Source organism: Pseudomonas sp. IT-P44 (genome assembly GCF_949768225.1).
GTDB lineage: Bacteria > Pseudomonadota > Gammaproteobacteria > Pseudomonadales > Pseudomonadaceae > Aquipseudomonas > Aquipseudomonas migulae.
The window spans coordinates 1-57168 of record NZ_CATKQM010000035.1 but is presented as its reverse complement, the minus strand read 5'-3'; the positions used below and the strand labels follow the sequence as shown (position 1 = coordinate 57168).

Annotated in this window: 53 protein-coding genes (1 of these 53 only partly in view); 25 read left to right on the top strand and 28 right to left on the bottom strand. The window is 59.3% G+C overall.

Going from position 1 to position 57168, the window contains the following annotated elements:
* Window positions 1-64: the 5' portion of a LysR substrate-binding domain-containing protein gene (locus ACM6IO_RS18395; protein ID WP_414911999.1), read on the bottom strand. 836 nt of this gene lie to the left of the window's left edge; 64 of the gene's 900 nt are visible here — the first part of the coding sequence; its start codon is at window positions 62-64; its stop codon lies off the left edge, out of view.
* 92 nt (window positions 65-156) lie between these two features.
* Here ACM6IO_RS18395 and ACM6IO_RS18390 point away from each other — a divergent pair, with 92 nt between their 5' ends.
* The 4 genes from ACM6IO_RS18390 to ACM6IO_RS18375 all read left to right on the top strand — a co-directional run bounded on the left by ACM6IO_RS18390 (window position 157) and on the right by ACM6IO_RS18375 (window position 3804).
* Window positions 157-726 carry an NAD(P)H-dependent oxidoreductase gene (locus ACM6IO_RS18390; protein WP_192227805.1) on the top strand — a complete coding sequence of 190 codons (570 nt, stop codon included), beginning with the start codon at window positions 157-159 and terminating at the stop codon, window positions 724-726.
* Between the two features lie 35 nt (window positions 727-761).
* On the top strand, window positions 762-1145 hold the full coding sequence (locus ACM6IO_RS18385; RefSeq protein WP_225609878.1) for a hypothetical protein: 384 nt from the start codon (window positions 762-764) through the stop codon (window positions 1143-1145).
* An 83-nt stretch (window positions 1146-1228) separates the two neighbouring features.
* Window positions 1229-3151: an alkaline phosphatase D family protein gene (locus tag ACM6IO_RS18380; protein WP_414911998.1), complete on the top strand. Its 1923-nt coding sequence runs from the start codon at window positions 1229-1231 to the stop codon at window positions 3149-3151.
* 137 nt (window positions 3152-3288) lie between these two features.
* Complete coding sequence (locus ACM6IO_RS18375) at window positions 3289-3804, top strand: adenylate kinase (protein ID WP_414911997.1); 516 nt, start codon at window positions 3289-3291, stop codon at window positions 3802-3804.
* A gap of 87 nt (window positions 3805-3891) precedes the next feature.
* On the opposite strand, the gene ACM6IO_RS18370 is transcribed toward ACM6IO_RS18375, so the two are convergent.
* Window positions 3892-5067, bottom strand: coding sequence for an aspartate aminotransferase family protein (locus ACM6IO_RS18370; protein ID WP_414911996.1), 1176 nt, complete (start codon window positions 5065-5067; stop codon window positions 3892-3894).
* Window positions 5068-5169: 102 nt separating this feature from the next.
* Here ACM6IO_RS18370 and ACM6IO_RS18365 point away from each other — a divergent pair, with 102 nt between their 5' ends.
* Window positions 5170-6075: a LysR family transcriptional regulator gene (locus ACM6IO_RS18365; protein WP_008025440.1), complete on the top strand. Its 906-nt coding sequence runs from the start codon at window positions 5170-5172 to the stop codon at window positions 6073-6075.
* A gap of 65 nt (window positions 6076-6140) precedes the next feature.
* Complete coding sequence (locus ACM6IO_RS18360) at window positions 6141-7154, top strand: sensor domain-containing diguanylate cyclase (RefSeq protein WP_008036628.1); 1014 nt, start codon at window positions 6141-6143, stop codon at window positions 7152-7154.
* A 16-nt stretch (window positions 7155-7170) separates the two neighbouring features.
* Here ACM6IO_RS18360 and msrA read toward each other — a convergent pair whose 3' ends face one another.
* From msrA to msrB, 3 genes are read right to left on the bottom strand one after another with little or no spacing between them, the layout of a single operon-like run.
* Complete coding sequence (gene msrA, locus ACM6IO_RS18355; RefSeq protein ID WP_414911995.1) at window positions 7171-7878, bottom strand: peptide-methionine (S)-S-oxide reductase MsrA; 708 nt, start codon at window positions 7876-7878, stop codon at window positions 7171-7173.
* A gap of 31 nt (window positions 7879-7909) precedes the next feature.
* On the bottom strand, window positions 7910-9685 hold the full coding sequence (locus tag ACM6IO_RS18350) for a cytochrome c biogenesis protein DipZ (RefSeq protein ID WP_414911994.1): 1776 nt from the start codon (window positions 9683-9685) through the stop codon (window positions 7910-7912).
* A 33-nt stretch (window positions 9686-9718) separates the two neighbouring features.
* Window positions 9719-10237, bottom strand: a complete 519-nt coding sequence (gene msrB, locus ACM6IO_RS18345) for a peptide-methionine (R)-S-oxide reductase MsrB (RefSeq protein ID WP_223554787.1) — start codon at window positions 10235-10237, stop codon at window positions 9719-9721.
* Window positions 10238-10387: 150 nt separating this feature from the next.
* Between msrB and ACM6IO_RS18340 the strand changes: the two genes are divergently transcribed.
* From ACM6IO_RS18340 to ACM6IO_RS18330, 3 genes are read left to right on the top strand one after another with little or no spacing between them, the layout of a single operon-like run.
* Complete coding sequence (locus ACM6IO_RS18340; protein ID WP_008025429.1) at window positions 10388-11104, top strand: response regulator transcription factor; 717 nt, start codon at window positions 10388-10390, stop codon at window positions 11102-11104.
* The gene (locus ACM6IO_RS18335; protein WP_414911993.1) at window positions 11101-12618 is read left to right on the top strand and encodes an ATP-binding protein; all 1518 of its coding nucleotides are present in this window, start codon (window positions 11101-11103) and stop codon (window positions 12616-12618) included. Before ACM6IO_RS18340 ends, ACM6IO_RS18335 begins: the two co-directional genes overlap by 4 nt.
* A 52-nt stretch (window positions 12619-12670) precedes the next feature.
* Complete coding sequence (locus ACM6IO_RS18330; RefSeq protein ID WP_223436064.1) at window positions 12671-13171, top strand: hypothetical protein; 501 nt, start codon at window positions 12671-12673, stop codon at window positions 13169-13171.
* 28 nt (window positions 13172-13199) lie between these two features.
* Here the strand turns inward: ACM6IO_RS18330 and ACM6IO_RS18325 are convergent, their stop codons facing one another.
* On the bottom strand, window positions 13200-13394 hold the full coding sequence (locus ACM6IO_RS18325; RefSeq protein WP_414911992.1) for a hypothetical protein: 195 nt from the start codon (window positions 13392-13394) through the stop codon (window positions 13200-13202).
* Between ACM6IO_RS18325 and ACM6IO_RS18320 the strand changes: the two genes are divergently transcribed.
* Together ACM6IO_RS18320 and ACM6IO_RS18315 are read left to right on the top strand one after the other, a co-directional pair.
* Complete coding sequence (locus ACM6IO_RS18320) at window positions 13394-14098, top strand: hypothetical protein (protein ID WP_008025424.1); 705 nt, start codon at window positions 13394-13396, stop codon at window positions 14096-14098. The two genes, ACM6IO_RS18325 and ACM6IO_RS18320, sit on opposite strands and share 1 nt — an antisense overlap.
* A 221-nt stretch (window positions 14099-14319) precedes the next feature.
* On the top strand, window positions 14320-15750 hold the full coding sequence (locus ACM6IO_RS18315) for a PLP-dependent aminotransferase family protein (RefSeq protein ID WP_226298639.1): 1431 nt from the start codon (window positions 14320-14322) through the stop codon (window positions 15748-15750).
* 125 nt (window positions 15751-15875) lie between these two features.
* On the opposite strand, the gene ACM6IO_RS18310 is transcribed toward ACM6IO_RS18315, so the two are convergent.
* From ACM6IO_RS18310 to ACM6IO_RS18265, 10 genes are all read right to left on the bottom strand, one after another.
* A complete protein-coding gene (locus ACM6IO_RS18310; protein WP_414911991.1) occupies window positions 15876-16676 on the bottom strand; it encodes an N-acyl homoserine lactonase family protein in 801 nt (266 codons plus the stop codon).
* Between the two features lie 13 nt (window positions 16677-16689).
* Entirely contained in the window at window positions 16690-17649 is a 960-nt protein-coding gene (locus ACM6IO_RS18305; protein WP_414911990.1) for a diiron oxygenase, read from the bottom strand.
* Between the two features lie 67 nt (window positions 17650-17716).
* Window positions 17717-18475, bottom strand: a complete 759-nt coding sequence (locus ACM6IO_RS18300) for a TauD/TfdA family dioxygenase (RefSeq protein ID WP_008025417.1) — start codon at window positions 18473-18475, stop codon at window positions 17717-17719.
* A gap of 21 nt (window positions 18476-18496) precedes the next feature.
* The gene (locus tag ACM6IO_RS18295; protein ID WP_414911989.1) at window positions 18497-19369 is read right to left on the bottom strand and encodes a branched-chain amino acid aminotransferase; all 873 of its coding nucleotides are present in this window, start codon (window positions 19367-19369) and stop codon (window positions 18497-18499) included.
* A gap of 24 nt (window positions 19370-19393) precedes the next feature.
* Window positions 19394-20734 carry a KamA family radical SAM protein gene (locus tag ACM6IO_RS18290; RefSeq protein ID WP_008045171.1) on the bottom strand — a complete coding sequence of 447 codons (1341 nt, stop codon included), beginning with the start codon at window positions 20732-20734 and terminating at the stop codon, window positions 19394-19396.
* Between the two features lie 31 nt (window positions 20735-20765).
* Window positions 20766-21410: a glutathione transferase gene (yfcF, locus tag ACM6IO_RS18285; protein WP_008025411.1), complete on the bottom strand. Its 645-nt coding sequence runs from the start codon at window positions 21408-21410 to the stop codon at window positions 20766-20768.
* A gap of 206 nt (window positions 21411-21616) precedes the next feature.
* Entirely contained in the window at window positions 21617-22084 is a 468-nt protein-coding gene (locus tag ACM6IO_RS18280) for a cupin domain-containing protein (RefSeq protein WP_226298635.1), read from the bottom strand.
* 82 nt (window positions 22085-22166) lie between these two features.
* Complete coding sequence (locus ACM6IO_RS18275; RefSeq protein ID WP_008025407.1) at window positions 22167-22664, bottom strand: RidA family protein; 498 nt, start codon at window positions 22662-22664, stop codon at window positions 22167-22169.
* 49 nt (window positions 22665-22713) lie between these two features.
* Window positions 22714-23994 carry a biotin carboxylase gene (locus ACM6IO_RS18270; RefSeq protein ID WP_414911988.1) on the bottom strand — a complete coding sequence of 427 codons (1281 nt, stop codon included), beginning with the start codon at window positions 23992-23994 and terminating at the stop codon, window positions 22714-22716.
* A gap of 42 nt (window positions 23995-24036) precedes the next feature.
* Window positions 24037-25137, bottom strand: a complete 1101-nt coding sequence (locus tag ACM6IO_RS18265; RefSeq protein ID WP_008043746.1) for a hypothetical protein — start codon at window positions 25135-25137, stop codon at window positions 24037-24039.
* Window positions 25138-25285: 148 nt separating this feature from the next.
* Between ACM6IO_RS18265 and ACM6IO_RS18260 the strand changes: the two genes are divergently transcribed.
* The gene (locus ACM6IO_RS18260; RefSeq protein ID WP_008025402.1) at window positions 25286-26704 is read left to right on the top strand and encodes a PLP-dependent aminotransferase family protein; all 1419 of its coding nucleotides are present in this window, start codon (window positions 25286-25288) and stop codon (window positions 26702-26704) included.
* Between the two features lie 266 nt (window positions 26705-26970).
* On the opposite strand, the gene cyoE is transcribed toward ACM6IO_RS18260, so the two are convergent.
* The 12 genes from cyoE to ACM6IO_RS18200 form a co-directional block, all read right to left on the bottom strand.
* A complete protein-coding gene (cyoE, locus tag ACM6IO_RS18255; protein ID WP_008025400.1) occupies window positions 26971-27858 on the bottom strand; it encodes a heme o synthase in 888 nt (295 codons plus the stop codon).
* Window positions 27859-27869: 11 nt separating this feature from the next.
* Window positions 27870-28205, bottom strand: coding sequence for a cytochrome o ubiquinol oxidase subunit IV (cyoD, locus tag ACM6IO_RS18250; protein ID WP_008025399.1), 336 nt, complete (start codon window positions 28203-28205; stop codon window positions 27870-27872).
* Window positions 28206-28832: a cytochrome o ubiquinol oxidase subunit III gene (locus tag ACM6IO_RS18245; protein ID WP_008044529.1), complete on the bottom strand. Its 627-nt coding sequence runs from the start codon at window positions 28830-28832 to the stop codon at window positions 28206-28208.
* A 3-nt stretch (window positions 28833-28835) separates the two neighbouring features.
* Window positions 28836-30866, bottom strand: a complete 2031-nt coding sequence (gene cyoB / locus ACM6IO_RS18240; RefSeq protein WP_008025397.1) for a cytochrome o ubiquinol oxidase subunit I — start codon at window positions 30864-30866, stop codon at window positions 28836-28838.
* Between the two features lie 3 nt (window positions 30867-30869).
* On the bottom strand, window positions 30870-31814 hold the full coding sequence (gene cyoA, locus ACM6IO_RS18235) for a ubiquinol oxidase subunit II (RefSeq protein WP_008025394.1): 945 nt from the start codon (window positions 31812-31814) through the stop codon (window positions 30870-30872).
* A gap of 828 nt (window positions 31815-32642) precedes the next feature.
* Window positions 32643-33152, bottom strand: a complete 510-nt coding sequence (locus tag ACM6IO_RS18230) for a disulfide bond formation protein B (RefSeq protein WP_032828589.1) — start codon at window positions 33150-33152, stop codon at window positions 32643-32645.
* A 261-nt stretch (window positions 33153-33413) separates the two neighbouring features.
* Complete coding sequence (locus tag ACM6IO_RS18225) at window positions 33414-34190, bottom strand: ABC transporter substrate-binding protein (RefSeq protein ID WP_008044528.1); 777 nt, start codon at window positions 34188-34190, stop codon at window positions 33414-33416.
* Window positions 34191-34514: 324 nt separating this feature from the next.
* A complete protein-coding gene (gene moaE / locus ACM6IO_RS18220) occupies window positions 34515-34967 on the bottom strand; it encodes a molybdopterin synthase catalytic subunit MoaE (RefSeq protein ID WP_414911987.1) in 453 nt (150 codons plus the stop codon).
* A 3-nt stretch (window positions 34968-34970) separates the two neighbouring features.
* Entirely contained in the window at window positions 34971-35213 is a 243-nt protein-coding gene (gene moaD / locus ACM6IO_RS18215; RefSeq protein WP_008025385.1) for a molybdopterin converting factor subunit 1, read from the bottom strand.
* Window positions 35210-35683: a cyclic pyranopterin monophosphate synthase MoaC gene (gene moaC, locus ACM6IO_RS18210; protein WP_414911986.1), complete on the bottom strand. Its 474-nt coding sequence runs from the start codon at window positions 35681-35683 to the stop codon at window positions 35210-35212. Before moaC ends, moaD begins: the two co-directional genes overlap by 4 nt.
* Window positions 35684-35922: 239 nt before the next feature.
* Window positions 35923-37317, bottom strand: a complete 1395-nt coding sequence (locus ACM6IO_RS18205) for a PhoH family protein (protein WP_008025381.1) — start codon at window positions 37315-37317, stop codon at window positions 35923-35925.
* A 336-nt stretch (window positions 37318-37653) separates the two neighbouring features.
* Entirely contained in the window at window positions 37654-38778 is a 1125-nt protein-coding gene (locus ACM6IO_RS18200) for a polysaccharide deacetylase family protein (protein ID WP_414911985.1), read from the bottom strand.
* A 253-nt stretch (window positions 38779-39031) separates the two neighbouring features.
* Between ACM6IO_RS18200 and yaaA the strand changes: the two genes are divergently transcribed.
* The 13 genes from yaaA to ACM6IO_RS18135 form a co-directional block, all read left to right on the top strand.
* A complete protein-coding gene (gene yaaA, locus ACM6IO_RS18195; RefSeq protein ID WP_008025377.1) occupies window positions 39032-39811 on the top strand; it encodes a peroxide stress protein YaaA in 780 nt (259 codons plus the stop codon).
* A gap of 823 nt (window positions 39812-40634) precedes the next feature.
* A complete protein-coding gene (locus ACM6IO_RS18190) occupies window positions 40635-41951 on the top strand; it encodes a nucleotide sugar dehydrogenase (protein WP_414911984.1) in 1317 nt (438 codons plus the stop codon).
* A gap of 152 nt (window positions 41952-42103) precedes the next feature.
* Window positions 42104-43585 (top strand): mannuronan synthase, encoded by a 1482-nt coding sequence (alg8, locus tag ACM6IO_RS18185; RefSeq protein ID WP_412548042.1) that lies wholly within the window; start codon window positions 42104-42106, stop codon window positions 43583-43585.
* Window positions 43586-43621: 36 nt separating this feature from the next.
* Window positions 43622-44791: an alginate biosynthesis protein Alg44 gene (locus tag ACM6IO_RS18180; protein ID WP_226298629.1), complete on the top strand. Its 1170-nt coding sequence runs from the start codon at window positions 43622-43624 to the stop codon at window positions 44789-44791.
* A 15-nt stretch (window positions 44792-44806) separates the two neighbouring features.
* Window positions 44807-46312, top strand: coding sequence for an alginate biosynthesis TPR repeat lipoprotein AlgK (algK, locus tag ACM6IO_RS18175; protein WP_414911983.1), 1506 nt, complete (start codon window positions 44807-44809; stop codon window positions 46310-46312).
* Window positions 46309-47793, top strand: a complete 1485-nt coding sequence (locus ACM6IO_RS18170; protein ID WP_414911982.1) for an alginate export family protein — start codon at window positions 46309-46311, stop codon at window positions 47791-47793. Before algK ends, ACM6IO_RS18170 begins: the two co-directional genes overlap by 4 nt.
* Window positions 47794-47819: 26 nt before the next feature.
* The gene (algG, locus tag ACM6IO_RS18165) at window positions 47820-49391 is read left to right on the top strand and encodes a mannuronan 5-epimerase AlgG (protein ID WP_414911981.1); all 1572 of its coding nucleotides are present in this window, start codon (window positions 47820-47822) and stop codon (window positions 49389-49391) included.
* Between the two features lie 10 nt (window positions 49392-49401).
* On the top strand, window positions 49402-50850 hold the full coding sequence (locus ACM6IO_RS18160) for an alginate O-acetyltransferase (RefSeq protein WP_192227782.1): 1449 nt from the start codon (window positions 49402-49404) through the stop codon (window positions 50848-50850).
* Between the two features lie 7 nt (window positions 50851-50857).
* The gene (locus ACM6IO_RS18155) at window positions 50858-51979 is read left to right on the top strand and encodes a mannuronate-specific alginate lyase (protein WP_008044501.1); all 1122 of its coding nucleotides are present in this window, start codon (window positions 50858-50860) and stop codon (window positions 51977-51979) included.
* 204 nt (window positions 51980-52183) lie between these two features.
* Window positions 52184-53749: an MBOAT family O-acyltransferase gene (locus ACM6IO_RS18150; RefSeq protein ID WP_192227780.1), complete on the top strand. Its 1566-nt coding sequence runs from the start codon at window positions 52184-52186 to the stop codon at window positions 53747-53749.
* 11 nt (window positions 53750-53760) lie between these two features.
* Window positions 53761-54936 carry an alginate O-acetyltransferase gene (locus ACM6IO_RS18145; protein ID WP_192227779.1) on the top strand — a complete coding sequence of 392 codons (1176 nt, stop codon included), beginning with the start codon at window positions 53761-53763 and terminating at the stop codon, window positions 54934-54936.
* 14 nt (window positions 54937-54950) lie between these two features.
* Window positions 54951-55607: an alginate O-acetyltransferase AlgF gene (locus ACM6IO_RS18140; protein ID WP_414911980.1), complete on the top strand. Its 657-nt coding sequence runs from the start codon at window positions 54951-54953 to the stop codon at window positions 55605-55607.
* A gap of 190 nt (window positions 55608-55797) precedes the next feature.
* The coding region (locus ACM6IO_RS18135; RefSeq protein ID WP_414911979.1) for a mannose-1-phosphate guanylyltransferase/mannose-6-phosphate isomerase at window positions 55798-57168 on the top strand (1371 nt) is incomplete at its 3' end.

Below are 57168 nucleotides of genomic sequence, written 5' to 3'. Positions count from 1 at the left end.
GGGCTTCGTCGAGCAACGCATCGAGCACGGTCAACAGATTGAGGTCCACCGAACGTAGATTCATTGAATCAATACCTAATTAGACAAACCATCCATTGGAGCAATTTATAGCACGCTGGCACGCTGTGGCTCCCTTCACTTGAACCGGGTAATCCCATGAACGACACCACGCTGATTATGAGTTTTCACCCGGATCTGGGACGTTCACACGCCAACCGCGCCTTGCTCGATGCCGTGAAGGATCTGCCGGGCGTCTCCATCGTCGATCTGTATGGGCTTTACCCGACCGATGAAGTCGACACCGCCGTGGAGGTGCAGCGCTTGTTGTCGGCAAAACGGCTGGTGCTGCAATTTCCGGTGCAGTGGTACTCGACCCCGGCGCTGCTGAAAAACTGGCAGGACCGTGTGCTGACGCAGATGTACTACATCGCTTATGAAGCGCAGGGTTCCAGGCTTGAGGGGCTGCCGATCATGATTGTGGCGACGGCGGGCAATACGCCCGAGGCCTACAGTGAAACCGGCGCTAACCTGTTTCCCCTTGAGCAATTGCTGCAACCGTTGCGGGCGACTGCGCATCGCTGCCAATGGGCGTGGAGCGAGCCGTTTCTGGTGTATCGGGCCAACAAGCTGCCGGGGTCGGAGTTGAATGTCATCGCCACTGAATACCGGGCCAGGATTGAGCAGTTTCAACACAACCCACGACGCTCTTCAGCTCAAAGCCATTGATTTGATATCGTGCACGCCATCGTCTCTCCCGCCCCATGAACAAGGAAGAATCAATGGTACCCCTCGGCATTTTGGTGTTCCTCGCTGCATCAGCGGGGATATGGCATTGGATCGTGAGGAATCGTGGCAGCGTCAATCTGTGGCTGGCCAACCTGGCAGGTGCCCTGGCCAGTATCCTTGTGGGTGTGGTCGTGCTGATCTTTATGGCCCCCGAACAGGCTGGAACACGGGGCCCGACGTATTTTCTTTATTCGTTGATGGCGTTCATCGGAGTATTCATCGGGACGTGGCTCTTCGTCATCGCCCGATTCAAGGAAGGCGAACATCCGGTCGGCCGTCATTTTATCGCCGGGGCCTGCAGTGTGGTGGCGGCATTTTTCACGCTGTTGCTGTGGGTAACGACCTTCCCCCCCAAGTAAACGTTACCCCTGGCAATTGATGAAGTTCAGGCAGAGGTCTGCGTTATCATCGCCGGCCTGTGCGCCAAGAGTCTTGAACCCGGATGTCCGAATCACTGCCACTGCCTGACCACTGCACCCCACTGCCACCGGTTCTGGTCGGGCCGCTGTTGCGGCGCCTGGAGCCTTCACGGCTGGTGCTGTGGCTCGTGGGCACGCGGGCGTTATCGCTGACGTTGCGCCTGCAAGATGTTGGCGACATCCGCCTCGACGCCGGGCAATGCACAATCATTCCCGTCGGTACCCATGCCTTCATTCACTTGATCGATGTGCCGCTCGACAACGCCCTGCCCTGCGACACGCTGATCGAATACGACCTGCTGATTGATGACGCGATGACGGGCATCGCCGAATGGGCGCCGCATCTGTTGTATGGCGAAGCACGCTGCCCGAATTTCGTTTTGCGCTCGCGGATCGACCAACTGCTGCATGGCTCTTGCCGCAAACCTCATCATCCCGCCGCCGACGGCTTGCTCTGTGTCGATCATTTGCTGGCCTCGGAACACGAGGCCACTGAGCGCCCGGCGTTGCTGATGATGAGTGGCGACCAGGTGTATGCCGATGATGTCGCCGGGCCGATGTTGCGGGCCATTCATGCCTTGATCGCACGATTGGGATTGTTCGGCGAACACCTCGAAGGCGCCGTAGTCAGCGACAGCGCCAAGCTCTATGAGCATGCGGCCAGCTACTACCACCGTGCGGATTTGTTACCGGCGCTGCAAAGCAATGAAACCCTGCGCGAGCGATTTTTCGGCGGGGCGCGCAAGCCGATTTTCACCAGCAGCAGTGCCGACAATCATCTGGTGACCTTCGCCGAAGTCATGGCCATGTACCTGCTGGTGTGGTCGCCGACACCCTGGACGCTGATCACGCCCAAACCGCCGAAGTTGATTCCCGAACGGCGCGAGCGTTATGCGCTGGAGCAGACGCGCATCGATACCTTCAAGGCTGGCCTGGGCGGTGTCGCACGGGCCTTCGCGCATCTGCCGTGCCTGATGATCTTCGACGACCACGATATTACCGATGACTGGAATCTTTCCGCGCAATGGGAGGAAACGGCCTACGGCCACCCGTTCTCCAAGCGCATCATCGGCAACGCGCTGATCGCTTACATGTTGTGCCAGGGCTGGGGCAACAACCCGGATGCGTTCGGCGCGGTGCTGGCGAAGACCGATGGTTTCAGCGCGACCGGGGAAGACGGCTATCTCGACAGCCCGGTGCAGGACGCCTTGATCGATGAGCTGCTGAAGTTTCAGCACTGGCATTACGTGCTGCCCACCAGCCCGGCGATGGTGGTGCTCGACACCCGCACCCGGCGCTGGCGCAGCGAGATGACACTCAAGCAACCCTCGGGTCTATTGGACTGGGAAGCCCTCTGCGAACTGCAACAGGAACTGCTGGATCACCCGTCGGCGATCATCGTTTCGCCCGCGCCGGTGTTCGGTGTGAAGCTGATCGAAACGGTGCAACGGGTGTTCAGCTGGTTCGGTTATCCGCTGCTGGTGGACGCCGAAAACTGGATGGCCCATCGCGGCGCGGCGCAGGTGATCCTGAACATTTTCCGACACTCGCGTACACCGGGTAACTACGTGGTGCTGTCAGGCGATGTGCATTATTCCTTCGTCTACGAAGTGCTGATCCGACACCGCAAGGCGGGCCCCAGGATCTGGCAGATCACCAGCAGCGGCATCAAGAACGAATTTCCGCCGACGCTGCTGGAATGGTTCGACCGCCTCAACCGCTGGCTCTATTCGCCACGTTCACCACTGAACTGGCTGACCAAGCGCCGACGGATGCGCATCGTGCCGCATGTTCCGGAGCATGCCGAGGCGGGTGAGCGGTTGTGGAATTCGGCGGGGATCGGGCAGGTGTTCTTTAATGAAAAAGGACAGCCGCAGGCGATTTACCAGCACAACTCGGATGGCTCGCCGAAGACGCGGATGGTGGCGCCTGAGGGCGAGGATTGAAGGTACACCCTGTATGACTGGTCATCCCCAAATCCTGTGGGAGCGGGCTTGCTCGCGAAAGCGGTTTGTCAGCCGCCATCAATGTTGACAGACACACCGCTTTCGCGAGCAAGCCCGCTCCCACAGTGGTTCTGAATATGAATCTCACCCGAACGCTGATCATCGGCAACTCCGGTTCCGGCAAAAGCTGGCTGGCCGAGCGATTGGCCGAGCAACTGCAAATACCCCGGATCGACCTGGACACCTTTCACTGGCTGTCCGACGAACACAGCATCGCCCGCCCCCGCGCCGAAGCCCTGGGCATGGCGCGGATCGCAGCAGATGAAGAGCACTGGGTGATCGAAGGTGTCTACGGCTGGATCGCCAGCGAACTTATCCACAGGGCCACGGCGTTGATCTGGCTGTGCATTGACGATGAGGAATGCGTCGCCAATGTTCGTCTGCGTGAAGCGAATCGGGATGAGCAGGACGAGAGGCTGATCGCCTTGCTCGACTGGGCCGGCAGTTATCGTGCTCGCGAAGGTTCCAGTGGGTTTGCCGCGCATCGGCAGTTGTTCGAAGGGTTCGCCGGTTCAAAACTGCGACTCATGAACCGCGCGGACATCACCGACTTCGCTGATTCCCGGCCGTATAAGAGCGAACCGCACCTGTAGGAGCCAGGCTTGCCGGCGAAAGCGTCCTCAAGAGCGCCTTCGCCGGCAAGCCTGGCTCCTACAAAAAGCGGTCAGCATTAAAGTAGCTCAGACCGTTTTCACCGCCCGACCAACCCCTCTGACAATCATCTCCACCTCGCGCTCATCAATCGTCAGCGGTGGCAGCAGGCGGATGGTCTTGCCCCGTGTCACGTTGATCAGCAAGGCGTGATCCCGCGCGGCGATCAGGGTCAGGTCGCGGATCGGTTGCTTGAGTTCGATGCCGATCATCAAACCCTGGCCGCGAATCTCCAGCACGTTCGGGTCATCGGCCAACTCGGTGCGCAATCTGGCGAGCAAGCGGTCGCCCTGTATTTTGGCGTTTTCCAGCAGGCCCTGTTCTTCGATGATGTCCAGCACGGTGCAACCCACGCGGCAGGCCAGTGGATTACCGCCGAACGTGCTGCCGTGGCTGCCGGGGGTGAAGAGGTCGGCGGCTTTGCCCCGGGCCAGGCAGGCGCCGATGGGGACGCCGTTACCGAGGCCTTTGGCCAGCGTCATGACGTCCGGAACGATGCCTTCGTGCTGGAACGCAAACCACTGGCCAGTGCGACCGATGCCGGTCTGGATTTCATCGAGCATCATCAGCCAGCCACGCCGATTGCACAGGTCGCGCACGGCCTTGAGGTAACCGGGCGGGGCCAGTTGCACACCGCTTTCACCCTGGATCGGCTCCATCAGGATTGCCACGATTCTTGCGCCGTGGGCCTGCTGGACCTTGTCCAGCGCCTTGAGGTCGCCGAACGGCACTTTGACGAAATCACCCGGCAGTTCATTGAAACCCAGGCGCACGGCCGGGCCATCGCTGGCGGACAGGGTGCCGAGCGTCCGGCCATGGAACGCGTTTTCCATGACGACCACCAAGGGTTGTTCGATGCCTTTGTACCAGCCATGCAGCCGCGCCAGTTTCAGCGCGGTCTCGTTGGCTTCGGCACCGGAGTTATTGAAGAACGCCCGCTCCATGTCCGCCAAGCGCGTCAGTTTCTGCGCCAGCCGCTGTTGCCAGTCGATGCTGTAGAGGTTGGAGGTGTGCAGCAGCAGGCCGGCCTGTTCGCTGATCGCCGAGACGATTTTAGGATGAGAGTGCCCAACGTTGGTCACCGCCACGCCCGCCACCGCGTCCAGGTATTCACGACCGGCCTGATCCCACAGGCGTGTGCCCAGGCCTTTACTGAAACTCAGTGCCAGCGGTTGGTAAGTACTCATCAGGCAGGCGGCGGTCATGACATCAAACTCCATCAATGGTCGGTGTTTTTGCAGTATGGTTAGCCACCTGAGCTGGATAAACGCTGCAATACTTCAATCATTTTAAAGTCGGGCTTGATAATGGATTTGTTCCAGGCAATGACCGTGTACGTAAGGGTGGTGGAATCCGGCAGCATGACCGCCGCCGCTTTTCAGTGCGAAATGTCCACCACCATGGTGGGCAATCACCTGCGGGCACTGGAGCAGCGTCTGGGTGTGCGTTTGCTCAACCGTACGACCCGGCGCCAGCGGTTGACGGAATTTGGCACCGCGTACTATCAACGCTGCCTGGAAGTGCTGGGACTGGTGGCCGAATCCGAACGCCTCGCCGAGCAGGCCCTCGACGAGCCGAGCGGCACCCTGCGCATTACCGCACCGTTAACCTTCGGCACGGAAAAACTGGCACCGGCGCTCAGCGAATTCGCCCTGCTGTGCCCACGCGTCAAACTGGATGTGGTCCTCACCAACCGCCGCCCGGACCTGCTTGAAAACGGCATCGACGTAGCGTTTCGCCTGGGCAACATGGAACAGACCAACCTGATTGCCCGTCCACTGGTGGACTACACCCTGACCATGTGCGCATCGCCGATCTACCTGGCGCGTCGCGGCAACCCGGAAAAACCTGATGACCTGCGACACCACGACTGCCTGTCCTTCGCCTACCCGGCCGGTGATGACTGGCAATCGGTGGAAAAGGAATGGCGTCTGAGCGGGGCCGAAGGCGAGGTAGCGGTGGCGGTCAGTGGACCGATGCTGATCAACAGCTCCGCCGGTTTGCATCAGGCGGCACGCACCGGCATGGGCATCGTGCTGTTACCCGACGCCTTGGTAGAACAAGACCTCAAGGACGGAACACTGGTGGCCTTGATGCCGAATTACCCGCCGCCGAGCCGGCCAATGAGCCTGATGTACGCTCAGGATCGCTACCGCTTGCCAAAATTACGCCGTTTCGTCGACTTCGCCATGGCGATGTGGGGCAAGCACTAGGCGGTTGAATGCACCATCGACTAATCTCCTCGACTGGCGGGTCGCTTTGGTCAGGGAGAGCAGTGATGGATGGGGCCTCGGATATTGAAGCGTTGAAGTTCAATCTGTCGGATTTGAACGAAGACATGCTGCACACCATCCTGGAACTGGTCAGTGATGGCATCTGGGACTGGAACGCCAATACCGGGTTCGTTTACCGCAACCGCGGCTGGTACGAAATGCTCGGCTATGCGCCTCATTCCCTCAACAACACGGTATTCACCTGGGAATCGGTGATGCATCCCGAGGATTACCCACGGGTCATGGCCCTGTTTGACGCCTACCTGAGCCAACAGGCCCCCGGCTATCAGGCCGAGTATCGCTGCCGCATGCAGGATGGTAGCTATACCTGGGTCGAAGACCGCGGCTACGTGCTCGCCCGCAACGCCGACGGTTCGGTGGCGCGCATGGTCGGTGCGCACCGCAGCATCGAAGACAAGAAGCGCTTGTTCGAAGAGCTTGAACGAAAGAACAAATCCCTCGAAGCCATCGTCGAAGAACGCACCCGCGAGTTATCCCGGGTCAACCAGCAACTGCAGATTCAGCTCGAAGAAAACCGCAAACTGGCGGAAACCGACGCACTGACCACAATCGCCAATCGCCATCGCCTGAGCAAGGACCTGCCTCAGGCATGTGATCGCGCCCAGCGCTTCCGACAGCCGCTGTCGCTGATTGCCATGGACATCGACGACTTCAAGAACATCAACGATCACTACGGTCATGCCTTGGGGGATGCCGCGTTGGTGCAGGTAGTCCAGAGCGTGAAACATTGCGTACGCGACGGCGATTTGCTGGCGCGCTGGGGCGGTGACGAGTTCATCATCATTCTTCCCGATACCCCGTTGGCCGACGCCAGAAACCTCGCGGAGACAATCCGCCATAGCGTCGCCAGTTTGCTGCCAGTGGGAGACTTTCAAGTCACCATGAGTTTTGGCGTCGTACAACGCTTTGAAGAAGAACAACAGACCGGGCTGCTGGCCAGGGCTGATCAAGCGTTGTATCGGTCGAAAGTGGCGGGCAAGAATGTGATTTCGGGGTGAGCGTTTTTTTCGCCCCTCACATCCCCGCCTTCACCAACACCGGTTTCTCTTGATACCGCTCCGGAAACAACTTCTTCAACTGCGCCACTTTCGGTAGATCGTTGATAACGATGTACGGATAGGTGGGGTGTTCAGTCAGAAAGTCCTGATGTTCCTCTTCTGCCGGGTAGAAACCGTTATAGGTTTCCAGTTTGGTGACGATCGGTTTGTTGAACGATTTCGCAGCGTCGAGCTGGGCAATGTAGGCCTGGGCAACACGTTGCTGCTCGCTGTTTTCCGGAAAAATCGCCGAGCGATACTGCGTGCCGTGGTCAGGTCCCTGACGATTGAGTTCGGTCGGGTTGTGAGCCACCGAGAAGTAGATCTGCAACAAGGTGCCGTAGCTGACCTGAGTGGGGTCGAAGGTCACCTCGACCGATTCCGCGTGACCGGTATTGCCGTCGCTGACCCGCTCGTATTGAGCGGTTTCGGCCGCCCCGCCCGCGTAACCGGAGACGGCTTTCTTCACGCCTTTGACATGCTGAAACACACCTTGGACGCCCCAGAAGCAACCGCCGGCGAACACGGCGGTTTCGCTGTGGGCCTGGGTGATTTCGTCGAGTGTGGGTGCGGGGATGATGACCGCGTCTTCGGCGGATCCGAAAGAGAACGCAGAGCATTGGCCGATGACGCCAGCGGCGGCCAGTCCCAACAGGGTGCGACGCAAGGTGAACAGGGTTTTCATGAGGCTGACTCCTGAATCAGTGAAGTGGCGATCAACCGAACGTAAAGGCATACGCCGAGACACCCGGATCGAGAAATTCGATGCTGAACGTCCGATCCGTTACTGCGCCGGACTGGCGCACCAGCTGATACAAACGTTGTTCGGTGACGCTACCGCTGCCATCGGGTGCCACGTCCGTACCGTGGGCATCGCCGGGGGCTTTTCCGTCAATCAGCACTTTGAAACGCACCGGTCTGCCATCTGCGCCGGGGCCCAGTACCAGATGCAAATCACGTGCGTGGAAGCGGTAGACAATGCGACTGGCGGGCGCGCTTGAAGTGGCCCGCTCCGAACCGACCGTCCACTGACCACCCAGGCTCCAGTCATTCAGGGCCAGTTGCGACGGTGGGTTGTAGGTCGTCAACTTGTCGGGAACCAGGCTGGTTTCGGGGACGAAATGCTCCGAGCGCTGGTAGCCGAGATAGGTTTCCGGCGACTGCACTTCGTTCATGTCCGGCGCGAGTTGAACACCCTCGGCATTGGCATTGATCAACCCGTCATCCACCTTGGCGGCACCCGCTTCACGCAGCAATTGCTGGATCACCCGCTCCGACTCGGCGTACTCGCCTTCGCCAAAGTGGTGATAACGAATGCGCCCCTGGGCGTCGGCAAAATAGTGGGCCGGCCAATACTCATTGTTGAAAGCTCGCCAGATCTTGAATTCATTGTCGATGGCCACCGGGTAGTTGATACCCAGGTCCTTCATGGCTTTGGTGACGTTGCCTACGTTGCGCTCGAAGGCGAACTCGGGTGCATGGACGCCGATCACCACCAACCCCTGATCGCGGTATTTTTCAGCCCAGGCTTTTACATAGGGCAAGCTGCGCAGGCAGTTGATGCAGGAGTAAGTCCAGAAATCCACCAGCACTACCTTGCCCTTCAACGCCTGGGCATCGAGTGGTGGCGAGTTGAGCCATTGCACGGCGCCATCCAGCGATGGAAGCTTGCCTTCGATGGGCAGTGTGCCCGGCGCTTTGTCAGCCACGCTCATCGCACCATCAGCAGCCGGGGTTCTCGCCATCATCGCCCCGCTGCCGTTCGGTGTCTTACCGGCCAAACGGCCCACCAGCGCCTGCTCGATACCACCAGTAGATGCCGTGGAAAACCGCGCCAGAATCCCGGTATCAAGCCCCAACGCAATCGCCGCCACACCGGCCAGCATGGCCGCGCCCAAACCTCGACGGACCCACTCGCCAGCACCGATGGAACGCTTCATTGCGGCGAAAACCTTACCGCCCAGCAGCAGCGCAACCGCGAGGGAAGTGGCGGCACCAGCGGCGTAGGCCAGCAGCAACAGGGTGGTGGCGATGCTTGCCCCTTGCAGCGCGGCGCCGGTTAACAACAGGCCCAGAATTGGCCCGGCACACGGCGCCCAGAGCAGCCCCGTGGCAACACCGATCAAAAACGAAGCACCGGGACGCGGCCGGGCATCGGCGCCCGCCGCCTCCGACAACCGACTGCCAGCCGCCACCAACGGGCGCGTCAGACGTTCGGCCAACTGCGGCAGCAACAACGTCAGCCCGAACAGGGCGACAAACACCAGCGCGAGCCAGCGTCCATACTGATTGAGTTGCACCACCCAACCGCCGCCCACTGCCGCCAATGAAGCGACCAGCGCGAAGGTCAGCGCCATGCCCGCCAACAGCGGCAGGCTGCTCTTCATGAACGGCTGCCCGGTGCGAGCGAAGACAAACGGCAACACCGGCAGAATGCACGGGCTGACGATCGTCAGCACACCACCGAGATAAGCGAGGATCAGAAGCCACATAGCGTCGACCTGCAGGAAATGAGAAAAAAGGAATCAAGCCGCCTGTGGCTTGAAGGTCATCGCCAGACCGTTCATGCAGTAGCGCAGACCGGTAGGTTTGGGCCCATCGTCGAAGACATGGCCCAGATGACCGCCGCAACGCCGGCAGTGAACCTCTTCGCGCAACACGCCAAAGGACCGGTCCTGACGGGTCGCCACCGCCTTGTCCAGCGGTGCCCAGAAACTCGGCCAGCCGGTGTGGCTGTCGAACTTGGTGGCAGAGGAAAACAGCGGCAGATCGCAACCGGCACAGGCAAAGGTTCCATCACGATGCTCATTGTTCAGCGCACTGCTGTAAGCCCGCTCAGTGCCCTCTTCCCGCAGGATTTCGTACTGCTCGTCACTGAGCAGGGCACGCCATTCGCTGTCAGTGTGCGTCACCTCGAAAACCTCCGCCGCGCTGGCCTCGCTGACCAGCGCAGAGCTGGCAGCAAATTTTGGCAATACACCGATCGCCAGGGCTGCAACCCCCAGCCCGCCGCTCGCTACAAGAAATTGTCGCCGTGAAAACATGGCCGTCTCCAAAATCCAAAGTGCCTTTCATGGAACACAGCCTAGGCTTGGGTTGATCGCCAAATCCTCACGGGAAGTTAAACAATTCGTGATAACTCTGGCCCCGGAAAACCCGCACAATGCGCTCATTGCGCCGAAGGATTGAGCTTGATGGAACCGACCAAACGCGTCCTCGTGGTCGAGGACGACCTGCATATCGCCGACCTTATCTGCCTGCATCTTCGTGATGAGCAGTTCGAGGTGGTGCACTGCGCCGATGGCGATGAAGGCATGCGAATGCTGCAGCAAGGGAGCTGGGATGCACTGATCCTCGACTTGATGCTGCCGGGCGTCGATGGCCTGGAAATCTGCCGGCGCGCCCGCGCCATGGCCCGCTACACACCGATCATCATCACCAGCGCGCGCTCAAGTGAAGTGCACCGGATTCTGGGGCTGGAACTCGGTGCCGACGATTACCTGGCCAAACCCTTTTCCATGCTCGAGCTGGTCGCCCGGGTCAAAGCGCTGTTGCGGCGGGTCGACGCCATGGCCCGCAACCTGAAAATGGACGCCGGCAGCCTGATCACGGACGGGCTCGCCATCGACCCGATCACCCGCGACGTGTCCCTTGACGGTCGCCGCCTCGATCTCACGCCACGGGAGTTCGACCTGTTGTATTTCTTCGCCCGCCAGCCTGGCAAGGTGTTCTCGCGCATGGACCTGCTCAATGCCGTGTGGGGTTACAGCCATGAAGGCTACGAGCACACGGTCAATACCCACATCAACCGCCTGCGCGCGAAAATCGAGGCCGACCCGGCACAACCGGTGCGCATCCTCACGGTGTGGGGCCGTGGCTACAAATTCGCGGCCAGGGAGGAACAGCCATGAGGCTGACCCTCACCCAGCGGCTGTCGCTGGTGTTCGCCGTGCTGTTGCTGGTGTGCTGCGGCACCTCGGCATGGATGCAGGTGCGTTCCAACCAGATGCATGAACAGGAAGTGGTGCAAGGGCTGTCGCGGGATCTGGCCCAACACATTGCCCGTGACACCGTGCTGATGGACACCCAGGGCCTGATGCCCAATGCCGTGCGTGACCTGTTCAGCAAACTGATGCTGGTCAATCCCAGTGTCGAGGTTTATCTGCTCGACACCGAGGGCAAGATTGTCGGCAGCGCCGCGCCCGAGGGCCGGATTCATCGCGAGCGGATCGACCTCGCGCCGATCCAGCGCCTGCTCAAAGGCGATGCCCTGCCGATTCTCGGCGACGACCCGCGCAGCGCCGATGCGCGCAAGGTGTTCAGCGCCGCGCCGCTGAAAGTTGACGGCAAGCCGGCCGGTTATCTCTATGTGGTGCTGCTCGGTGAGGACCACGATCGCCTGGCTGAACGCGGCGCCACCAGTGCGGCACTCAATACCGCCCTGTTATCGATCGGGTTGGTCGCACTGCTGTGCCTGATTGCCGGTCTCACCGCGTTTGCACTGATTACCCGACCTTTGCGTCGACTGACCGAAACCGTCAGCCAGTTCGACATCGATGGCGTCCCGGCCACGCCTCCTGAATCAGCGCCGGTGGAAAAAACCGCCAGCCACGATGAAATTGCCATTCTCGACGCGACCTTCCGACAAATGCAGGCGCGCCTCAGTGAACAATGGCGCTCGTTGACCCGCCAGGATCAGGAACGCCGCGAGCTGGTGGCGAACATTTCCCACGACTTGCGCACGCCGCTGGCCTCCCTGCACGGTTATCTGGAAACCCTGTCGCTCAAGGACGCCACGTTGTCCCCCGCAGACCGCCGTCGCTATCTCGGCATCGCCCTGGATCAAAGCCGCAAGGTCGGCGGTCTGGCGCAATCGCTGCTGGAACTGGTGCGCCTGGAACACGGTTTTGTGCAACCGGTGCTGGAGCGCTTCTCCCTGACCGACCTGGTGCAGGACATCTTCCAGAAATTCGAACTGACCGCCGAGGCGCGTCAGGTCGAACTGAAAGCCAACTTTGCCCCCAACGTTGCAGCCGCCTGCGCCGATCTGGGGCTGATTGAACGCGTGCTCACCAATCTGTTCGACAACGCTCTGCGCCACACCGCCCAAGGTGGGGAAGTCGAACTGAGCCTGCGCCCTCAAGGGTCTTTTGTCGAAGTCACCGTCAGCGACACCGGGCCCGGCATCGCGCCAGAGCTGCGCGAAGGGTTGTTCCTGCGCCCTTTCAACATTGGCGGGGCACGGCGCGATGGCGGACTAGGGCTGCGAATCGTGCATCGGATCCTGCAACTGCACGGTCGCGATATCCAGCTGATCGATGTGCCCGGCCGCGGTGCAACGTTCCGCTTCACATTGCCGGTTGATCAGCAAACCGCAGAGCAATGGGCGGTGCGGTCGATGAATCTGAATTCACCGGGGAAATAGTCGCCGCAACCGCTATGATCCCGACTTCACTTTTCGGCAAGGACGCTGCTCGATGCTCAACACCCTGGAAAATACCCCGCTGTGGGTTTATGCAGTATTTCTGCTGCTCTGTTACTACGGCATCAAAGCCCTGTCCCCGACCCGTGAAAGCAAATTTTCGCTGCTGATCACACCGCCGATTTTGTTGGGCTGGTCGCTGTATTCGTTGAATCTGACACCCGACTTCTCACTCTCAATCAGTTGCTGGCTGGCTGCGGTGATCGTGGGCAGCGTCGTCGCACTGGTGATTTTTTCGCGCAAGGGTGTCGAGCTGGATCAAGCGCAAACCGGATTGATCGTGCCGGGCACAGCAAAAACCCTGGTGCTTTACCTGCTGTTTTTCGCTGTTAACTATTACTTTGGCTACCAGGCCGAGGTTGATCCGCAGCACTCGGCCACGCTGCCCATGGTGTTGCTCAAGGCCTGTGCATCGGGCTTTTCGAGCGGTTTGTTCTGCGGACGCTCATTCCGGTTTTATCAAACGTTCCGCTCCCTGAAGCCCGTCATCCTGTAGGAGCCGGCTTGCTGGCGATGGCGGAGGGTCAGTCAATATTGGTATCGACTGACATGCCGCCATCGCCAGCAAGCTGGCTCCTACAAGGTGGTGGTAGCCAGTTCTTTTGCCCGCTCGCCTGTTCACCCGTGACAACGCCGCGCAGGTCCAATAGATTAGGCGGCCTGAAAAAGCCCTGTGCTTTTTCGCCCCAATTCAAGTTAAAGAAGTAGTGAAATTTCAATGTCCGATTCCAATACCGCTGAATCCGTAGTCACCTTGTCGTCCAAAGCGGAATACGAAAACTCCATCAATCTTTCACAGCACGTGCCCCAGGCCAAGACCATCGCCGAGATGGTGCTGGACGCTTTCCAGTCCACCCGGGAAAGCGACCAGATCCGCGAGCTGCGCGCCGCGATTCGCCAGGCCCACGACCGCTTCGACGACGATAAAGCCTATGAATTGATGGGCGAACTCAAGCAACTCAAGGACGCAGAGGCGGCCGATATCGCGGCCCTTGAAGACCTGAGCAGCAAATTCTCGATCAGCCGGATCCTTTCCAGCTTCAAGGACGATCCTGCGTTTCAGGAAATCGTCTACGGTCTGGCCCTGAAAGTACTGAACCAGACGCATCAGGCCATCAGCAACCCAACCAGTGGCAAGAGCAAAACGGCCCGCGCCAAGAAAGATGTCGAAGTGTTCACCATCAGCAAGGACGGGATCAGCGTCACGCTGCCGCTGCGCACTCCGCGTTCGCGACTCAACGTTGACCGTGAGGCCCTGGAGTTCCTCGGCTTTACCTTTGTCGGCGAAGGCGATGAAGCAGAGCTGGAAAGCGAATCGTTCCTGGACAGTAGCGGAACCGAACACGCCGTTAACCGCAAAAACATCATCACCGCGCTTCAGCAGCAAACCGCGTTCGATGGCTACAGCATCGCCGCGCAGTAACACTTCCCGCTCAGCAGCGCCTCAAGCGCCACTGACCTAAAAGCCCCGCCCTAGAGCGGGGCTTTTTATTGCCCGCGATTCCGGCAAAAGCGCGATTACTCTCTGTGTATCGACGCCAGAAAAAAACTTCCCTTAACCCTTGAGCACCACGGGTCCGCCTGCGGGGAACGTCAACTTTCTTTCCAGCCCAAGACCTCAGTGGTGCGATTGCTGAGGTCATCATGCACCCGACCCCCTTGTATCGTCAGTTAGCCAACCACTACCTCGACGCGATCCGCAGCGGCACCTTGAAAACCGGGGAACGCTTCCCCTCCATTCGGCTGATGATGGAAAAACACGCCGTCAGCCTGTCGACCGCGGTGCAGGTGTGCCGGGAGCTTGAGGACTATGGCGTCCTGGAAGCCCGTCCGCGTTCCGGCAACTACATTCGCCAGCCGGACACCTTGCCCAAACCGGTCGTGACCACAACGCCTGCGCCCCTTGATACCGAGGTCTATCTCGGCATTCACGAGCAAGTGTCATCGGTGCTCAAGGCCAGCCAACGCGCGACGGTCAAGGTCAATTTCGCCAGCGCCTACTGCGCGCCGGAACTCTATCCGTTGAAGATTCTGCAAGACCATATGAGCAAGGCATTGCGTCAGGATCAGAAACTGCTGGGTGCGACAGGCCCGACCTGCGGCAACATCGAGTTGCGCAACATCCTTGCCCGGCGAGCGTTGACGGCAAAGGCCAACCTGAGCGCCGAGAAAATGGTGATCACCAACGGCGCGACCGAAGCGATCAACCTGGCCTTGCGTGCGGTGACCCACCCCGGCGACACCGTGGCCGTGGAATCCCCGACCTTTTACGGCCTGCTGCAAATTCTCGAAAGTTTGAACTTGCGAGTGCTCGAAGTCCCGGCAACGGCCCATTCGGGCATCAATCTGTTCGCGCTCGAACAGCTGTTGCAAGGCCCCGAACGGATTCGGGCGCTGATCGTCATTCCCAATCTGCAGAATCCGCTCGGCAGCATCATGCCCGACACCCACAAGGCGCGGCTGGTGCAATTGTGTGCCGAGCACGGCACCGTGCTGATCGAAGACGATACCTACGGTGACCTGGTGGACACCGAGCAGCCGTTATCCACGCTCAAACACTGGGATCGCACCGACAACGTCATCTACTGCGCGTCGCTGAACAAAACGCTGGCGCCGGGCATACGCCTGGGCTGGATCAGCGCCGGGCAGTGGCACGACCGCGTGGAAATGCTCAAACACACGCAGTCCCGAGGTTGTGAAGCGTTGTCGCAACTGGCGGTCAGTGCGTTCATGAAGACGCCGTCCTACGAACGTTACCTGCGCCGCTTGAGGAAAACGCTGACACAGCAGCGCCAGCAGATGAGTGCGGCGATCACTCGCTATTTTCCACCGGGCACCCGCATCACCCATCCACAGGGCGGTACGTTGTTGTGGGTGGAACTGCCTGCTGAACAGGCGTCCATGGCGTTTTTTCATGCGGCGTTGAAGGTGGGCATCCAGATTTTGCCTGGGGATATCTTTTCCAATGCCCAGCGCTTCAGTCACTTTGTGCGGATCGGTTGTGGGGCGCCGTATTCGCCGAAGATTGATGAGGCGCTGGCGACCCTCGGCCAACTCCTCAAAAACCAGAGCTGACGTATTTCCTGTAGGAGCGAGCGGTGCGGCGTTCCGACTTGCCCGCGAAGAACGATAATGCGGTTCTCCTGAATGACCGCGTTATCGTTCTTCGCGGGCAAGCCTCGCTCCTACAGGGAATGCGTTCAGACCGGGGTTTGGTGCAGGCAGATGATGTGCGGATCGTCGTTCCAATGCGGGAAGCGCTCGGCGATCAGCGGGTCATGGCCGGGAATGACGTGGTCTTCGCCGTCGGCCAAACGGTCGATTTCGATAAACGCTTCCAGCGTCTGCGCCAGATCATCAATGATCGGAAACGGACTGCGCTGACGAATGTTCGCCCACAAATGAGCCGCATCCGACGCCAGAACAATCCACCCGCGTGCGGTGTTCACCCGAACCACCTGGCTACCCGGCGTATGGCCGCCCACCGGGTGCAGCGTCACGCCGGGAACCACCTCGACCGTGCCGGTATGCAAGCGCAACCGGCCTTCGAACAACGGTGGCAACGCCGACATCACATCCTCGACCTCGTAGGTTTTGTTCACCGTGCGATGGGCCATTTTCGGACCGGTGCAGAAGCGCAGCTCCGCTTCCTGCAAATGCACCGTGGCTTTCGGAAACAACCCCAGGTTGCCGGCGTGGTCCCAGTGCAAATGGGTGAGGATCAGGTTCTCGACCTGCGCCGGATCGATGTCCAGTTGACGTAGGGAATCTTCCGGCAGGCGATACATCTGACGGTTGCGCCGATCCGCTGTCGCGGGTTGAAAGCACGTGTCGACCACAATCACCTGCTGCTCATTACGAATGACCCAGAAGTAGTAATCCAGCGGCATCGACGCATTCGGATCACCGCAGCAGGCGTCGTAAAGAAAGTTCTCCCGGGCAGTGCGCTGGGCATTGGCGCCGACACGGATGGCGAACACTTCGTACACAGGAACGGACATATTCACCTCCCGATCAGGCCACTGCAGCGGTTTTTAGGGTCGGACGGAAGTCGAAATCGATCTCGTCGCTAATCCCCAGATCCTGCGCCAGACGATGCAGGCCGCTGTAGTCGCGCATGATCGTGGCGTTCTTGTTGCTCTCCCGGGTGTCGGCAATGATCAGTGCCGCGTCCTCGACGCCGAGCTGCGTCAGAATCGCCTCCCACATCGAGTAGTCCTGAGCGACAAAGGCACTCAGCGCCACCGACAACGTCTGTGCGAAAAATGCCCGTTGAGGCGGCTGCATGTTGGCGTACATGACCTTCGCCACTTCCGCGAGAATCTTGCTGTGGGCATATTCGTCGCGGTTGTGCAGTTCTGCCACGCGGCGGTTTTGCGGCTGAATGGTTTGATCGTCGGCCAGCAGATCCAGGTAAGCGTTGACGCTGATCTCGGCCACTACCGCGAAGGTGATCGCCGCCAGATCGCGCTGCCACTGCTCGGGCAATTCCTCACGCAGCGCGGCAAGACGCAGATAGGTCACCGACGGCGGCAGGTCCAGATCCTGATCGAGCGCTCGATCCTCTTTGGTCCGTTCGATGGCCCGCAGGTGCATGAGCGTGTGGTAGTGCTCGTCGATCAACGTCTGCTGCATCGCTTCGCGAAAATGCCAGTCGTTTTTGCCCAGGTATTGATTGACGATGACGCTCAGCGCAGGGTTCACCACGTGCTCTTCAGCCGTGACCGTGCGCAGGTTGTAGCCGATCCAGCCCCAGGTCACCACGGTGCTTTTGAGCTCGTCGCTCAGGGCCTGGAATTTCGGGTGATGGAAAAACGGCACCATGCACTCTGGGTAATCCGGACGCGCCGGGTCGAACGTTTCGCTGCCCGAGGTCTTGTCCGGTGCGCACACCGTGGCCCTTTTGGTCCAGGCCTGATTGAGCCGCACGACCAGTTGATGATCGACCTTGGCGATCTCGATTGCTGTTTGCATGACGCGATACCTGTAAGACGCGTACCCGCCGAGGGGTACGCCGATGGAATTGTGGGCGACGGATGAATCAGGCCAGCCAGTAGCGGGTCAGGTTTCGCGCCGGGTCAGTGTATCGACTGCGGGCGTGGATCATTCGCCAATTGTCCCAAATCAGCATGCAGCCGTCGGGAATCAGCACCGGCGTGTTGTGCTGGATGAAGTATTCCTCGCCGAGCATCGCGAACCTGGCCAGTGGCGATGAGCTGTTCGTCACCTTCGATTGCTGCAGATCCTCCTCGGAAGGGTTCACATCGCCGTAGTGAAACTGGTTGTAGCTGAAGCGGAAAATGTCCCCGTCCTCTGTAGGCGTCAGGATGTATTCCTTGACCCGCGTTTGCGCCACTTCACCCGGTTTGGCGGTGGCCACGAACTCCACGGGCGTGTCGTCGATCCATTCGCGCAACTCGGGCTCCGTGCGTTCGAGGAATGCCAGGAACTCGATCCCGTCGACCAACCCGGTATGTCCGCCACCGCACGTGGCCTGATGATGACAATGCAGCGCCAGATAACGCGGCGGTGGGCCGTAGACCGGCGCTTCGGTGTGCGGGCCGATGCCGTTCATGCTCTGGGAGTACGGCAACGCTTCGTACCCCGGTTTGCGGGTAATGGCGAAGGCCGTCTGCCCGTTGAATTGCGGAATGATCTGACCGAACGCCTGCAATGTGCCGACGACATCGTAGGCAAATTCGGCCGGGGTCAGTACCGTCCAGCCGCGGGACGACAATTCGTCATGGCGGTGGCCCAGTGAAACGTAAGGTGTAGACGCAACAATCCCTTGATCTGACATGGTGAAGTTCCTGGCGGTTTATCAGGCGTTAACGGTTAAGGTGTAAGCGGCAATGAATTCGCGGCAGGCGTTGCCCGGTCGGTAGCGCTGCTCGTCGATGCTCTGCACGGGGGTGATTTCGGCGGCGGTGCCCGTCAGAAAACACTCATCGAAATCGCCAAGCTCCGTAGGAAGAATGGTGCGCTCGACCACTTGGTAATCCAGCGCCCCGGCCAATTCGATAACGGTCTGGCGGGTGATGCCATTGAGGAAGCAATCGGGTAGCGGCGTGTGCAGCGTCCGGTCCTTGACGAAGAACACGTTGGCGCTGGTGGCTTCGGCGACGTGACCGCGCCAGTCGAGCATCAACGCGTCGTGAAAACCGTTGTTTTCCGCATCGTGCTTGCTGAGCGTGGCGATCTGGTAATGCCCGGACGCCTTGGCTTCGAACGGGCTGCTGCTGGGTGGCGGACGCCGCCACTGCGCGGTCTTCAAGCGAATGCCGCCCATGTGCCCCGCCGGGTCGAAATAGCTCGGCCATTGCCAGCAGGCGATCGCCACATGCACGCGGTTGAAACGAGCCGAGGTCGAGATCATTTCACTGCCGCGCCACGCCACTGGCCGCAGATAACCGTCCGCGACGTTGTTGCGTTGCAGCAGTTCATGACTGGCCGCTTCCAGTTCGGCCAGCTCATAGGGAATCGCGAAATCCATCAACTGTGCCGAGCGATACAGCCGCTCGCTGTGTTCGCGCAGCTTGAAGATCTTGCCGTTGTAGACGCGCTCCCCTTCGTACACCGTACTCGCGTAATGCAGGCCGTGACTCAGCACATGCAGTCGCGCCTGGGACCACTCGACGAACTCGCCGTCGAGCCAGATAAAACCTTCTCGCTGATCAAACGGAATACTGCTCATATCCTTATCTCCTGATGAATCGTCCTACGCCGTTTCGAGCAGGACCGGTATCAATTCGGGCACTGCCGCAGGCTCCGGCTGAAAGAAGAACGCACGTTCGCCAAACGCTGGCCGCAACTCATCGAACCAGGTCGCGTTCGGATCAAAGCGCGCATAGAACGTGCGCAATACCCATTGCGGGTCCCGAGCCTGGAGAAACTGCAGCACGAAGACTTTTTCCCCGGCCACGGTCTCGATGCCGTTGATCAATACCTTGCCGTAGAAGGTGCTCATGGACGGCCCGCGCACGGTGCGCGCCAGCCCGGACACCGTGCGGTAAGCCGCCTGGAAGATCTCGAACGCCCGCGCCAGCGGCATCGCAAAGTAGTGGCTGGGCCCGGTATCGCGCTCGACGAACATGTAATAAGGCACCGCTCCCAGCCGCACGCCTTCAGTCCACAATTCGGCCCAATCGCCGGGGTTCTCGTTGATGTGGCGGATCACCGGCGCCTGCATGCGCAACGTCGCGCCGGTGGAACGAATGCGTTCGACAGCCTGCCGGGCAATGTCCTGGCGAATCTCGACCGGGTGGTTGTAGTGCCCCATGACCGACAGGTTTTTCCCGGCAGCAACGATGCGCCTAAACAGATCCAACAGTTCCGGCGCATCCTTGTCGCTGACAAACCGCTGCGGCCAATACGCCACGGACTTGGTGCCGATGCGGATGCTTTTGAGGTGCGGCAGCGCCAGCAGCGGCTCGATGTAACCGGCCAGCGAACGGGTGTTCATGATCATCGGATCGCCACCGGTGATCAGCACATCCGTCACCTCAGTGTGCACCCGCAGGTAATTCACCAGCTCCTGGGACTCACGCGCGTTGAACTTGAGCTCTTCTTCGCCGATGAACTGCGCCCAGCGGAAACAGAACGTGCAGTAGGCGTGACACGTCTGACCGGCACCGGGGAAAAACAGCACGGTCTCGCGGTACTTGTGCTGAATGCCCGGCAGGACTTTTCCGTCGAGGGTCGCGCCGTTGTGCGTCAGCTGCCCGGCCGGATGCGGGTTCATGCGCAACCAGATCGCCTCGATCCGTCGCTTGATGGCGACGGCATCATCCCGTTCGATCAGTTGCTTGAGCGACGCGTATTCGTCCGGCAGCAGCATGTCCTTGTGGGGAAAGGTCATGCGAAAAATCGGATCGTCCGGAATGTTGTTCCAGTCGATCAACGTGCCCAGCACATATTCATTGGTGCGAAACGGCATGACCCTGGCCACCACGTTCATGGCTTCCTGCAACGCTGGCGTCAGTTTCTGCCAGTACGGCGTGTCGCGAATGGTGCGTGAGTTGTAGGGTTTGTATCTTTCCAGCTCCGACGGTCCCTGCATGGCAGCGCTCCTGGTGATTGCCTGGCGTTAGTTACTGGATGGCCGGCGCTGCGCGCTCTATGTCCATCCATGCCCGAACGCTGTCGCGATCCCACTGCCGACGCACATAGGCCGCGAGCCGCTGAGGAACGCGGTCGCCATTGGCGAGCAGTCGGTTGAGCATGATTGCCAGGTCGGTGTCGGCAATGCTCCAGTCACCGAACAGGTGATCGGCCCCCTCCTCCAGCAACCGATCCGCGACGAAGAACAGCCTTGCGACAGCGGCCTGGGCTTCGTCCGACAACGGGGTTTCTTTCTTGCCGAAGTAAATGAGGTCCGCCGGGCGCTCTTTGCGAATCACCAACAAATCACTGCGCAACCAGGCCTGGAGTTGACGGGCGCGAGCGCGCTGTTTGATGTCGAGCGGGAACAGTTTTTTATGCCCCGGCGCTATCTCTTCCAGGTATTCGGCAATGGCCGAAGATTCCGACAGTGCAAAACCATCGTGAACCAGCGTGGGAATCTTGCAGGTCAGCGATACATCACGATAACTCGCCAGGTAGTTATCACGCGCCTTTAAATCAACCTTAACAAGTTCAAACGAAAGTTGCTTTTCTTTCAGCGCTACAAATGCCGACATTGCAAAAGCACTGACAAAATCTGCGCCAACATACAGTTTCAGCTTCGTACTATCCATAGAACGCTCCCTTGCACTAACCACAATAATCCGTTGCATTGGAATCGATCGTAGTTAGTTGCTCAGGTGCTGAACAGATACAGAAATTATCTGTTTCTACGGATACAGAAAGTCAAAACAGCCATGGCCTGCCTAGGTAGCAGAAATGAAAAAGGGAGCCTGCGCATGCGGACTCCCTTGTGGGCAAAACGGGAAGATTGAGCGTGTCAGACCGTGGCGTCTGCAGCATTGGAGAGCAACGCCATCTGGGGCATGTTGCTCATGTTCAGCATGGCCAGCGGCTCAGTGACGCTGGTGTTGACGAAGCCGTGCCGGGTCCAGGCCGGTACCAGCAACACGTCGCCGGGGCTGATGTTCACTGCATCGGCATCGCCCAGGGTCAAGGTGCCGCTGCCGGACTGAATGATGAACAGGTGCCACCACGAATGGGCATGACCGTTCAGTTCGGTGCCGGGGTTCAACCATTGCATCGACACCGCCATCCCTGGCGTCAACTTGCAACCTTCGCTGCTGTCATGGTGAGCCAGCGCGACAATATCGACCTCGCTGGCCGCAAGGCTCTGGCGCATATCGGTAAGTTCATCGCCCTTCCACACCCGTGCACTCACCGGTGGACGGGTTAAACTCTGGCGAAAGTCCTTATATGAAAAAAAACCACCTTGAATGTTATTCATCCGTAAACACCGAGTTATGAGCGACTTAAGTGACCAGACACTAGGCGAACAATTGATCACTGTAAAGCCACTGCACTAACACTCACAAAACCGAAGGTCGAAGCGCCACAATCATGTCAACTTCTACGGCGGCATTTTTCGGTAACTGATAAACGCCGACAGTGGTTCGAGTATGTTTGCCCGCATCGCCCAGCACATGACTGAAGACATCCGATGCACCGTTGGCAACTTCGCTGAGGTCAACAAAGTCCGCCGTGGACTTCACGTAAACCGTGATACGTATCAGCGACTTTATTTTGTCCAGCGAGCCGATGGCATCAACGATCAAGGCCAGCCCGCGCATGGCGCTGATACTGGCGGCTGCTTGTGCATCGGCCAGGCTGAGCTCCAGCCCTACCCTGCCGGGGTAGCGGATTTCGCCGGTCATGCGCGGTACCAGGCCGCTGAGATAGAGCTCATCGTGATGCCGAATCAGCGGCGCGTAATGACCACCCGCGGTGTTTTCGCCGTAGATGTCATAGTCCAGCTCTTTCGCCAGGGCTATAAAGCGCTCATCACAGGTCATTTTTTGCTCGATCATTGAAACAATCCTCTCAACTCAAAAATACCAAAACGCAGGTCCGGGAGACTTAACCCGCGGCTCTCGCCGGGGCCGCCAGGCTTGTGACCTCGACACGTGATTCGATCGCGTCAGCCAGGCGCAGCAGGTTGTCGCTGAGCTGTGCGTAGTCTTCGCTGAACAACACGATGTGGCCGATAAACGAAGTGTTGTCCTTCACCAGTGCGGTGACCGAATCACTGAGGCGTTTGGTGTAAACGGCTTCTACCAGCTCGATGTTCAGGTCCCGGGCCAGGGACTCGATGTCCGGCACGTAGCGCAGCAGTCCGCCGGCCGGCGCCCGGACTAGGCGGATGCCGCAATAGCCCCGAGCGACGGGATCGCGCGGGTCGGTCTTGCCTTCCACCGCCCACCTGACCCAGCGCTCCCATGGATCGAAATCGACGAACGCCAGGCGGGCCAGATCCCAGATGTGCATGCCGCCGGGGCGCATGTTGGTTTCCACCGCCGACGTCAGGCCGTCGCTGCGCAGGAACACCTCGTTGTGGTACGCGCCGTTAACCTGCGAGACCAACCCGGACATGTGCCGACCGGCAGCCGCCAGTCGGGCTTGCACGTCTGCCGCCAGCGGTGCCGGCACCACTTGCTGGATTTCTGCGCGATAGGCGCCTTCGGTGGTGGTTTTCTCCGTGACCCACGTGCTGCCCGCAACGTAATCCCAGCTGTATTCCCGGGCGTTCTGAATCAGTTCTTCAAGGACGATGCCGCCCTCGCGATACGGCTTGAGTGCCTGCCACGCCTCGTCGCATTCGGACGGATGATGGATGACCCGGCAGCCCCTGCTTGCGCCTTCGCAGGCCGGTTTGATGAAGGCTTTGCCGCCCAGCTCGACGACCCGCTGACGCAGCTCGGCGAGGGTTTCGATGCGCACGGAAAACACCGGACGATAATCTTCCGGCGAACGCTCGGCCGCCGCTTCCAGCTTGCGAAAGATTTGTTTGTCCAACCCCGCACGCGCCTCGGCCGGGGTGATGCCGGGCAAGCCGTAATGACTCGCCAGCGCCGCGCCGAGCAGCACGCCACGGTCGGAAAACGGCAGCACGCCGATCAGTTTCCAGTGATCGGCACTCAAGCAACCCGCCACCAGTTCCAGGGATTCGGTGACGTCTTCCGGCGCCAGCGACGTGCTGCAGACGTGATCGGCCACCTGGTCGTCATCGGGCTGAATCTTCTCGACCAGCAGGATCAACCGGGCGTTGTAGAGCGTTTTGCAGAGTTCGCGCAGTTTCTGGATGTCGTGAACCCGATTGCCGTTGTACCCGACCACCACTACGCATGACGTCGTATTCATGAAGCCTCCGACCTGTGGAGTAAAAAACGCAAACGCGGTGACTCAGTCGTGCAGCGACGCGTTGGATCTACGGTTGAGCCAGTACCAGGCGAGGATGCCTCCCGCGCCGATGGCAGCCAGTACCAGGGCGCTATAGGGCGGCGGCATGACCCGCATGATCAGCACCGTCAGGCCGGCACCGACACCCAGGGACACTTCCTTGACGAACATGTTGTTTTGTTTGACGGAGAAGTAATCGAGGTAGCTGAACGCACACTCGGCGATGGACAGCAGCGCGACCCAGATCAACGCGCCCACGAGGGTTTCGACGTGGAATGCACCCGGCGACGAGAGCACCGCGAAGCCGCCGATGATGATCCCGATGACAGCGACCACTTTGAAGCGGCCGGTGCGCTCGATCAGCTTCATCACCGGCACCTGGGCAAAGACCACCACGGCGCTGTTGAGGATCAGCATCAGGCCATACCAGGCCGGCAGTTCGCCGGTTTCGAGCAGGATTGCCTGGGGCAGGATCGAGAACACGCCAAACAGCTTGATGCCCATGATGATGCCGGCGATCACCCATGGCAGTTTGTTGCGCCAGCCGCTGCCGTCATGAGTGACCGGGCTGGCAACCACCGGTTGGGAGGTGAAGGTCGCGCCCATGGCGATGGGCAGGCACAGCAGGACGAAACCCGCCGCGCCGAGGAAAAACAGGGTCGGGGTCAGCAGCGGCGAGAGCAGGATCAGCCCCGCTACCAGACTGCCCATGTTCATGGCGACGCGGTTGTAGGCCGCGCCCTCCTTGGTCTGGGCGGCTTCGCTCTTGATCAGGTAACCGGCAATCGCGATGCCGTAGGCGAACAGCGCGGCGGCGAACATCACCATGCCCTGGTTGCTGGTGACCGCCAGCAACACCAGCCCGAGGGCGGCGCACAATAACGTGACGCTCAGGGAGCGGCGGCCAAGCACTAATAACGTCAGCGGCAGCAGCAACAGCAACGCCCGATAACCGAGGGCGAGGATGCTGTTGGTGGCGGTGTCGAGCCAGACGTTGGCCTTGCCCAGCACGGCAAACAGCGACACGGCGGTGATGATCCGGATCGTGAACAGGCGAATATTGATCACCGGTTTAGCGACGGCGACCGTTGTTTGAACACTCATGCAACACCTCTGGAACCAGCGATTGTTCAGGCGTTCAGCGCGAACAATCAGGAAAGTCTGTAAGGTGATGGTAGAGAGAGTCGCTTGTTTTCATCAGAGCAAGTTCGTATAGAATCAAACGAACTTTACTGCCGGAGAGACCAGTAAAATGCAGGTTCAGCGTGCAGTGATCGCCGCCATCGAGTTCCAGCCGGGTGTGCCGCTGGTCCAGCAGATTGTCGATCAATTGTCGGTAGCGATCAGCCAGGGCGGGCTGCCTCACGGCTCGCGGCTGCCGCCGATTCGCGAACTTTCCGAGTTGATGAACGTGGGCAAGTCCACCGTGGTGGATGCGCTGGACCGCTTGCGCGCCAAGGGTCTGGTGGTTTCACGCCAGGGGTCGGGGCATTACGTGCACCGCTCCAGCGCCACGCTCAAGACCGATGCCGGCCCGGACCTGCAACCTCAAGACACCCTCAGCGTGGTCCGCCGCGCGGTGCTGCAGGACAACGGCTCGCTGCGCCCCGGTGCGGGTTTTCTGCCGTCCTCGTGGCTACCGGCGGACGAATTGCTCAAAGCCGTGCGCGGTACCCTGCGCGCAACGTCCCTGCGCATGGGCGAATACGGCGTCGCCGCCGGTTACCTGCCGCTGCGCGAAGCGTTGCGGGTCAAACTGGCGACCCTGGGTATCGAAGTGCCGGTGGACCAGATCATCACCACGGCCAACACCGTGCAGGCCATCGACATGCTGATGCGCCTGCTGGTCAAACCCGGCGACACGGTGCTGCTCGACGATCCGTGTTACTTCACCATGCACACCAACCTGGCCCTGCATGGCGCCCGGGTCATCACCATCCCCCGTGGCGCGGACGGCATGGACCTGGACGCCTTCGAGCAATTGCTGATTGTCCATCGGCCCGTGCTCTACATGACCAATAACACCCTGCACAATCCGACCGGACACTCGTTCTCCCCGGCGCAGGTCTATCGCTTGCTGGAGCTGAGCCACCGTTACGGTTTTCACATCCTCGAAGACGATTTGTATTGCGACATGCAGCAACGAACGACGCCGCGCCTGGCAGCGGGCGGGCTGGACAATGTCAGTTACGTCTCCGGTTTCTCCAAGACCCTGACGGCGAACAGTCGGGTCAGCTATGCCGTACTTTCGCCGCAACTGGCGGCACGGATGGTCACCCTGAAAATGGCCTGCGGTGGCATGACGTCGGAACTGGCGGAGCAGATTATCTGCACGATGCTCAGTGACGGCAGCTACGCCAAACACACCCGGCGCACGGTGGATCGGCTTTACGAGGCGAGCAGTCGGGTGAGCAGTTGGCTGATGGAAGCCGGTTGCTCGGTGTCATCGCTGCCCCATGAAGGGTTGTTTATCTGGACGCGATTGCCCGAAGGGCATCATGCCGAAACGCTGGCGAGGAAAGGCCTGGACATCGACCTGGTGCTCGCGCCCGGCACGCTGCTCAGCAAAGCACCGGATGCCAGTCACTTCCTGCGTTTCAACGTGGCGCACAGTGACAACGTTCAGGTGCGGGAGCGGTTCTTTCGGTTGCTAGACACACCAAGTAAGTAACTGACCACCACCGTCCTGTAGGAGCGAGCGGTGCGGCGACCCGACTTGCCCGCGAAGAACGATAACGCGGTCTGGCTTATACACCGCGTTATCGTTCTTCGCGGGCAAGCCTCGCTCCTACAGGGGTCTGTATGTGGTGCAACGCCGATCTATTGTAGGAGCAAGCTTGCTCGCGATGCAGGCAACTCGGTCCACCAGAATACGGGCAATAAAAAACCCCGCTCCTTCTCTCAAAGGGCGGGGTTTTTCTTTACAGCATCCGACGCTTAAGGCGCGTACGTCAGCAACAGCTCGGTCGGCACTTTGAAGTCCAGGGACATCATCACGCTCAACGCGGTAATGGTGAAGATCGAGAACACGAACAGCTTGCGTGCCCAGACCGTGTCATCCACTGCCTTGTAGCCGGTCCAGGCCATGTACAACCAGTACATGCCCATGGCCGCGGCGACGGCGAGGTAGCTCATGCCGGCATAGCCGCTGAAGGTCAGCATCAAGGTCGCCACGAGGAAGGCCAGGATGTAGATCAGGATGTGCTTCTTGGCCACTTGAATCCCGCGCTTCACTGGCAGCACCGGAATCGATGCGGCCAGGTAATCGTTGAAGCGGAAGATCGCGATGGCGTAGGAATGCGGCATCTGCCACAGGCTGAACATCACCAGCAGCGTCAGTGCTGCCATGTCGAAGGTGTTGCTCACCGCGACATAGCCGATCACCGGCGGCATCGCGCCCGACAGACTGCCCACCAGCGTGCCGTGAACCGACTTGCGCTTGAGGTACAGGCTGTAGAAGCCGACGTAGATGACGAAGCCGATCACGGCGAACAGCGCAGCCAACGGATTGGCCACCTTGTACAGCAACGCAACGCCGGCAACACCCAGGACGGTCGCGAAGGCCAGGGCCAGTTTCAGGGAAACAAAACCCTGCACCAGCGCCCGGTTCTTGGTGCGTTCCATCTTGATGTCGATGTCGCGGTCGATGCAGTTGTTGAACACGCAACCGGATGCCACCACCAGGGACGTGCCGATCATGGCGGCCAGGAAGATGGCCAGATCGACATGCCCTTTCGAGGCCAGGAAAAATCCGCCTGCCACTGAAAGCACGTTACCGAAAATGATCCCCGGTTTGGTGATTTGGATAAAGTGCTTCAAGGACATCCGGATTTACCTCAGTGCGCCATCATGTTGGTGTGGATGCTGAACATGATCCACAGCGACAGGCCAACCAGCAGGACGATCACGATCGCGGCGAACACAAACGCAATCACGTTGTTACGCTGCGCGGCCGAACGGTCCAGGTGGAGGAAGTACACCAGGTGCACCAGCACCTGGATCACTGCGAAGGCCAGTACGATCCACAGGGTCAAGGCTTTCGGCAGCGATGGGTACATCACCAGGCCGAAAGGAATGACTGTCAGGATGACCGACAGGATGAAACCGATAGCGTAGGACTTGACGCTGCCGTGGCCGGCGTCGTGGCTATCGTGGGAATGAGCGTTAGCCATTTACATAGTCCCCATCAGATAAACAACGGTGAATACGCAGATCCACACCACGTCCAGGAAGTGCCAGAACAGGCTCAGGCAGCTCAGACGGGTCTTGTTGGTCGCCGTCAGGCCGTTTTTCTGCACCTGGTACATCATGATCGCCATCCAGATCAGACCGCTGGTCACGTGCAGACCGTGGGTGCCGACCAGGGTGAAGAACCCGGACAGGAAGCCGCTGCGGCTAGGACCGAAGCCCTCGGAGATCAACACGTGGAACTCGTTGATTTCCATGCCGATGAAGCCGGCGCCGAACAGGAAGGTCATGGCCAGCCAGCCCAGGACCTGGTTCTTCTTGCCCTTGAACAACGCCAGCATGGCGAAGCCGTAGGTGATCGAACTGAACAGCAGCAGAGCGGTTTCGCCCAGCACGTATGGCAGTTCGAAGATGTCGTGGCCCGACGGGCCACCCGCTACGTTGTTAACCAGTACCGCGTACGCCGCGAAGATCGATGCAAACAGGATGCAGTCGGTCATCAGGTAGAGCCAGAAACCGAATACGGTCATCTCGCCCGAGTCGTGGTGATGGTCATCGTGCCCATGTCCATCGACATGGGTGTGTCCAGCATTGGTCACTAAGTTCGACATGGTTTAAGCCTGTTCCAACGAGGTTTCAACACGGGTGGCGGTGGCTGGAACTTTCCCGGCCGCTACCAGACGCTTGTGCTGCTCGGCTTCGATGCGCTCGATCACGTCGACCGGCACCATATAGCCTTGATCATCACGTGCAGCGTGGATCACGAAGTACACCACGGTGCCGATCAGGCCGAATGCAGCCAACCACCAGATGTGCCAGATCATCGCGAAACCGAACACGGTCAACAGAGCACCCATGACCACACCGGTCGCGGTGTTGTTTGGCATGTGGATCGGTTCGTACTTGGCCGGAGCCTTGTACGCAGTACCGTTTTCCTTGGCTTCGGTGAACGGATCGATGGTTTCTGCTTTTGGCAGGACCGCGAAGTTGTAGAACGGTGGTGGCGACGAGGTCGACCATTCCAGAGTGTGTGCATTCCACGGGTCGCCGTGTTCGCACATGTTTTCTGGCTTGTTGCGATCACGCACGCTGACGTACAGCTGAATCAGCTGGCAAGCGATGCCGACGGCAATCATCACCGCACCGAACATGGCGACGTACAGGTACGGCACCCACTCAGGGTTGGTGGTGGCGTTCAGACGACGGGTCATGCCCATGAAGCCCAGTACATAGAGCGGCATGAACGCGACGAAGAAGCCGGTGATCCAGAACCAGAACGCTGCCTTGCCCCAACCTTCGTGCAGCTTGAAGCCGAACGCTTTAGGGAAGTAGAAGCCGAAGCCTGCGATGTAACCGAATACCGCGCCGCCGATGATCACGTTGTGGAAGTGCGCGATCACGAACAGGCTGTTGTGCAGAACGAAGTCGGCACCCGGAATGGCCAGCAGTACGCCGGTCATGCCGCCGATGGCGAAGGTCACCATGAAGCCCAGGGTCCACAGAACCTGGCTGGTGAAACGCAGACGGCCCTGGTAGATGGTGAACAGCCAGTTGAATAGCTTCACCCCCGTCGGGATCGAAATCAGCATCGTCGCCAGACCGAAGAAGGCGTTGACGCTGGCACCCGAACCCATGGTGAAGAAGTGGTGCAGCCAGACCATGAAGCCCAGGATCGAGATCGCGCCCGAGGCGTAGATCATCGAGTGGTGGCCGAACAGACGTTTGCCGGAGAAGGTCGAGATGACTTCGGAGAAGATCCCGAACGCCGGCAGAATCAGGATGTAAACCTCGGGGTGACCCCAGGCCCAGAACAGGTTGACGTACATCATCGGATTGCCACCAAGTTCATTGGTGAAAATGTGGAAATCCATGTAACGGTCAAGCGTCAGCAGTGCCAGGGTAGCGGTCAGGATCGGGAACGAAGCCACGATCAGGACGTTGGCCCAGGTGCAGGTCCAGGTGAAGATCGGCATGTCCATCAGCTTCATGCCAGGGGTACGCATTTTCAGCACGGTCGCCAGGAAGTTAACCCCGGTTAGCGTCGTACCCAGACCCGATAGCTGTAGCGCCCAGATGTAGTAATCCATCCCCACGCCAGGGCTGTATTGCAGGCCCGACAGCGGTGGATAGGCAACCCAGCCGGTCTTGGCGAATTCGCCGACGCCCAGGGACAGGTTGATCAGCACTACGCCGGATACCAGCAACCAGAAGCTCAGGGAGTTCAGGAACGGGTAGGCAACGTCACGCGCGCCGATCTGCAGCGGCACTGCAAGGTTCATCAGGCCGGTGAAGAATGGCATCGCCATGAAGATGATCATGATCACACCGTGAGCGGTGAAGATCTGGTCATAGTGTTCAGGCGGCAGGTAGCCAGGGGAACCCTCGGTGGCCATGGCCAGCTGGGTACGCATCATGATGGCGTCGGCAAAACCGCGCAGCAGCATGACCATGGCGACGATGATGTACATCACGCCGATTTTCTTGTGGTCGACCGACGTCAGCCACTCGGTCCACAAGTAAGTCCACTTCTTGAAGTAGGTGATTGCAGCGAACAGCGCCAGACCACCGAGCGCGATCATGGCGATGGTCACCATCACGATCGGCTCGTGGAACGGGACCGCTTCCCAACTTAATTTACCAAACATCGTTTACTCCTCTGCCCCGGCAGCTGAATGCGAACTCATGTCCATCCCTTCCATGGCGGCCACTTCGTGCTCTTTCTTCTCGTGGTGCATCGGCTTGCCTGGTTTCATGCCTTCGTACTTGTCGACGATGATCTGGAACAGGTTCGGCGTGACCGAGGAGTAGAGCTCGACTGGGTTGTTCTGGCTTGGCTTGGAAAGGGCTTCGTATTCAGCTTTTTCAAGCTGTTTAGGTGCCTTTTTGACTTCGCTGACCCAGGCGTCGAAATCTTCCTGGGAAGTGGCGATAGCTTTGAACTTCATGCCGGTGAAACCCGCGCCGCTGTAGTTGGCGGAGATACCGTCCATTTCAGCGTTCTGGTTGGCGATCAGGTGCAGTTTGGTCTGCATGCCGGCCATCGCGTAGATCTGGCCGCCCAGCGCCGGGATGAAGAACGAGTTCATCACGGAGTCCGAAGTCACCTTGAAGTTGATCGGCGTGTGCGCCGGGAACACGATCTTGTTGACGGTGGCGATGCCTTGCTCCGGATAGATGAACATCCACTTCCAGTCCAGCGCGACCACTTCAATGGTGATTGGCTTGACGTCGGAGACCAGCGGCTTGTAAGGGTCCAGTGCGTGGGTCGACTTGTAAGTGACATAACCCAGGGCAATGATGATCAGCACTGGAACAGCCCACACCGCGATTTCGATCTTGGTGGAGTGCGACCACTTCGGCGTGTACACGGCGTCGGTGTTGGACGCGCGGTATTTCCAGGCGAACAGGAAGGTCATGACGATGACCGGAACCACGACCAACAGCATCAGCAGCGTTGCGGTGATGATCAGGTTTCGCTCGTCCAGGCCAACCTGGCCCTTGGGATCGAGCAAGGTCATGTTGCAGCCTGACAGCAACAACGTGCCGATCAGCGGCAATAAGCCTAGTAGTCTGGGGTACCTGTTTTTACTCATCTCACGACCTCTAAAGCAGCTTGCGCAATGCAGTTGGGTTTTGATCGCCAACACTTCACCCTGCCAAGGGTTGGCATTTTCTTGGATTGAATAAGGGCCGCCCGTCGCGCGTCAGACGCTGCTCGACAATTCCTGGGCAAGCGGTGAGTTCTTATTCGAATTCGTGGTCAAAGGCCTTGTTACAGACCAATTCCATTTGGTGCGGATAGTTGGAAGGCACCGACACCAGAGGAGTCGCATGAAGCCATCCGGCCCCTCGACGTCCTATTGCTGCTCAAGCACCTGAAGCAGGGTGAGCAGTGCCGGGAATTCAGTGCGGGCGATTGTAGATATGTAACGATTCATAAACCATGTCTCATCCCGAAATAATTTTTATCCATTCCAGCAACAATCATTAACGGTTTTCGCAAAAGTGCGGCATCTTATCGAAATTCATTCTCAACAAAAACACCAAAATAAGTAGGGCTACCACGCGCAGTTCAGACAGTATCGAAAGCTCTGCCTCTGCCCTCTACCCTGCCTAAGCCCCCATGTGACAAGGGCTCTGGCAATTTGCCAAGGCCTGTTAAAACTGCCTGTTCCAGGTTGAGAGCGCCAAAGCCTGCTGCGAAATCAGAAGGCCATTTTCATTGCGTCTACGCATACCAATCCGACACGCTGAAACGCCTTGCGACACTCGCGCTGTGACAACATGTCGCACATGCGCCGCACCCGTTCTTGTCGCGCATCAAGGTCTTTTTACCCGCACCCTGAATGGCAAAACGCCCCGGCTCTCTCAACGAGGGCCGGGGCGTTTTCATGTGTTGCGCAGCGATACCGCGAATGACCTCAGCGCAGTGCCTTGCGGTTGCGCGAAGTGAGCAATGGCACCAGCACCACCACCAGGACAAAGGCGATCAACGCCCACTGTGCCAGCGACAGACCGAGGATCGGCGGGTACGGCGTGGAGCAGAAACCGTCGACCTGGAAGCCCAGCGGGAAGATCTTCGCCAGCGGCAGGCCATCGACTATCGGTTGCAACACATCGATGCCGCAGCTGACCGCCGGATAGAACTGGGTATAGACGTGATGCCCGGCTACGCCGACGCCTGCCAGGGCGCAGATCACCACCAGGGTTTCAAACACCGTGATGCTGCGGCGGGTGCGCATTGCCGCGCCGATGAACGCGAAGATCGCGATCAGCAACAAGGCATAACGTTGCAGGATGCACAGCGGGCATGGCGCCTCGCCCAGCACAATCTGCATGTACAGCGCGCCGCCAATCAGCGCCAGACAGATGATGCCCAGCAACACCAGGTAGCGCCGCTCACGGCCCAACCGCATCGTTTCCTCGCTCATTGCGTTTCCCTTCTAGATATCGATTGACCGGAAGTCTACACGCTGGCCCGGACCTTGGAGAGCCCGGGGCGTGTGGAATAGATGTCGGGGAATAAACGACAGGGCGGTTAAGAAGGGATTAAAAATCCAGCACTTTCTTGAATTTGATTAAGCCAAAAGCTTCGCGAGCAAGCCCGCTCCCACAGGGGATTTTTGCAGTACACAACATTTGTGTTCGCGCAGATCTACTGTGGGAGCGGGCTTGCTCGCGAAAGCGTTCGATCAGTCGCCGTAGATATCAGACTTGAAGTACTTCTCGGAAATCTTCTGGTACTCGCCGCTGGCGCGAATACCGTCGATGGCCGTGTTCAGTTGGCTGACCAATTCGGTGTTGCCCTTGCGCACGGCAATCCCGGCGCCCTCGCCTACGTATTTCGGATCCTTGAGCTCTGGCCCGACGAAGGCGTAACCCTTGCCGCGCGGCATCGACAGGAAGTCATTCAGCGGGATGGTGTCGGCGAAAATGGCGTCGAGGCGACCGGCCGCCAGGTCCATGTAGATCTCTTCGTTGTTGCCGTAACGCTTGACAGTGATGCCCTTGGGTTCAAACACCTCGGTGGCATAACGGTCCGTGGTGGTCGCACGTTGCACGCCGACGGTCTTGCCTTTGAGGCTGGCGTACTGATCATCCACCACCGCGCCTTCCTTCATTACCAGGCGCGATGAGGTGAAGTAGTACTTGTGGGTGAAGTCCACCGACTTCTTGCGGTCTTCGTTGATGGTCATGGACGACAGCGCCATGTCGATTTTCTTCACTTTCAGGGAAGGAATCAGACCGTCGAACTCACCTTCGACCCAGACGCACTTGACCTGCATCTGCGCGCAGAGGGCATTGCCGATGTCGTAGTCGAAACCGACGATTTCACCTTTGTCGGTTTTCGACGCGAACGGTGGGTAAGCCGCCTCGATGCCGATGCGCAGGGTTTTCTCGGCGGCAAACAGAGTGCTGCACGCCAACAGGCTCAAGGCCAGACCGGTGATGAGGGGGAATTTCTTCATGTTCGTTCTCTCGCGGGTTGTTGTTGGTTTGGCAAGACAGAAGAAAGAGCAGAAACAGGGGCACGCCTTTTTTGTACTTATAATTCCATACTGGACTTTTATGTATGAACCGTCAATTGGGGGGAACGCGGATGTGCCGGCCGGTGGTCGGGCGGTGAGTCAGGAAGGTATTGGGTGATGCAGATGGCCTCTTCGCGGGCAAGCCTCGCTCCTACAGGGATTTGTGTCGTTCACATAATATGCGTATGACACAAATCCCTGTAGGAGCGAGCGGTGCGACGATTCGACTTGCCCGCGAAGGCGTACTCAAAGGCGCCGCAGGACTTACTGCTTCCAGCGATCCGCCGCCGCATGATCACTGTCACGCCCTTCCACCCAACGCGCGCCTTCACAGGTGTTCTCTTTTTTCCAGAACGGTGCGCGGGTTTTCAGGTAGTCCATGACAAAGGCGCAGGCATCGAACGCGGCCTGGCGGTGGGCGCTGGCGGCGCCGACGAAGACGATCGGCTCACCCGGTTCCAGGGCGCCGATGCGGTGCAGCACTTCCAGCTTGAGCAACGGCCAGCGTTGTTCGGCCTCGATGGCGATCTTGCCGAGGGCCTTTTCGGTCATGCCCGGATAGTGCTCCAGGAACATCCCGGCCACGTCGAGCCCGTCATTGAAGTCGCGCACGTAACCGACAAAACTCACCACCGCACCGACGCCGACATTGGCGGCGTGCATGGCGTTGACTTCCGCCCCCGGATCGAACGCCGTGGACTGCACGCGAATCGCCATGGTTCAGCCCCCGGTCACGGTCGGAAAGAACGCCACTTCATCGCCATCACTTACCGGCTCGTCGAGTTGGCAGAGGTCTTCGTTGCGGGCGCACATCAGGTTCTGCTCGCTCAACACATCGGCACCGTCACGCTTGGCCAGCAGCGCGCGAACGTCATCGACGGTGGCGAAATCACCTTCAACTTTCACTGAGTCAACGCCCAGTGCTTCTCTATAACGAGCGAAAAACTTCACGGTGAGGTTCATGACTGATCCGCCTGGTAATGACCGCTCTTGCCCCCGAGTTTCTCCAGCAAACGCACGCTCTCGATGGTCATGCCACGATCCACGGCCTTGCACATGTCATAAATCGTCAGCGCCGCGACACTGGCTGCGGTCAGCGCTTCCATTTCGACACCGGTCTGCCCGGACAACTTGCAGCTCGCGACGATGCGCACGGTGTCCTCGCCTTCGGCACTCAGTTCGACCTTGACGCCGGTGAGCAGCAACGGATGGCACAGAGGAATCAGATCGCTGGTTTTTTTCGCAGCCTGAATGCCGGCGATGCGCGCCACGGCGAACACATCACCCTTGGGGTGACCGCCGCTGACGATCATTTGCAGGGTTTCGGGCAGCATGCGCACCCGCGCTTGAGCGGTGGCTTCACGGAACGTTACGTCTTTTTCAGTGACGTCGACCATGTTGGCGCGACCTTGGGAATCGAGATGAGTCAGCACAGGGTTACTCCTGATCAAGAGCCCCGATTGTAAACCCGTGGGTCAATCTTCCGCACGTTTGATTGCAAGCTCGCCCAAATCCCCTGTGGGAGCGGGCTTGCTCGCGAAGGCGGTGTAACAGTCTCTATCTATGGCGACTGACACACCGCCTTCGCGAGCAAGCCCGCTCCCACAGGGGGATTTATGTTGGGCATAAAAAACCGGGCGACCCGCGAGGGCCGCCCGGTTTGGGTGAAGGGTTACAGATGCGATTCGGCGTATTCGGCCAGAATCGAACGAGGCACCCCTTGCAGGGTGATGTGCACACCGTTGGGGAAATCCTTGAAACGTTCAGTCAGGTAGGTCAGCCCGGAGCTGGTCGCGGACAGGTAAGGAGTGTCGATCTGCGCCAGGTTACCCAGGCACACCACTTTGGAACCGGCGCCGGCACGGGTGATGATGGTTTTCATCTGGTGCGGCGTGAGGTTCTGGCATTCGTCGATCAAAATCAGGCTCTGCTGGAAGCTGCGACCCCGGATGTAGTTGAGGGATTTGAACTGCAACGGCACTTTGCTGAGGATGTAATCAACGCTGCCATGGGTGTTTTCGTCATCCATGTGCAAGGCTTCGAGGTTGTCGGTGATGGCACCCAGCCACGGCTCCATTTTTTCCGCTTCGGTGCCGGGCAGGAAACCGATCTCCTGGTCCAGGCCCTGCACGCTGCGCGTCGCGATGATCCGGCGGTAGCGTTTGCTGACCATGGTCTGCTCGATCGCCGCCGCCAGTGCCAGGATGGTTTTGCCGGAACCGGCCGCACCCGACAGGTTGACCAGGTGAATATCCGGATCGAGCAAGGCGTACAGCGCCAGGCTCTGATAGATGTCACGCGGTTTCAGGCCCCAGGCTTCCTGGTGCAACAGGGGTTCCTGATGCAGGTCGAGAATCAGCAGCTTGTCTTCGTCGATCTCCTTGATCCAGCCGACAAAGCCCTGCTCGTCAATGATGAACTCGTTGATGTGAACGGCCGGCAGGTTGTCGGTCAGCTTCACCTGGTGCCAGGTGCGGCCGTGGTCCTGGCGGGTTTCGACATTACTCACGCGATCCCAGAAGGACCCGTCCATGTTGTGATAACCATTGGGCAGCAACGAAACGTCGTCAACCAGTTGGTCAGTGCTGTAGTCCTCGGCCGCGATCCCGCAGGCACGGGCCTTGAGGCGCATGTTGATGTCTTTGGTGACCAACACCACGGGCAGCTTTGGCGCGCGCGCGTGCAGGTCGATCAACTGGTTGATGATGATGTTGTCGTTCAGGTGCTCGGGAAGAATGATGTTCGGTTCGGCACGTTTGCTCATCAGAATTGACAGCAAACCCTTGGGCCCACTTTTGCCACGCTGGATCGGCACCCCCAGCTCAACGTCTTCAGGGCTGGCTTCGCCCAGGGTCTTGTCGATCAGGCGAATCGCCTGACGACATTCCGCAGCCACGCTGTGATGCCCGCTCTTGAGCTTGTCCAGCTCCTCAAGCACGGTCATCGGAATCGCGACGTGGTGTTCTTCGAAGTTCAGCAGGGCGTTTGGATCGTGAATCAATACGTTGGTATCGAGTACATAAAGGATTGGCTGGTTGGAGGAAGAACTACGTCCGTGATCATCCATACTCGGTCACCTTTGTGGGAGCCATTCGACGCAATACCTTGGCGGTGCTGCGCCTCGAAGTGACTGCCGAATTCACCTGCGGGGACTCAAGTGAACTGCATCCATAGCTGGGTCTTGGGAGACGCCACCTGTGTTGCAGGTTTCGGCGGTCTGTCTTCGTAATACTCCAAAACATGTGACAGAAAAAAGCACTTTGACGCTTTTTTGAAGTTTATTTTTCAGAGTGACGAATAGCCCTTGGCCTGCAGGCAATGTGCCGTTAAAGTCGGAAGTCCGCCTGCACTGATTTTCCCTCCAAAATCGCCTTTCCCCCAATGTTTACGGGCTTTACCGCTTTCAGCGAAACGCATCCTGACAATCTTCCCAACCGATCCCGCTGAGCGCCGTTTGCGTCACAAGCCAGGGCATCGCCGTTTTCACGCCGTCCTGTTTAATGTTGAAGTTGATCACCCCATGCCGCCACAACAGCATCAGGGTCAGCACGCGCTGCGCGCTCTGATTGGCCTTGAGTTTGCCGGCGCCGTCCTGGGCATCGATGTCCCAGAGCGCCACTTGCAGGCCCTGGGATCTGAAGAAGCCTTGCGCGTCTGAACGGCGCTGGCCATCGGGCGGGCGAAACAACGGCACGTAGTTCTCCGGCAATTTGCTTTTGACCAGTTCGGCGCTGCGCCGCACCGAGTCCTGCCAGTCCTGCCAATAGCTGTGGGAGCGAAACTCCCAGCCTTGCACGCCGATGCACTGCGCCGAGTAAGTGGCCTGCAGGTTGGCGACGGAACGATCGCTCAGACGCGCCTGAATGTCCTTGCCAAGGACGAAAAACGTGCCCGTCATGTTGGCCTTGCGCAGGTACTCGGTGACCCACGCCGTGTTGTCCGGCGCGGCATTGGCGGCGCTGTCGAAGGTCAACAGGAACAGCCGGTCATGCATCTGCTCGCCGTTGCGCTCGTAATCGCCAAAACGATCGATTTCGCTGCTGGTTTGCGGAAACAGCGCAGCCTTGCGCAATTGCTCGTCGAGGTACTGCGCATGGAACAGTCGGCTCGGCTCGGACCACTTGATGTAGTAGCTGTCGGCGCTGACCTGAAACTTGGCGGCTTGCTGACGCAAGGTGGCCATGTCCTCCACCAGATAACACCAGGAAGCGTCCTGGTCACAACTCTGCTGGGCGAAGTTGTAGTTGGTCAGCAGTCGTTGCCACATGCGCTGGCGCAGATGGTTGACCGAATCCGAATTGATCGTGCGCAGGCCCAGGCGCTGGGCCAGGCTTGCGTCATCCAGCGATTCGCTGGCCAGCAGCACGCGCGCGAACATCAGAATCTCTGCCCGCGAGGCGACATCGAACAGCGTCGGGTTGCTGAGCTGTTCAGGCCAGGTGCTGCGATCGAGCGTCGCCACATCGCCCGGCGCCGCCAAGGCACCGAAACTCAACAGCCACGCCGTAAAAAGAAAAACGATACGCAATGGGATGTCTCCAAAACAAAACCCGCGCGGCACTATAGCTGATCCCGCCCTGGCCACGTTCCCCTGTAGGAGCGAGGCTTGCCCGCGAAGGCGGTGTGTCAGTTGGCATCATCGGTAACTGACACACCGCTTTCGCGGGCAAGCCTCGCTCCTACAGGGGATCGTGGCCACCGATCATCACCTATGGACTTGATAGCTGGAGTCAACACGGACAACCCCCTAGAATCGCCCCACGATTAAAGGAGACGACTTCATGCTGATGGTGATTTCCCCCGCCAAGACCCTCGATTACGAAACACCGCCGGCCACCCAGCGCTTTACCCAGCCGCAATACCTCGACCATTCCCAGGAGCTGATCCTGCAATTGCGCGACCTGACGCCGGCGCAGATCAGCGAGCTGATGCATGTCTCCGACAAGATCGGCGGGCTCAACGCCGCGCGTTTCGGCAGCTGGACGCCGGCGTTCACGCCTGAAAACGCCAAACAGGCCCTGCTGGCGTTCAAGGGTGACGTTTATACCGGTCTCAACGCGCAAACCTTCAGCGAAGCCGATTTCGATTACGCCCAGCAGCATCTGCGCATGCTGTCCGGCCTGTATGGCCTGTTGCGTCCACTGGACCTGATGCAACCGTACCGTCTGGAAATGGGCACCAAATTGCCCAACGCCCGTGGCAAGGACCTGTATGCCTTCTGGGGCACGCGCATCAGCGAATGGTTGAACGAAGCCCTGGCCGATCAGGGCGATGATGTACTGCTGAACCTGGCGTCCAACGAGTATTTCTCGGCGGTCAAACGCAGCGCCCTGAATGCCCGCATCATCAATACCGAGTTCAAGGACCTGAAAAACGGCCAGTACAAGATCATCAGCTTCTACGCGAAAAAGGCCCGGGGCATGATGAGCCGCTTCGTCATCGAAGAACGCATCAACGACCCCGCCGCACTCAAGCAGTTTGACGTTCAGGGCTATCGGTACAGTGCCGAGCAGTCGAAACCGGACAACCTGGTGTTCCTGCGCGATCACGCCCCCGAGTAAATGCACCCGGGCGGTGCACGACCGCAAAAGCGTCGTGCACCGCCTTCAAATCGTCAAACAATCCCCCGCCTTTTTCGCCAGTTATTTGGCGCCATTTTTCAAGCAATCAAAATCCTAACTTTAGTTTCACTCGACTTTCGTGATTTTTTTCAGTAGTGGCACTTAAAAAAATTATCAGTAGTGGCATAAAACTATCTAATCCAACGACGACCCTATGTATCAAGGGTGAAACAGCCGTTGCTATCAATATGAAAGCAGTGCCATCTTTTTCAATATTTCAAGAAATTTCAGAATTCGCGATGGGCGGACTGGAACTATGTCCAAATGCGTAGCTCATACCACCGGTAACCATTATCTCTGAACATGTACGAGATAACTTACGCAGAGAAGAGATTCACGTAGCAAAGTTGTCACAATAACTTCGGCTACATAATCCCTGATTTGGGCAACATCTGAAGGAAAGGAGATAACGCATCACTACTATCCCCTACACGGCCAAGGCAGCGCCCCTATAAACGTGCTCACCTGAGCACCAAACCGCTTGATTTACGGGCTTTCGGCCTGGCATTGAGCGCGCAAGACCTTTGCACAAAGGACCTCGACCAGAGGACTCGGCTGCATAACAGGGCAAGTCATAATAATAAGGCCTGGTTACGCACACCTTGAGTGCACTTATTTAGACACTCGGAACTTAGTATGCCTGTACACGGCATTGTGGCGCCTGACTGCCGCACTTCCGAGCGCACTACAACTGCTGAACACACTTAATTCCGGCCATGTAATGGCTTGTTGAACACAGTCTTGTTAACGAGAGGTAAATGCGATGCGCATCAGCATATTTGGTTTGGGTTACGTCGGTGCAGTATGTGCCGGTTGCCTGTCTGCACGGGGCCATGACGTCGTTGGCGTCGATGTCGCCAAAGACAAGATCGACATGATCAATTCCGGCAAATCGCCAATCGTTGAACCAGGCCTGGGCGAACTGCTGGCCAAGGGTATCGAGACTGGTCGACTGCGCGGTACGACCAACTTCGCGGAAGCGATTCGCGACACCGACCTGTCGATGATCTGCGTCGGCACGCCGAGCAAGAAGAACGGCGACCTGGAACTGAACTACATCGAAGCCGTGTGCCGCGAGATCGGTTTTGTCCTGCGTGACAAGACCACCCGCCACACCATCGTGGTTCGCAGCACCGTTTTGCCGGGCACCGTCGCAAACGTTGTCATCCCGATCCTCGAAGACTGCTCCGGCAAGAAAGCCGGTGTTGATTTCGGTGTGGCGGTGAACCCTGAGTTCCTGCGCGAAAGCACCGCGATCGCCGACTACGACCTGCCACCGATGACCGTCATCGGCGAATTCGACAAGGCGTCCGGCGACGTTCTGCAATCGCTGTACGAAGAACTCGACGCGCCGATCATCCGCAAGGACATCGCCGTTGCCGAGATGATCAAGTACACCTGCAACGTGTGGCACGCCACCAAGGTGACCTTCGCCAACGAGATCGGCAACATCGCCAAGGCGTGCGGCGTCGATGGTCGTGAAGTGATGGAAGTGGTCTGCCAGGACAAGACACTGAACCTGTCCCAGTACTACATGCGCCCTGGTTTCGCCTTCGGCGGTTCGTGCCTGCCCAAAGACGTGCGCGCCCTGACCTACCGCGCTGGCGCCCTGGACGTGGAATCGCCGCTGCTGAACTCGCTGATGCGCAGCAACGAATCCCAGGTGCAGAACGCCTTCGACATCGTTTCCAGCCACGACAAACGCAAAGTCGCCCTGCTGGGCCTGAGCTTCAAGGCCGGCACCGACGACCTGCGCGAAAGCCCGCTGGTTGATCTGGCAGAAATGCTGATCGGCAAAGGCTACGACCTGAGCATCTACGACGCCAACGTCGAATACGCCCGCGTTCACGGTGCGAACAAGGACTACATCGAGTCGAAGATTCCTCACGTCTCGTCCTTGCTCAACTCCGACTTCGACGAAGTGATCAACAACTCCGACGTGATCATCCTCGGCAACCGTGACGAAAAATTCCGCGCCCTGGCGCAGAACGCTCCGCACGGCAAGCAAGTGATCGACCTGGTCGGCTTCATGTCGAAAGCCACCAGCGTGAGTGGCCGCACCGAAGGCATCTGCTGGTAACACGCCGCGCTCTGTAGGAGCCAGGCTTGCCGGCGAACCAGGCGCCCCGGTGTGTCAGGCAGGCAGCCTTCGCGGGCAAGCCTCGCTCCTACAGTTTTTACGCCTGCCTTAACCCATTCGGGCCTCGCCCGAGATCGAGACGGATGCAGATTATGCACAGGCTAAAGCACGGCCTACTTCAGGCCGCCGGTTGGCTGTTTTACTTAAGTATTTTGATGGGCATCGCCATGGCGTTGCCTGTGTCCACGTTCGACTCCGAGTCGAAGGACTTCATTTTCCTGATCGGTATCGTCGGTATCTGGCGCTACTCGATGGGTGCCACGCACTTTCTGCGCGGCATGCTGTTTCTGTACGTGGTCTACCCGCACCTGCGGCGCAAAGTGCGCAAGCTGGGTAAAGCGGCAGACCCGTCCCATGTGTTTTTGATGGTCACCAGTTTCCGTATCGACGCGCTGACCACCGCCCAGGTCTACGCCTCGGTGATCCGTGAAGCGATCGACTGCGGCCTGCCGACCACCATGGTCTGCTCCATCGTGGAAATGTCCGATGAGAAGCTGGTGAAAAGCCTGTGGACCAAGATGAATCCACCGGAGCGCGTCAAGCTCGACTTCGTGCGCATTCCCGGCACCGGCAAGCGTGATGGCCTGGCCTACGGTTTCCGCGCCATCTCCCGTCACCTGCCGGACGACCGCGCCGTGGTGGCCGTGATCGATGGCGACACCGTGCTCGCCGAAGGCGTCGTGCTCAAGACCGTGCCGTGGTTCCAGCTGTTCGGCAATGTCGGCGGCCTGACCACCAACGAATTCTGCGAAGTGCGCGGCGGCTACATCATGAGCGAGTGGCACAAGCTGCGTTTCGCCCAGCGTCACATCAACATGTGCTCGATGGCCTTGTCCAAGCGCGTGCTGACCATGACCGGCCGCATGTCGGTGTTCCGCGCAACGGTCGTGACCAACCCGGACTTCATCGCCGACGTGGAAAGCGACTCGCTGCAACACTGGCGCCTGGGCCGCTTCAAGTTCCTCACCGGTGACGACAAGTCGAGCTGGTTCAGCCTGATGCGCCTGGGCTACGACACGTTCTACGTGCCGGACGCCGCGATCCACACCGTGGAACACCCGCCGGAAAAAAGCTTCATCAAGGCCAGCCGCAAGCTGATGTTCCGCTGGTACGGCAACAACCTGCGCCAGAACGCCCGCGCCCTGGGCCTGGGGGTTAAACGCCTCGGCCTGTTCACCTCGGTGGTGCTGTTCGATCAGCGCGTGTCGATGTGGACCTCGCTGCTGGGCTTGACGGTCGCGCTGATCGCCAGCTTCAAGTACGGCACCGCGTTCATCCTCGTGTACCTGCTGTGGATCGGCATTACCCGCCTGATCCTGACCGTGCTGCTGTCGTTGTCCGGTCACCGGATCGGCCCGGCCTACCCGGCGATTCTCTATTACAACCAGATCGTCGGTGCGCTGGTGAAGATCTACGTGTTCTTCCGCCTCGACCAACAGTCCTGGACTCGCCAGCCCACTTCCCTGACCCGTGATCTCGCCAGCTTTCAACGTTGGTTCAACACCTGGTCGTCTCGGACCATGACCTTCTCCGCCGGCAGCATCTTTGTTGCCGTGCTGCTGATGATGGTCTGACCGCCCCCTTATTGAATTAACCAGGAAATCGCCCCTATGAATACCGCCGTCAACGCCAACGTAGTGCATGAATCCGAAGCCCAGCGCCAACACGCCCGAGTGAAAATCCCGGCCAAGCTGCGCTTCTTCGGTCCGGACCGGACCCCGATGGAAGCTCGAGTGATCGACCTCTCCGCCGGCGGCCTGGCCTTCAACGCCGGTCAACTGCCGCTGAAAATCGGCGACGTGTACAAGGCTCGCCTGCAATTCGTCATCGATAACCTCGGCCTGGCCATGGACGTAGAGATGCAAGTGCGCTCCTTCGACCGCCAGACCGGCCGTGCCGGTTGCCAGTTCCAGAACCTGGAACCCCAAGACATCTCGACCCTGCGCCACCTGATCACCTCGCACCTGGCCGGCGACATTGTCAGCATGGGTGAAGTGCTGGCCACCCTGCAGCGAGACAACTTCACCAAGGCGCGCAAGATGAAGGACGGCGGCCACGGCATGAGCGCGTTCGGTCGTCTGCGTGCAGTGACCTTCAGCCTGGGGATTTTCCTCGTCGGTCTGACGGCGTTCGGTTTCATTTTCAAATCGGTGTACGGCATGTATTTCGTCAGCCACGCGCAGGCCGGTCTGGTCAGCGTGCCCGGCATGAACATCACCATGCCCCGTGACGGCACCGTGCAAAGCCTGATCAAGGCCGACGGCGTTGCCGCCAAAGGCGCGCCACTGGCGACGTTCAGCACCAGCATGCTCGACGTGCTCAAGGGCCATCTTGACGACAATCAACTGCAACCGGCCAAGGTTGAAGAACTGTTCGGCAAGCAAATGACCGGCACCCTGACCTCGCCATGCGATTGCACCGTGGCCCAGCAACTGGTCGCCGACGGTCAGTACGCCAGCAAGGGCGACGTGATCTTCCAACTGGTGCCGCGTAACAGCGAAGCCAACGTTGAAGCGCGCTTCTCCTATCGCCAGTTCGGCGACGTGCGTCCAGGCACCAACGTCAACTTCCAGATTGCCGGCGAAGACAAGACCCGCACCGGCAAGATCGTCAGCAGCACCAGCCTGAAAAGCGCCGACCTGTCGTCCGACATCCGCGTGCTGATCCAGCCGGACGAGCCGCTGGACAGCAAGTTCGCCGGTCGCCCGGTTGAAGTGAACAGTGACCGTGGCCCGAACCTGAACTGGCTGATCGATAAAGCCATGGCTTCCGGTCTTTAAGTCGAGGACATGCCTGTGACCATCATCAGTATCCTGAAATCACCGCAATCCCTGTGGGAGCGGGCTTGCTCGCGAATGCGGTTCAACATTCAGAATCAATGCTGGCTGACCCACCGCTTTCGCGAGCAAGCCCGCTCCCACATGGGTTCACTGTCTGCTGTTGCTTTGGCAGTCAGCCTGGCCGGTTGCGCCGGTCTGCCCGACCAGCGTCTGGCCAATGAAGCGCTCAAGCGCGGCGACACTGCGCTGGCTCAGCAGAACTACAAGCAACTCGCCGAGCTGGGCTACAGCGAGGCTCAAGTAGGCCTCGCCGATATCCAGGTCGACAGCCGCGACCCGGCGCAGGTCAAGCAGGCCGAGGCGACTTACCGCGCGGCGGCCGACGTTTCGCCGCGAGCGCAGGCTCGCCTGGGTCGCTTGCTGGTGGCCAAACCCGGCTCCACCGAAGCCGAACAGCACGAAGCTGAAGCCCTGCTGAAAAAGGCTTCGGCCAATGGCGAAGGCAACACGCTGATCCCGCTGGCGATGCTGTACCTGCAATACCCGCACAGTTTCCCCAACGTCAACGCGCAACAGCAGATCAGCCAATGGCGCGCCGAAGGCAAACCGGAAGCCGGCCTGGCCCAGGTGCTGCTCTATCGCACCCAAGGCACTTACGACCAGCACCTGGACGAAGTCGCAACGATCTGCAAAGCGGCGTTGAACACCACCGACATCTGCTACGTCGAGCTGGCCACGGTTTACCAGAAACAAGGCAAACCGGAACAGCAAGCCGAGCTGATCAAGCAGATGCAAGCGGCACATACCCGTGGCACCGTTTCCGCTCAGCGCGTGGACAGCGTCGCTCGTGTGCTCGGTGATGCAAGCCTGGGCAAGACCGACGAAAAAACCGCTCAGGCACTGCTCGAAGACATCGCCCCCGCCTACCCCGCTTCGTGGGTCAGCCTGGCGCAATTGCTCTACGACTTCCCGGAACTCGGCGACGTCGACACGATGATGAAGTACCTGGACAACGGCCGCGCCGCTGACCAGCCGCGCGCCGAACTGTTGCTCGGCAAGCTCTACTACGAAGGCAAATGGGTGCCGGCGGACGCGAAAGTCGCCGAAGCACATTTCCAGAAAGCCGTCGGCAAGGAAGTCGCCGCCGATTACTACCTCGGCCAGATCTACCGTCGTGGTTACCTGGGCAAGGTCTATTCGCAGAAGGCACTGGACCACTTGCTGACCGCTGCGCGCAACGGCCAGAACAGCGCCGACTTCGCCATCGCCCAACTGTTTTCCCAAGGCAAGGGCACCAAGCCCGACCCGCTTAACGCTTATGTCTTCAGCCAATTGGCCAAGGCCCAGAACACCCCGCAGGCCACCGAGCTTGCGCAAACTCTCGAAGCCCAACTGCCGCCTGCCCAGCTGGCCGAGGCCCAACGCCTGTTGAAACAAGAACAGGCCGTTCGTGGTGCCTTGAGCCAGAACACGCTGGAACTGCATGCCCTGCAAGAAGAAGACGGCGAGGAATCCCTATGAAGTTGAATCCATTCATGAAGGCCGGCATCGGCCTGACGTTTGCGCTGATCTGGTCTTGCCCGACCCTGGCGGCAATCACCGAAACCAAGAATTTCGGTCTGGACGTAAAAATCACCGGCCAGTCCGAAGACGACCGTGACCTCGGCACTGCCAGCGGCGGCGATGTCAATGGCGTCGGTCTCGACCTGCGTCCCTGGGTCTACGGCGAAAGCGGCGCGTGGAGCGCCTACGCCATGGGTCAGGCCGTGACGTCCACCGACATCATCGAAACCGACACCTTGCAGCAGTCCGACAGCGACGGCACCCAGACCACCGACAACGGTGATCGCAAGACCAAGAAAAACTACCTGGCGATGCGCGAGTTCTGGGTCGGCTACAGCGGCCTGACACCGTATCCGGGCGAGCAGTTGAAGCTCGGTCGTCAACGCCTGCGCAACGACGACGGCCAATGGCGCGACACCAACATCGAAGCCCTGAACTGGACCTTCGACACCACGCTGTTGCGCGCCAACGTCGGCGTCGCCGAACGCTTCAGCGAATACCGCACCGACCTCAAAGAGTTGGCGCCAAAAGACAAGGACCGCCTGCACGTTTACGCCGACACGGCGTATCAGTGGACACCGGGCAACTGGGTCGGCATTCGCGGTCATCACACCCACGATGACGGCAAGCTCGATTACCCGGAACCGGGTGTGCCCGGCGACTCGCTGGACAAGAAACAGAACGGCGACATCAGCTGGCTCGGCCTCACCGCTGACAGCGACGCCTACAACTACCGCAACACCAACACCGTCAATTACTGGGGCAGCATCACCGGCATGAGCGGCGACACCGACACGGTGAATCAGCTCAACGCCGACGGCACTCGTCCGACGGAAGCCAAGCGCGGTGAAGACCTCAACGGCTGGGCCACCGATATCGGTGTGCGCCTGCGCCTCGATCCGCAATGGCAAGTGGGTGCAGCCTATGCCCGCGCCAGTGCCGATTACGAACAGAACGGTCTGGAAAGCAACCGCTCGAACTACACCGGTACTCGCTCGCGGGTTCACCGCTTCGGCGAAGCGTTCCGTGGCGAAATGAACAACATGCAGACCGCTACGTTGTTCGGTTCGTGGATGCTCAACGACGAGTACGACGCCAGCGTGATCTACCACAAGTTCTGGCGCGTTGACGGCAACAAGCCGGTCGGCAGCAACGGCATCAACGCCGTCGAGAACGACACCGACCCAACCGGCGCGATTCTCTTCAGCACGTCCCTGCCGCTGGAAGATGGCAACAAAGACCTCGGCCAGGAAATGGACCTTGTGGTCACCAAGTACTTCAAGCAAGGCCTGTTGCCTGCCGCGCTGAGCCAGTCGATCGACGAACCGTCGGCCCTGGTGCGCTTGCGTGGCGGCGTGTTCAAGCCGGGCGATGCCTACGGCAAAGAAGTCGACTCGTACATGCACCGCGCGTTCATCGACGTGATCTGGCGCTTCTGATGCGAACCGCTAAGGGAGTTCCTGACATGAACAGTCCGAAGAGAGGCTCGTTGACCTTGCTGGCCGGCGCGATGCTGCTGGCAAGCTCGGCCGCCTTCGCCAACGTGGAACCGACCAAGCCGGTGACCATGGCCAAGGAACTGCAACAGGCCAAGACCTACACCGTCAGCAGCGCCCCGACCGCGCCGCTGGAACTGGAAAAGCCGACACTGCCAGACACCGCCGGCTACACCGCCGAAGCCATCGCCGCGAAAATCGTGCGCACCAAGGCCGGCAAAATCAGTGTGCGTCGGATGATGCAAGAGAACGCGCTGAAGGACTTCATCGGCGGCGATAACAAGATGGCCGAGTGGGTGGTGCGTCAGCACGGTATCCCGCAGGCGATCTTCATCGACGACGGCTACATGAACCTCAAGGACCTGGCGAAGAAACTGCCCAAGCAGTACTTCAGCGAAACCTCGCCGGGCGTGTTCCTGGCGAAATTGCCGATTGTGGTCGGTGAGAAAGGCATCCTCGAAATCGACAAGCAGACCCAGGAATTGCGCCTGTCCCAAGAGGCCGGTTCATTCCTGGTCAACGACGGCCAGCTGTTTGTGCGCGACACCAAAATCACTGGCTGGCGCGAGAAGGACAACGGCCCGGCGACGTTCAAGTCGCCGAAGGAATTCCGTCCGTTCCTGCTGGCCTGGGGCGGCACCCAGACCTACATCGCCAACAGCAAGATGGCCAGTTTCGGCTACGCCAACAGTAAGTCCTACGGCGTAAGTATTTCCCAATACACGCCGAACATGGCCAAGGTGCTCAAGCGTCCTGAACCGACCGGCTGGATCATCGGCTCCGAGTTCTCGGACATGTGGTACGGCTTCTACTGCTACGAAACCCGCGACTTCGTGGTCAAGGGCAACACCTACAAAGACAACATCGTCTACGGCATCGACCCGCATGACCGTTCGCACGGCCTGATCATCGCCGACAACACCGTCTACGGGACCAAGAAGAAGCACGGGATCATCATTTCCCGTGAGGTCAACGACAGCTTCATCTTCAACAACCGCAGCTACGACAACAAGTTGTCGGGCCTGGTGATCGACCGGAACAGCGTCAACAACATCATCGCCTACAACGAGATCTACAAGAACCACACCGACGGCATCACCCTCTACGAGAGTGCCGACAACCTGCTGTGGGCGAACAAGGTGATCAGCAACCGTCGCCACGGCATCCGCATTCGTAACAGCGTGAACATTCGCCTGTACGAAAACCTGTCCATGGCCAACGGCCTGACCGGCGTCTACGGCCACATCAAGGACCTGAGCGACACCGACCGGGACATCAAGCTCGACCCGTTCGACGCCCAGGTGTCGCTGATCGTTGTCGGCGGTGAACTGGCCGGCAACGGCAGCGGCCCGCTGTCCATCGACTCGCCGCTGAGCGTCGAGCTGTATCGCGTGTCCATGCTTGCCCCGACCAAATCCAGCGGCATCAGCTTCAGCGGGATTCTCGGCGAGCGTCAGGATGAAATTCTCGACCTGCTGGTGCGCCAGCAGAAAGCCGTGCTGATCGACCCTGTCGAACGCCAGACCGAAATGCGGGACTGAGGATAATTTTATGCACCCACACTTGATCAAATTACTCAGCCTGTCGGCCCTGACCGCCGGCATTCTCGCGGCCAGCGGCGGCGTTCGTGCAGATGAAGCCAAAGCGCCGACCTTCAGCGCCGAACCGTGCTGCAACCTGTGCCCCGAAGCCCACGACGCGAAGAACTACACCACGCGTTATCAGCAGAACTTCACCACGCTGGTGCAGGCTCAGGGTGACTGGCTGTTCCGTACGCAAGAAGACTTGCGCACCGAATTCGACACCACCCCCGCCGGCTACAAACGCATGAAAGAACTGCACGATGCGTTCAAGAGCAAAGGCGTGGAGCTGGTGATTGTTTATCAACCCACTCGTGGCCTGGTGAACCGCAACAAGCTCAATCCGGAAGACAAGGCCAGGTTCGATTTCGACAAGGCGCTGAGGAACTACAAGACCATGCTCGGCCGTTTCGCCGCCATGGGTTACGTGGTGCCGGACCTGTCGCCGCTGACCAACGAGTCGCTGCCCGACACCCTGCCCGCCCACGACTTCTACTTCCGTGGCGACCAGCACTGGACGCCGTATGGCGCCCAGCGCACGGCAAAAATCGTCGGCGAGAAAATCAAGCAACTGCCTGAGTTTGCCGGCATTCCCAAGCGTGAATTCGAGAGCCACAAGTCGGGTCGCATGGGCAAGACCGGAACGTTGCACAACATGGCCGGTCAACTCTGTGGCACCAGCTACGCGATCCAGTACATGGATCAATTCACTACCGAGCCAAAAGGCGAAGCAGCGGATGGCGATCTGTTCAGTGATTCCGGCAACCCGGAAATCACCCTGGTCGGCACCAGCCACAGTGGCAAGAACTACAACTTCGCCGGTTTCCTCGAAGAGGCCATCGGCGCCGACATCCTCAACGTGGCGTTCCCCGGCGGTGGCCTGGAAGGTTCGATGCTGCAGTACCTGGGCAGCGAAGAGTTCCAGACCAAGCCGCCGAAGATTCTGATCTGGGAATTCTCGCCGCTCTACCGCCTCGACCAGGAAACCATCTACCGCCAGATGATGGCGCTGCTGGACAACGGTTGTGAAGGCAAGGATGCACAGATGTCCGGCAGCACCACGTTGAAACCGGGCAAGAACGAATTGATGGTCAACAGCAAGAACCTGAACCTGCAAAACAGCAGTCACCAGGTCGACATCCGTTTCGCCGATCCGTCGGTGAAAACCCTGCAAGCCACCCTCTGGTACATGAACGGTCGCCACGAGGACATCAAGATCGAAAAACCGGAAACCTCCGACACCGACGGGCGTTTCGCCTTTGAGTTGCGCACGGACGAAGACTGGGCCTCGCAGAATCTGCTGGCCGTCGAAATCCAGGGTCCTGAAGCAGGTGCCGCGCAGCAGAAAGTCGAAGCGAAAATCTGCAAACGCAACGTGTTCCCGAGTGCCGAGCAGCGTACTGCTTCGGTCGGGCAATGAGGCAATCATGCAAACCCGAACTTTGAAAAAACTACTCGCGCCCTCCCTGCTGACGCTGGCCATGTTCGCCGGCGCCACCCAGGCCGCCGCGCCGCTGCGTCCGCCACAGGGTTACTTCGCGCCGATTGAAAAAGTCAAAACCGGCGACAGCAAAGAAGGCTGTGACGCGATGCCGACGCCGTACACCGGCGCGCTGCAATTTCGCAGCAAATACGAAGGTTCCGACAAGGCCCGTTCGACCCTGAACGAGGTATCGGAAAAAGCCTTCCGCGACACCACCGCCGACATCACCAAGATCGAGCGCGGCACCAGCAAGCGCGTGATGCAGTTCATGCGTGACGGTCGCCCGGAACAGCTCGAATGCACGCTGAACTGGTTGACCGCCTGGGCCAAGGCCGATGCGTTGATGTCCAAAGACTTCAACCACACCGGCAAATCGATGCGCAAATGGGCGTTGGGCAGCATGGCGTCTTCGTACATCCGCCTGAAATTCTCCGACTCGCACCCGTTGGCGAACCATCAGCAAGAGTCGCAGTTGATTGAAGCCTGGTTCAGCAAAATGGCCGATCAGGTGGTCAGCGATTGGGACAACCTGCCGCTGGAACAAACCAACAACCACTCGTACTGGGCCGCCTGGTCGGTGATGGCAACATCCGTCGCCACCAACCGCCGCGACCTGTTCGACTGGGCCGTGAAGGAATACAAGGTCGGCGCCAATCAGGTCGACGCCCAAGGCTTCTTGCCCAACGAACTCAAGCGCCAGCAACGCGCCCTCGCCTATCACAACTACGCCCTGCCACCGCTGGCGATGATCGCCAGTTTCGCTCAGGTCAACGGTGTGGATCTGCGCCAGGAAAACAACGGCGCTTTGAAACGTTTGGGTGATCGGGTGCTCGCCGGGGTTAAAGACCCGGACGAATTCGAGAACAAGAACGGCAAGGAACAGGACATGACCGACCTCAAGGTCGACTCGAAATTCGCCTGGCTCGAACCGTTCTGCACGCTCTACACCTGCTCGCCGGATGTGCTTGAGAAAAAGCACGAGATGCAGCCGTTCAAGACCTTCCGCCTCGGGGGTGACCTGACCAAGGTCTACGACCCGGCGAACGAAAAAGGCAAAGGTTCTTAACGCATAACCCCTGTAGGAGCGAGGCTTGCCCGCGAAGAACGATGACACGGTTCATCAGTTCCACCGCGTAACGGCCTTCGCGGGCAAGCCTCGCTCCTACAAGGATCGCGGTGGTTTGAATGCAATACATCTCCCCAGGTTTTTGGTGGGGGGGTTTGGGGGGGCTGCGGCCCTTGACTGTTGGTTAAACATGGAGAGACCGGGATGGTATTTTCATCCAACGTGTTCCTGTTTTTGTTCCTGCCGATCTTTCTCGGCATGTACTACTTGAGCGGAATACGCTATCGCAACCTGCTGCTGCTGATCGCCAGCTATGTGTTCTATGCCTGGTGGCGCGTGGACTTCCTGGCGTTGTTCGCTGCCGTCACGCTGTGGAACTACTGGATCGGCCTCAAAGTCGGCGCCGCAGGCGTTCGGACCAAACCGGCCCAGCGCTGGCTGCTGCTCGGCGTGGCCGTCGACCTGTGCATTCTCGGCTACTTCAAGTACGCCAACTTCGGTGTCGACAGCATCAACGCGATGATGACGTCGGTCGGTCTGTCGCCGTTCATCCTGACCCACGTGCTGTTGCCGATCGGGATCTCGTTCTACATCTTCGAGTCCATCAGCTACATCATCGACGTCTACCGTGGTGACACCCCGGCAACACGCAACCTGATCGACTTTGCGGCGTTCGTGGCGATCTTCCCGCACCTGATTGCCGGCCCGGTATTGCGTTTCCGCGACCTCGCCGACCAGTTCAACAACCGCACCCACACCCTCGACAAGTTCTCCGAGGGCTGCACGCGGTTCATGCAGGGTTTCATCAAGAAGGTCTTCATCGCCGACACCCTCGCGGTGGTGGCCGACCATTGCTTCGCCTTGCAAAACCCGACCACGGGCGATGCCTGGCTCGGCGCGCTGGCGTACACCGCGCAGTTGTATTTCGACTTCTCCGGTTACAGCGACATGGCCATCGGCCTGGGCTTGATGATGGGTTTCCGCTTCATGGAAAACTTCAAGCAGCCGTACATCAGCCAGTCGATCACCGAGTTCTGGCGTCGCTGGCACATCAGCCTGTCCACCTGGCTGCGTGACTACCTGTACATCACGCTGGGCGGTAACCGCAAAGGCACGCTGATGACCTATCGCAACCTGTTCCTGACCATGCTCCTCGGTGGTCTGTGGCACGGCGCGAACATCACCTACATCGTGTGGGGTGCGTGGCACGGCATGTGGCTGGCGATCGAAAAGGCTCTGGGCCTGAACACTTCGCCACGCAGCATCAACCCGATCCGCTGGGCGCTGACCTTCCTGCTGGTGGTGATGGGCTGGGTGATCTTCCGCGCCGAAAACCTGCACGTCGCCGGCCGTATGTACGGCGCGATGTTCAGCTTCGGCGAGTGGTCGCTGTCGGAACTCAACGAGGCCAACCTCACCGGTCTGCAAGTAGCGACTCTGGTGGTGGCGTACGCAACCCTGGCGTTCTTCGGCATTCGTGATTTCTACAGCAACCAGCCACCGGTCAAGACCAAACCTGCGGTCAACGTCGAGGCCGATGGCCCTGCCGGTGCGACACCAGGAATGATCAAAGCCGTACCGGGCGACAACCCGGCCAGCATCCACCAACCGGGCTACACCGTTGGCGTTGAAGCCACCGTGCAGCCGGCTTACTGGACGGCAGACTGGTCGCGTTACGTGATGCGCACGCTGGTACTGCTGCTGTTCATTGCCTCGATTTTCAAACTCTCGGCGCAAAGCTTCTCGCCGTTCCTTTACTTCCAGTTCTGAGGGATCTGACCATGACCCGCTCATTACGCATCTTCTATATCAGCCTGTTTATGGTGACCTTGCTGGTCCTGGGCCTGTGGTCGACGCGCAGCTTCTTCGGCTTCAGCACCAACGCCGATGCGACGGTGCTCAATGGCCGTTGGGCCAAGGCTGTCGAAACGCACTACGACGACGAGTTCCCGATCAAGCGCCTGGGCACCAACCTCTGGGCTGCGCTGGATTTCAAACTGTTCAACGAAGGTCGTCCGGGCGTCGTGCTCGGTCGCGATCAGTGGTTGTACAGCGATGAAGAATTCAACCCGATCGTCAACGAAGAGTTGAACCTGCAAGGCAACTACGCGCTGGTCGAAGGCGTGCGCCAGGAACTGAAAGAGAAAGGCGTGAAACTGGTGATGGCGATCGTGCCGGCCAAGACTCGCCTGTATCCGGAACACCTGGGCGAAGTGAAGCCTTCGAGCATTCACGCCAATCTTTATGAGGACTTCCACGCTCGTCTGGCGGCAAACAAGATCCTCGCACCCGACCTGTACGGCCCTCTGCTGAAGGCCAAGCTCGACGGTCAGCAAGTGTTCCTGCGCACCGACACCCACTGGACCCCGGAAGGCGCGCAAATCGCCGCCCAGACCCTGGCCAAAACCATTGCCGAGAAAACCCCGCTCAGCGGCGAGCCTCAACGCTTCGTCACCGAGCCGGCAGAGAAAGTGACCCACAAGGGTGACCTGCGTTTGTTCCTGCCGCTCGACCCACTGTTCGAAAACCTGATGCCGGCGACCGAGCCGCTGCAGAAGCGCAACACCGTGGTGGCCGACGATCAGGCTGGCGGTGATGACGCGCTGTTTGCCAACACCGAAGTGCCGGTGGCCCTGATCGGCACCAGCTACAGCGCCAACCCGAACTGGAACTTCGTCGGCGCGCTGAAAGAAGCGCTGAACAGCGACGTGGTCAATTACGCCGAAGACGGCCACGGCCCGATTCTGCCGATGCTCAGCTACCTGAAAAGCGATGCCTTCAAGAACAGCCCGCCACAAGTGCTGATCTGGGAGTTTCCTGAACGTTATCTGCCTGTAAACAACGAAATCGGCGACGCCGACCCGCAGTGGGTCGCAGCGCTCAAAGAAGCCGGCGCTCGCCAACAAAACGTAGCCGTAAACACTAAATCCGAGACGCCCGACCGGGCGCAAAACTGAAAGAGAGGTACACCATGACTTTCACTACTACTCCTCGCCGTCTCGCCAAGACCTTTGCTCTGGCCGCAACCTTCAGCGTGCTGTCCATGAACGCCTTCGCCGCCGGTGACTCGGCCCTCTACGGTCCGACCGCGCCTAAAGGTTCGAGCTTCGTACGGGTCTATAACGCCGGTAACGCTGAAGTCAGCGCCACCGTCGGCAGCACCAGCCTGAGCGACGTCGCGCCGCTGTCCAGCACTGACTTCAGCTTCATGCCGGGCGGCGACTACAGCGCCAAGGTCGGCAGCCAGACCCTGCCGGTGAAACTGGCCGGCGATCACTATTACACCCTGGTCACCAACGCCAGCGGCGCGCCACAACTGATCGAAGAGCCGCCGTTCAAGAACAAGCAGAAATCCCTGGTTCGCGTACAGAACCTGAGCGACAAGGCCCTGACCCTGAAAACCGCCGACGGCAAGACCGAAGTGGTCCCGTCCGTGGCCGCCAAGGGCCGTGGCGAGCGTGAAATCAACCCGGTCAAAGTCAGCCTGGCGCTATACGATGGCGCCACGAAAGTGGGCGACGTGAAACCGGTTGCCCTGGAACGCGGTGAAGCGGCGGTGCTGTACGTCACCGGCAACGGCAGCAGCCTGTCGCCAGTCTGGGTAAAACGCCCGGTTTCGACGCGCTAACAAATTTACCCGGTTGACCCGTGCCCTGTAGGAGCACGGCTTGCCGGCGAAGAGGCCCTCGAGACCGCCTTCGCTGGCAAGCCATGCTCCTACAAGGGACCGAGATGTCAGTCGGGACACGAAACAAAAACAAGAGTGAAACGACAGAACGCAGTAGCTCTGACCCATACGATTTTCAAGGAGTAACAACATGATTCCGGTGATCTTGTCAGGTGGTAGTGGCTCACGTCTTTGGCCGCTTTCCCGTAAGCAGTTCCCTAAACAATTCCTCGCCCTGACCGGCGAACACACGCTGTTCCAGCAAACCCTGGAACGCCTGGTGTTCGAAGGCATGGACACCCCGATCGTGGTCTGCAACAAAGACCACCGTTTCATCGTCAACGAGCAACTGAGCAACCGTAAGCTGGAAACCCAGCGCATCCTGATGGAACCGTTCGGCCGCAACACCGCGCCGGCTGTGGCCCTGACCGCGATGATGCTGGTCAACGAAGGTCGCGACGAACTGATGCTGGTGCTGCCGGCCGACCACGTACTGGAAGACCAGAAAGCCCTGCAACGCGCCCTGGCCCTGGCCACTGTCGCCGCCGAAAACGGCGAAATGGTGCTGTTCGGCGTCCCGGCGACCAAACCGGAAACCGGCTACGGCTACATCAAGTCGACCAACGACTCGCTGCTGCCGGAAGGCGTCAGTCGCGTCTCGCACTTCGTTGAAAAACCGGACGTGAAACGCGCCACCGAGTTCGTCCAGTCCGGCGGCTACTTCTGGAACAGCGGCATGTTCCTGTTCCGCGCCAGCCGCTTCCTCGAAGAGCTGAAAAAGCACGATCCGGACATCTACGACACCTGCCTGCTGACCCTGGAACGCAGCCAACAGGACGCCGACACCGTCACCATCGACGAAGCCACCTTCGCCTGCTGCCCGGACAATTCCATCGATTACTCGGTCATGGAAAAAACCCAGCGCGCCTGCGTCGTACCGCTGACTGCCGGCTGGAGCGATGTCGGTTGCTGGGCGTCGCTGTGGGAAGTAAATGACAAGGACATCAACGGTAACGTCACCAAAGGCGACGTGGTCATTCAGGACAGCAAAAACTGCATGATCCACGGCAACGGCAAACTGGTGTCGGTGATCGGCCTGGAAAACATCGTGGTCGTCGAAACCAAGGACGCCATGATGATCGCGCACAAGGACTCGGTCCAAGGCGTGAAACAGATGGTCAACACCCTCAACGAACAGGGCCGCAGCGAAACCCAGAACCACTGCGAAGTCTATCGTCCGTGGGGTTCCTACGACTCGGTGGACATGGGCGGTCGCTTCCAGGTCAAGCACATCTCGGTCAAACCGGGCGCGTGCCTGTCACTGCAAATGCACCACCACCGCGCCGAACACTGGATCGTGGTCAGCGGCACCGCTGAAGTGACCTGCGACGAGAACGTGTTCCTGCTGTGCGAGAACCAGTCGACCTACATTCCGATTGCTTCGGTTCACCGTTTGCGCAACCCGGGCAAGATTCCACTCGAGATTATTGAAGTGCAATCGGGCAGCTATCTGGGTGAGGAC

Excerpts from the sequence above, each read along its gene's own strand:
- ACM6IO_RS18290 (WP_008045171.1), bottom strand. The coding sequence starts at position 20,734 with ATGCAGGGACCGTCGGAGCTGGAAAGATACAAACCCTACAACTCACGC.
- ACM6IO_RS18350 (WP_414911994.1), bottom strand. The coding sequence starts at position 9,685 with ATGTGGCTTCTGATCCTCGCTTATCTCGGTGGTGTGCTGACGATCGTC.
- ACM6IO_RS18360 (WP_008036628.1), top strand. The coding sequence starts at position 6,141 with ATGGATGGGGCCTCGGATATTGAAGCGTTGAAGTTCAATCTGTCGGAT.
- msrB (WP_223554787.1), bottom strand. The coding sequence starts at position 10,237 with ATGTTTTCACGGCGACAATTTCTTGTAGCGAGCGGCGGGCTGGGGGTT.
- ACM6IO_RS18330 (WP_223436064.1), top strand. The coding sequence starts at position 12,671 with ATGCTCAACACCCTGGAAAATACCCCGCTGTGGGTTTATGCAGTATTT.
- alg8 (WP_412548042.1), top strand. The coding sequence starts at position 42,104 with ATGCACAGGCTAAAGCACGGCCTACTTCAGGCCGCCGGTTGGCTGTTT.
- moaE (WP_414911987.1), bottom strand. The coding sequence starts at position 34,967 with ATGGCGATTCGCGTGCAGTCCACGGCGTTCGATCCGGGGGCGGAAGTC.
- yaaA (WP_008025377.1), top strand. The coding sequence starts at position 39,032 with ATGCTGATGGTGATTTCCCCCGCCAAGACCCTCGATTACGAAACACCG.
- ACM6IO_RS18155 (WP_008044501.1), top strand. The coding sequence starts at position 50,858 with ATGCAAACCCGAACTTTGAAAAAACTACTCGCGCCCTCCCTGCTGACG.
- ACM6IO_RS18275 (WP_008025407.1), bottom strand. The coding sequence starts at position 22,664 with ATGATCGAGCAAAAAATGACCTGTGATGAGCGCTTTATAGCCCTGGCG.
- ACM6IO_RS18370 (WP_414911996.1), bottom strand. The coding sequence starts at position 5,067 with ATGACCGCCGCCTGCCTGATGAGTACTTACCAACCGCTGGCACTGAGT.
- ACM6IO_RS18300 (WP_008025417.1), bottom strand. The coding sequence starts at position 18,475 with ATGTCAGATCAAGGGATTGTTGCGTCTACACCTTACGTTTCACTGGGC.
- ACM6IO_RS18160 (WP_192227782.1), top strand. The coding sequence starts at position 49,402 with ATGCACCCACACTTGATCAAATTACTCAGCCTGTCGGCCCTGACCGCC.
- ACM6IO_RS18225 (WP_008044528.1), bottom strand. The coding sequence starts at position 34,190 with ATGAAGAAATTCCCCCTCATCACCGGTCTGGCCTTGAGCCTGTTGGCG.
- ACM6IO_RS18180 (WP_226298629.1), top strand. The coding sequence starts at position 43,622 with ATGAATACCGCCGTCAACGCCAACGTAGTGCATGAATCCGAAGCCCAG.
- ACM6IO_RS18205 (WP_008025381.1), bottom strand. The coding sequence starts at position 37,317 with ATGGATGATCACGGACGTAGTTCTTCCTCCAACCAGCCAATCCTTTAT.
- cyoE (WP_008025400.1), bottom strand. The coding sequence starts at position 27,858 with ATGTCCTTGAAGCACTTTATCCAAATCACCAAACCGGGGATCATTTTC.
- ACM6IO_RS18140 (WP_414911980.1), top strand. The coding sequence starts at position 54,951 with ATGACTTTCACTACTACTCCTCGCCGTCTCGCCAAGACCTTTGCTCTG.
- ACM6IO_RS18260 (WP_008025402.1), top strand. The coding sequence starts at position 25,286 with ATGCAGGTTCAGCGTGCAGTGATCGCCGCCATCGAGTTCCAGCCGGGT.
- msrA (WP_414911995.1), bottom strand. The coding sequence starts at position 7,878 with ATGAAAACCCTGTTCACCTTGCGTCGCACCCTGTTGGGACTGGCCGCC.
- ACM6IO_RS18245 (WP_008044529.1), bottom strand. The coding sequence starts at position 28,832 with ATGTCGAACTTAGTGACCAATGCTGGACACACCCATGTCGATGGACAT.
- ACM6IO_RS18190 (WP_414911984.1), top strand. The coding sequence starts at position 40,635 with ATGCGCATCAGCATATTTGGTTTGGGTTACGTCGGTGCAGTATGTGCC.
- ACM6IO_RS18305 (WP_414911990.1), bottom strand. The coding sequence starts at position 17,649 with ATGCAAACAGCAATCGAGATCGCCAAGGTCGATCATCAACTGGTCGTG.
- ACM6IO_RS18365 (WP_008025440.1), top strand. The coding sequence starts at position 5,170 with ATGGATTTGTTCCAGGCAATGACCGTGTACGTAAGGGTGGTGGAATCC.
- ACM6IO_RS18170 (WP_414911982.1), top strand. The coding sequence starts at position 46,309 with ATGAAGTTGAATCCATTCATGAAGGCCGGCATCGGCCTGACGTTTGCG.
- ACM6IO_RS18150 (WP_192227780.1), top strand. The coding sequence starts at position 52,184 with ATGGTATTTTCATCCAACGTGTTCCTGTTTTTGTTCCTGCCGATCTTT.
- ACM6IO_RS18320 (WP_008025424.1), top strand. The coding sequence starts at position 13,394 with ATGTCCGATTCCAATACCGCTGAATCCGTAGTCACCTTGTCGTCCAAA.
- algG (WP_414911981.1), top strand. The coding sequence starts at position 47,820 with ATGAACAGTCCGAAGAGAGGCTCGTTGACCTTGCTGGCCGGCGCGATG.
- ACM6IO_RS18335 (WP_414911993.1), top strand. The coding sequence starts at position 11,101 with ATGAGGCTGACCCTCACCCAGCGGCTGTCGCTGGTGTTCGCCGTGCTG.
- ACM6IO_RS18375 (WP_414911997.1), top strand. The coding sequence starts at position 3,289 with ATGAATCTCACCCGAACGCTGATCATCGGCAACTCCGGTTCCGGCAAA.
- ACM6IO_RS18310 (WP_414911991.1), bottom strand. The coding sequence starts at position 16,676 with ATGTCCGTTCCTGTGTACGAAGTGTTCGCCATCCGTGTCGGCGCCAAT.
- ACM6IO_RS18340 (WP_008025429.1), top strand. The coding sequence starts at position 10,388 with ATGGAACCGACCAAACGCGTCCTCGTGGTCGAGGACGACCTGCATATC.
- ACM6IO_RS18315 (WP_226298639.1), top strand. The coding sequence starts at position 14,320 with ATGCACCCGACCCCCTTGTATCGTCAGTTAGCCAACCACTACCTCGAC.
- ACM6IO_RS18295 (WP_414911989.1), bottom strand. The coding sequence starts at position 19,369 with ATGAGCAGTATTCCGTTTGATCAGCGAGAAGGTTTTATCTGGCTCGAC.
- ACM6IO_RS18280 (WP_226298635.1), bottom strand. The coding sequence starts at position 22,084 with ATGAATAACATTCAAGGTGGTTTTTTTTCATATAAGGACTTTCGCCAG.
- yfcF (WP_008025411.1), bottom strand. The coding sequence starts at position 21,410 with ATGGATAGTACGAAGCTGAAACTGTATGTTGGCGCAGATTTTGTCAGT.
- ACM6IO_RS18270 (WP_414911988.1), bottom strand. The coding sequence starts at position 23,994 with ATGAATACGACGTCATGCGTAGTGGTGGTCGGGTACAACGGCAATCGG.
- cyoA (WP_008025394.1), bottom strand. The coding sequence starts at position 31,814 with ATGAGTAAAAACAGGTACCCCAGACTACTAGGCTTATTGCCGCTGATC.
- ACM6IO_RS18390 (WP_192227805.1), top strand. The coding sequence starts at position 157 with ATGAACGACACCACGCTGATTATGAGTTTTCACCCGGATCTGGGACGT.
- ACM6IO_RS18380 (WP_414911998.1), top strand. The coding sequence starts at position 1,229 with ATGTCCGAATCACTGCCACTGCCTGACCACTGCACCCCACTGCCACCG.
- ACM6IO_RS18385 (WP_225609878.1), top strand. The coding sequence starts at position 762 with ATGAACAAGGAAGAATCAATGGTACCCCTCGGCATTTTGGTGTTCCTC.
- ACM6IO_RS18145 (WP_192227779.1), top strand. The coding sequence starts at position 53,761 with ATGACCCGCTCATTACGCATCTTCTATATCAGCCTGTTTATGGTGACC.
- moaD (WP_008025385.1), bottom strand. The coding sequence starts at position 35,213 with ATGAACCTCACCGTGAAGTTTTTCGCTCGTTATAGAGAAGCACTGGGC.
- cyoB (WP_008025397.1), bottom strand. The coding sequence starts at position 30,866 with ATGTTTGGTAAATTAAGTTGGGAAGCGGTCCCGTTCCACGAGCCGATC.
- ACM6IO_RS18265 (WP_008043746.1), bottom strand. The coding sequence starts at position 25,137 with ATGAGTGTTCAAACAACGGTCGCCGTCGCTAAACCGGTGATCAATATT.
- cyoD (WP_008025399.1), bottom strand. The coding sequence starts at position 28,205 with ATGGCTAACGCTCATTCCCACGATAGCCACGACGCCGGCCACGGCAGC.
- ACM6IO_RS18230 (WP_032828589.1), bottom strand. The coding sequence starts at position 33,152 with ATGAGCGAGGAAACGATGCGGTTGGGCCGTGAGCGGCGCTACCTGGTG.